Here is a 57,671-nt window from a genome sequence, read left to right as displayed (position 1 = left end):
GCAGGCCGCCCCGAGCGAACCGGCATTCCCGCGTTTCACCCAGGCGGAGGGCCGGCAGGATTCGGACGGGCTTCCGCTGTCCGGCGTGAAACTCTGCGTGCTCCCCGATCGTGCGCCGTGCTTCGAGATGCCGCCCGAGCCGGTTCCCCATTCGTCGAAGGAGCTTTACCAGTTCGGACTGATGCCGCGGTCCGAGCGGCTGCCGATTGCGTCGGGCGGCTCGTGGGTGTTCTTCTCGGGGATGTTTTCCGGCGGTGGCAGCGGGATGCTGGAGCGCGTGGCGATATTGCGTTATGGCGCGAACGGCAAGATCGAGAACCTGATGCCGGAAGTCACCCAGACGGAGACGGCCGATCGCGCGATGTGGAAGGTGCCGGACGTGTCGCCCTATCCGGTGTTCGTTCGGGCGGACTTCGTGTGGGCCGACGACGAGGATCATTTCGGCAAGCACTTTTTCGTCGTCGACGCGTGGACGTTCGATCCCGCCATCGGGCAGTACAGGAAGCGGTTTTCCTACCGCACCGCGAAGCGTTATGACCGCGGCGACGGCTCGGATCATGTGTTGAGCGCCGAGCGTGCGGACATTCTGCGTCACCTCGCCGCCAGCAAGTAGCGCGCTGCCGGTGCCGCGAGCCTCCGTCGCCACGCGCGTGGGTTGCCGGCGGGGCGAACCGCCGTTCAGGCGGCCGCCCGCAGCCTCATCGCTGCGCTTCCCCGTAAGTCTCCCTGCATACCTCACGCAACGCGTCGACCAGGAGATCCCGCGCCGGCGAGCGCGAATCGGCGGCGCGGGTAAAGAGTGCGATGGGCGGGAGCGTCCAGACCAGCGAGTACGGCACGATCGCCACGCCGGCGATCCGCACCAGTTCTTCCGCGATGTCGGCGGGCACGATCGATACGGCCTCGTCGCTCGACGCGATCATCTCGCCGATCAGCTTGGACGAGTAGCTTTCGACGATCGGCACGGGCGGCGGGATGCCGGCCGACAGGAACAGGTCGGTGACCTGCTCCCGCATCGGCGTATGCGGGGCGCCGAGAATCCAGTCGAGCGCGTGCAGCTTGTGCCAGTCCAGCGCGGTGCGGGCCAGTTTCGCGGCAAGACGCCGGCTCGCGATCATGCGCGGCTGCTGCTGGTACAGCACTTCGAAGGAAACCTGCCCCAGGTCGATCGCCGACGACGCCCGCCCGATCACGATGTCGACGCTGTGGTCCTTGAGCTGCAGCAGGAGCTGATCGCTGGTGCCTTCGTGAATCGTCACGGTCAGGCGCCGTTCCATGCGCGCCTGCAGCCGCTTCAGCGCTGCCGACAGCATCTGCCCGGAAATGAACGGAATCACGCCGATGTGCAGGTGGGCCGCATGCCCGGCGGCGACGGCCTCCATTTCTCGGGCGAGGTGGTCGAGATCCTTGATCATCGCCTTCGCCCGCTCGAGCACGACCGCGCCGAGCGCGGTAGGCCGCATGCCGCGCGACGAGCGCTCGAAGAGCGGCGTGCCGAACATGCTCTCCAGCTCGGACAGCGCGTTCGTCACGGCCGGCTGGCTGCTGGCCATGTGCTCCGCGACGCGCGTCAGCGACCCGTGCTGCTGGATCTGCAGCAACAGCACCAGGTGCCGCATCTTCAGGCGCGCGCCCAGCCGCCTGACCACGTCGTTCGCGTCAAAAGTCATTGACTGTTCACGTATTCATCATGAAAAAGTGATGGAGCGATATTAAAACAGAATCATCACCTTATGGCGGATCCCTAGAATCACCTTCATGGATCGCGCCGGGACTGGCCTGGCGCCCGTGCCCGGATCGAAAAACATGAAACAGACTGAGACACAGCAGCAGGCAGCGTTCGACTATCACGAATTTCCGACCCCGGGAAAGATCTCGGTCGTCGCCAGCAAGCCGCTCGTGACGCAGCGCGATCTCGCGCTGGCGTACACGCCGGGCGTGGCGGGTGTGTGCGAGGCCATCGCCGCCGATCCGCTGCAGGCGCACCGCTTCACCAGCCGCGGCAACCTGGTCGGCGTGATCACGAACGGCACGGCCGTGCTGGGTCTCGGCAACATCGGCCCGCTCGCGTCCAAGCCGGTCATGGAAGGCAAGGCCGTGCTCTTCAAGAAGTTCGCGGGGATCGACGTCTTCGACATCGAGATCAACGAAACCGATCCGGACAAGCTGGTCGACATCATCGCGGGCCTCGAGCCCACCTTCGGCGGCATCAACCTCGAGGACATCAAGGCGCCCGAATGCTTCACGGTCGAGCAGAAGCTGCGCGAACGCATGAAGATCCCGGTCTTCCATGACGATCAGCACGGCACCGCCATCACCGTGTCCGCCGCGTTCATCAACGGGCTGAAGGTCGTCGGGAAGTCGATTTCCGAAGTGAAGGTCGTGACGTCGGGCGCAGGGGCCGCCGCGCTGGCCTGCCTGGACCTGCTGGTCGACCTCGGGCTGCCGGTCGAAAACGTCTGGGTAACCGATATCGAAGGCGTCGTCTATCGCGGGCGCACCGCGCTGATGGACCCGGCGAAGTCGCGCTTTGCGCAGGAAACCGATGCGCGCAAGCTGGCCGACGTCATCGGCGGCGCGGACGTGTTCCTGGGCCTGTCGGTCGGCGGCATCCTGAGTGCCGAGATGCTGAAGGAGATGGCGCCGCGCCCGCTGATTCTGGCGCTGGCCAATCCCACGCCGGAAATCTTCCCGGAACTGGCGCACGCGACGCGCGACGACGTCGTCATCGCGACGGGGCGCTCGGACTACCCGAACCAGGTCAACAACGTCCTCTGTTTCCCGTACATCTTCCGCGGCGCGCTGGACGTGGGCGCGACGACGATCACCCGCGAAATGGAGATCGCCGCGGTGCACGCGATCGCGGGGCTGGCCGAGGAGGAGCAGAACGAAGTCGTCGCGGCGGCTTATGGCGCGTACGACGTGGCGTTCGGCGCGCAATACCTGATTCCGAAGCCGTTCGACCCGCGCCTGATCGTCCGTATCGCGCCGGCCGTGGCGAAGGCGGCGATGGAAGGCGGCGTGGCGAAGCGCCCGCTGACGGATCTCGACGCGTATGTCGAGCAACTGCAGCAATTCGTCTACCACTCCGGCGCGTTCATGAAGCCGCTGTTCGCGACGGCGCGCCGGTTGGTGCGTGACGGCGGCAAGGCACGGATCGTCTTCACCGAAGGTGAGGACGAACGCGTGCTCCGCGCGGTGCAGGTGATCGTCGACGAGAAGCTGGCGCGTCCGATCCTGGTCGGGCGCCCGGAAGTGCTGCTGGCGCGCATCGAGCGGTTCGGCTTGCGGATCCGGCTCGGCCAGGATGTCGAGGTGACGAACCCCGAGTACGACGAGCGGTTCCCGCAGTACTGGACGACGTATTGGGAGCTGCGCTGCCGGGACGGCATCTCGAAGGAAATGGCGCGGGTCGAGATGCGGCGCCGCCTGACGCTGATCGGCGCGATGATGGTGCGGCTCGGCGATGCGGACGGGATGATTTGCGGCACGGTCGGCGAATATCACAACCACCTGCGGTTCGTCGACGAGGTGATCGGCAGGAAGCCGGGTGCGTCCACGTACGCGGCGATGAACATCCTGTTGCTCGATCAGCGGACGGTCGCGCTGGTGGACACGCACGTCAACGACAATCCCGATGCCGAACAGATCGCGGAATTCACGATTGCCGCGGCTCGTCAGATGGAATGGCTGAACCTCACGCCGAAGGCGGCGTTGCTGTCGCGGTCGAACTTCGGGTCGGGGAGTGCGGCGTCGGGCGTGAAGATGCGCCGGGCGCTGGAGATCATCCGGGAGCAGGCGCCCGATATCGAGGCGGACGGCGAGATGCATGGCGACTGTGCGCTCGACGAGGGCTTGCGGTCGAGGCTGCTGCCGATGTCGCCGCTGAAGGGGGCGGCGAACCTGCTCGTGTGCCCGAACGTGGATGCGGGGAATATCGCTTACAACCTGCTCAAGACGGAGGCGGGCAGCAATGTGGCGGTGGGACCGTTCCTGTTGGGCGTCAACGCGCCGGTGAATATTCTGACGTCCAGTGCGACGGTGCGGCGGATCGTGAACATGACGGCGTTGACGGTGATCGAGGCGAACCGGAACGCGTCTGTTTGAGCGGAAACCGGAAGGGGGCGAGTTCACCGGACAGGGTGTGGTTCGGGGGGATTCGCCCCTTCGGCGCTTGATTTCTAGTCGCGTCCGTCGACGTTGACTTCATCGAGGCCCCATGTGGCCGCAAGATGATCGCGCAAGGTCGCGAGAATCTCGTCCGATAGCGCCGGCAATCCCCGCGCGGTGGCTCGGGCGAGGATCAACCCGCCCACCATTGTCGACAGCATCGAAATTGCGCGAACCCGGTCCTCGGGTTCGATCTGCGCAGCCTCGGTGCCATCGGGCCTCCGCTGCGCGAATAGCGTCATGTAGCGCCCGATGCCTTGGGCGAAAGCGTCCGCGATCGCACCCGTTTCGCGTGCCGCGTCTGCCGCGAGCGCGGCCACCGGGCAGCCCTGGCCGATGCTGTCGCGATGCTGCGGCGACAAGTAATTCGCGACTCCGGTTCGAAGGAACCCGTCGGCGTCGGTGTTCGCATCGGCATCCGGTGTTTCCAGCTCGGAGAGTTTCCACTCGAACGCGTATTCCGCGGCCTCGGCCGCCAGCGCGTCCTTCGATTCGAAGTGCCGGTACAGCCCGCCGTGGGTGAGCCCGGCCTCGCGTGTGATGTCGGCCACCCCCACGCCGGTGAAACCGCGCTCGCGGTACAGCCGGGCCGCGGCCTGCAGGATGGCCAGGCGGTTTTCGGCCACCTGCGTTTTCGAGACTTTCATGAAGATCCTTTCGTGCGCATGGCATTGCGTGTTGATGACAATCATACTCAATACTGTATGATGTCGATCATCATCAATAGATCGACCAGGACAGAATCCATGCACATCACGCCCACTGCGAACCGCCGAATCGTCGTCACCGGCATGGGAATGGTCTCGCCGCTGGGTTGCGGAGTCGAACTGGTGTGGCAGCGGCTGCTGGCCGGCCAGTCAGGCTTGCGCCTGCTGCCGGATGCGATGACGGCGGACATCGCGGCCCGCGTGGGCGGTGTGGTGCCCGATGTGCACGAGGATGCGTGCGGCGGCTTCGACATCGACCGCTTTGTGTCGACCAAGGACCAGCGCAAGATTGACCGCTTCATCGCCTTCGCGCTCGCCGCCGCGCAAGAGGCACTCGCGCAGGCGCAATGGGCTCCGGCCGACGAAGCGTCCCAGCAGCGCACGGCCACGGTCATCGCGTCGGGCATCGGTGGATTTCCGGCGATCGCGGGCGCGGTGCGGACGACCGAGATGCGCGGACCGAAGCGTCTGTCGCCATTCACGATCCCCTCGTTCCTCGTCAACCTTGCCGCGGGCCACGTGTCGATCAGGCACGGCCTGAAAGGGCCAATGGGCGCCCCGGTGACCGCTTGTGCCGCGAGCATCCAGGCCATCGGCGACGCGGCGCGGCTGATCCGCTGCGGCGAGGCCGACATCGCGGTGTGCGGTGGCGCCGAGGCCGCAATCGATCGCGTCAGCCTGGGCGCCTTCGCCGCAGCGAAGACCTTGTCCACCGGCTTCAATGACACGCCAACCCGCGCATCGCGGCCCTTCGACCGGACTCGCGACGGTTTCGTGATGGGCGAAGGCGCCGGCATGCTGGTGATCGAATCGCTCGAGCACGCGCTTGCGCGCGGCGCCGCCCCCCTGGTCGAACTCATTGGGTATGGCACCAGCGCCGACGCGTTTCACATTACCTCCGGCCCCGAAGACGGCAGCGGCGCGCGACGCTCGATGCAGGCGGCGCTGACGCAGGCCGGCCTGACCGCGTCCGACCTGCAGCATCTCAACGCTCACGCGACCTCGACGCCGGTCGGCGACCTGGGCGAATTGGCCGCGGTGCGCGACCTGTTCGGCGTCGACGTCCCGCTCGCCATCACCTCCACCAAGTCGGCGACGGGCCACTTGCTGGGCGCGGCCGGTGGCGTAGCGGCGATCTTCACCGCCCTGGCCTTGCGCGATCAGGTCGTCCCGATGACGCTGAACCTCGAACAGCCGGACGCACTCGCCGAGGGCCTGGACATCGTGCACGATGCGCCGCGGCACATGCCGATCGTTCACGCGATGGCCAACGGTTTCGGCTTCGGCGGCGTGAACGCCAGCCTCGTCTTCAAGCGTTGGGGAGCTTGATGGCGGCCGCGTTTGCGAAGCCTGCCGGGCGCCAATGGCCCGGTCGGCTCCTCGATCGGCGATCGATTCACGGTCAAACGCTCGGCGGACGCGTGAAGTCCGGGCCATTCGGCGAAACCCTTCGGTACACGGTCTGATCGGAATATTCAATTGAGCTTCTGCTCTCGGCATCGGCGAATGTGCCGGCGTACGTCGGCTTCGTGTCGATCACGGCCCGTGGTGGCGTGACGGCGAAGCAATCTCAGGCCTGATCCGACGCTGGCCGAGAGATCAGGGTTTTGACTTACTCGCCTGATCTGACTCTGGCGACGGACGTTCCGACGTGGCCCTGGCGAGCGGCTCCCTTCACGCTGCCGCGCTTGTCAGTCGAAATCCGTTGCTGCCGGCTCGGGATGTCCGCAATCGTTTGCAAGCAACCACCCGGACATCGGCATTACCCGTGGACGCCTCTGTCGCGTCTCCGTATCCCGCGCCGATTTAATCAGTATTTCGTAACAATCACCCGTCGCGACACTCCGGATAGCTCGCTTTCGATACCAATCCTAACGAAGTTTTAGGGCCCGCTACTTCGTGTATCGTCCGATAATTAGCTTTTATTTTCGTCTAAAATCGCGCTTCCTCTTACTTTATAACGGAAAGCGTTTTGAAAGGACTGACGAAAAATCTCTCGCGCACGGCCATCGCCGCATGCGTCGCTTATGCCGGGCTCATGCCTTTATCCCGGCCCGCCGAAGCCCAGGTCGAACCTCTGAAGAATCCCGTCTACGGTGTGACCCTCGACGACCTGACCAAACTGGACGCCATCGTCGCGTCGCTGCAGAACCTGCCGTACAAGCCCACCGTGCGTGTCGTGTTCGATCCGGATACGTCGGCCGCCGACTACTACGCGCCTCTGCTGCGCCTGCACGCAGTCGCGTACGTGATGGGCGAAGTCTACGATTCCTACTATTTCCCGACGGACCTCACCACGTACAAGGCAAGAACGCAGGAACTGGTGTCGCAGCTGAAGAACACCGTCGACGTCTGGGAGATCGCGAACGAAATCAACGGCGAATGGCTGCGTAACAACCCGAGCGGCACGAATTCCGTGGTCAACTCGCAAGAGCAGCAGATCGGCCAGATGGTTGCGGCGGCCAACCAGATCGTCAAATCGAACGGCGGCAAGACGGCCATCACGCTGTACTACAACGACGACAGCAAGGGCAACAACTGCTGGGAGAAGCCGCAGGATTACTGGAAGACGTGGCCGACCGCGTTCCTGTCCTCGACGGTCCGCCAGCAGGCCGACTACGCGCTGTTCAGCTACTACCCGTATCAGGATTGCCCGGGGCTGAACCCGACGTGGAAGAACGATTTCGCGGCGCTGGAAAGCATCTTCCCGAACGCGAAGGTCGGCTTCGGCGAAATCGGCACCTCGGATATCTCCGCGCCCGCATCGGTGCAGCAGAACCTGATCAAGACCTACTACCCGATGGTCAACAGCATGACCGATCCGCGTTTCATCGGCGGATTCTTCTGGTGGAACTACGCCGAGCAAATGCTCCCGTATTCGACGAGCTCGTACTTCCAGCTGTTGCGTCAGACGATCATCACGCTCAAGGCGCCCAACTAAGCGAAAAGCGCCATCCAGGAGCAAGCGTCAGCGTCGTTGGTTAGAACCACAATGTCGCGCGTACCACGAGACCACGTGCGCGTGCCGCTGACGTCAATCCGAACCGGTATTGCACCGTGACATCCAGATAGCTTGCCGGCGCGCTGTACCGCCCTTCGCGAAACCAGTACCGCAACTGGATGCCGGGCCCGGCGCCGATCGCCGTCTTTTCCGGCTGTCGATTGTCGTGATCGCCGGCCACCGCGGCGTGCGGGTAGATGGTCAGCCGATCGCTGATCATCGGCAAACGCCAGGTGTGCCCGTAACGCAACTCCGAATAAATGATGTACCGGCCCGCGCTGATGAAGTACGCGCCTTCGACATACGCCTGCCAGCTGCGCCAGCTCGGTTCGGTCACCCGCAGGTCGGTCCCGGCCTCCGACGAATAACCCACGCGCATCAGCCAGTCCGTCATCGACAGGCTGCCGACGTGGAACAGCCGCTCGGCGGTCAGCACGACGTTCTGGTCGGGCAGCGGCTTGTAGCGCGCGCCCACCGAACCCTGCACGGTCGGCATGCCGGTCACGTTGCCCGTCCCGTCGTAGGCCGTGCCGTATCCGCGCACGAAGAACTGGAAGATGCGGCCGTTCTGATAGCCGATCTTCGGCGGCTGCCAATACGCTTCGATACCCGGCTGCAACACGCTGATCGTGCCTTGCGGGCCGAACGCGGCCGACTGGTACGGCGCGCTCAGCACGAACCCCCAGGTGCGCTGAAGCTGCTCGACTTCCCGTCGATAGCCGAACTTGTGCTGCGCATCGAATTTGTGTTCGTTTTCATCGGCGTCGAGGCTGTGCTCGAACAGGTCGATGGACTCGTCGTTCAACCCGATCCGCTTGGCGGCATAACCCGCGTCCGCGTAGTTCATCGCGTTGCCGGCGCCGCCGGCGAAGCCCTCCTGGAATGCGTCGAGTGCCTCGCGATCCTTGTGGTCGCGCAAGAGGTCATAGGCTTCCTGCAACTTCTGTTGCGCGGTATTGTCCACGGGCGCCTGGGCGGGCTGGTCTTCCTGCCGCGCCTGCGCCGCGATCGACGCGGCCATGTTGCGCTCGCCTTCGGTCGTCGCATCGCCGGCCGCGAGATCCGCCATCCGGATCGCGGTATCGCGGTCGCCCGCCTGCAGGCTCAACTGCGCGATGCGCAACTGCACCACGGCCGATTTTTCATCGGCGAGCGGTGCCAGCGCGATGCCGGCTTCATGCGGACGATTCGCCGCGAGCGCGCTGTCCGACCAGGCGAGACGCAGGTTGCGCTGCTGCTCCTTGCTCCATTTCCCGGTTGCGACGGCGGCCGAGAAATCGCTGCAGGCGACGTCGTAGTGCATCTGCCGCTGCGCCAGGTAGCCATGCTGCGCACGCACCGCCGCACTCTTCGGAAAACGAACCATCAGCGATTCCACCAATGCGTCCGCTTCGTCGACCTTTCCTTCCCGCCTGTATACGTCGACGAGCAGCAGCCCGAGCTGTTCGCTACCGGGCTGAATCCTGATGGCGCGCGACGCATACACTTCCGCGAGGGGCAGGTCGCCGACATTGATCGCCTTGTAGGCGCTGTCGGCGAGCCGGTAGGCTTTGGGCGTCAGCGGCTGCGCGGCGGAGGCCGGCGCGTGCCACGCCAGCGACACGGCGATCGCCAGTGCGCTCAACCGTGCGCAGCGCTTGAGGCCGGCCGCGATCGGGGGTTTCGAATGCTTCATGCCTGTTCTCCCGACGGTTTCGTCACGAGGGCGCCTTGCTGCGCCGCCGGGTCGCCGTCGCGTACGCGGGCGAGTTCGACGAAGCGCGAGTGCCGGGAGAGTTCGGCGGCAATCTCCGCATCGCAGGCGATGAAGTAGGCCACGTTCGATCGGGCGCCGCGCCGCACGACGTCCTGTTCGTCCGGCGTGAGCGGTCGCCCGACCGCGACGTTCAACGTGCCGTCTTCCGCGGTCGAAAACGGGACGGCGTGGTATGCGTACTGGAGCTCGAATGCCAGCGAATCCGCGAAGTGGCCCACCGCGACGTTGCCGAGGCTCACCCGGGGCAGTTCGGCTTGTTCGGCGATCGCATCCGCGAGCGATTCGGCGGATATCGCGCAGCCTTCGACCAGCAGTTCACCCAGCCGTTTGCCGCAGGTCAGCTGCTTATCGAGGCTCGCCTGCAATTGCTCCAGCGTGACCACGCCCCAGCCGACCAGGATCTCGCCGACTTTCATGCGTGCTTTCCCGAGCGCTTCGTTCGACAGGTAGGTATGGCTGGTCTTGTCCCAGGCGATGGGCTTGCCGGTCACCAGGTGGCCGATATAGATGCGCCACGCGCGGCAAACCGCGTAGAAATTGATCAGGTTGTTGACGAACATCCGCGGGATCGACAGCAGCCCCTGGGTCGGGCCGTTCAGCTTGCTGACGAAATGGAAGCGCTGCCCGGCCCGCGCGAACAGCATGGCGGTGTTGATCCACAGCAGCGGCGCGACCCAGTGGCTCGCCATGACGAGCGGGGCGCCGACGGGGATGACATGGATGGATCGCTGAAGTGCGCCGAGCAACAGGAAGTTGATCAGCACGCCATAGGCAATGACCGAAAACAGCGAGGTCACGATGCCCTTGCGATCGTGGAAGAACATGTATCGGGTGAGAAGGTTGCCTTTCCAGCCGAGTTGCTCCCAGCCCTGAAAGGCGATGCCGAGGATCCAGCGCGTGCGCTGACGGTACGCGGTACGAAATGTTTTCGGAAAATACTCGCGCGTGGCCAGCAGGTTGCGATCGGCGACGCTACCCGTTGCGCGCCTGTCCGCTGCATCGCGCGTGATGCCCGTCAATGGAATGCATGCAAAGGTTTCCTTCATCCCCAGGTCTCTCAACCGGAAGCTGAAGTCGTAATCCTCGGTCAGCGAACTGGTGTTGAACGGCGCGCCGTTGCGTTCCTTCATCGCCGCTTCGATCGAGCGCCTGCTGTAGCACGATGCAACGCCCGCTCCCGGGACGATGCCGGTCAGGCGGGCCCGAACCGGCACGTCCTTCTGGTGCGTTTCGCTGAAGTCGTCCAGGTAGCATCCGGCGACGAACTCGTTCCATTTTCGCGGCAAGGACAGCACGGGAAGCTGGACCAGGTCGCTATCCGCGACCGCGTGGTTGAGATACTTGAGTTCGACCGGATGAATGACGTCCTCGCAGTCGTGCATGACGACGCCCGCGAATTGAATTCGGTGGACCGCTTCGTAGCGCAGGATCGCTTCGACGATCCAGTTCAGGCAGTCCGCCTTGCAGGTCGGCCCGTCGTTCATGACGGTCGCGCGCGTGACCCTGCCCGGGTACCGGCGGACCATCCGCTCGACCTCGGCCGTGGTTTCGGCATCGTTGTGATAGGTGCCGACGAATATCACGTAGCGCTCGTACTCGAGGGTCGCCAAGGTGTTTTCGATCATCTTGGCGATCACGTCGTATTCCTTCCAGGCCGGTACCATCAGCGCCAGATGCCGTTCTTCCAGCGCGCGCAGCATGCCGATATCGATCGTTTGCGATTTTTCACGACGCAGGATGCGCCGGATTTCAAACGACCAGTAACAGGCATCCAGCGTGAGGTCATCCAGTGTGCTTACCAGGATGACAATTGCGGTCACAATGGCGACAAGGTTAAGTGCGTATAAGTACGCACTCCAAATCATGTTATCCATCATTTTTTCCGCGCTTTTATCTTGTATTTGATTATTTCCCCTCGTATCGACGAAAGACGAAAGTTCCCCGTCCTCGCCGGCCCCGTCACGTCCACTCCGTGGCTTGCGCCGCGCGAATTCCCGCCGCTCGAAAAAGCCGGCAGCACGCGAGCTTTCTCGATGTGGTCACGTTGCATCGCGAACGATGCAACGTGTTCAGTGGATGACTTTTTGACAGCCCGTTTCCCGCTTGCCTGCCTCCGTCCCTGCATTCCTGATCGCCTGCCGCCGCTCTCTACCCGACGCTTGCGCAGTGCCCCCGCGCACCGACTCCGCAGCACACAGCTCATGTAGCAAGTCGTGCGCCATCGCTGCGCGACCCTTGACGTTACGTGCATCGCAGGGGGCCGCACGGGATCGGCCTGCCGAATCCGAGTCAAATGTTTCAGTGCTGAAACACGCCGTCGATCGACCGGATGACACATCGTTTTCCGACCCTCTGCCGGGCCCCGATCGTCGCTTTCGGGAAATCGCCACACGATTCCGGCGGTGACCAGCCGGATAAACCGGCGTCGAACCGGAAAGCCGGCGCTTCAGTCGTCATTGCACATGCATGTCACCGGAGGAAATCTTCGCGTTGCGCTCCGCGAAGCTCGGCGATTGACTGGTTTTCCCTGAATCGTACGAACAGGGTTCGCGCGTTTGTCCGATTAAATTCATGACACCGCCGCGTTGCATGCCTGAAACGTTTTATCGGCCCAATTTTCGAGTGGCGTCGATGCATGAATTTCACTCCCTTGGCGCATGCCCATTTGCGACCGATGGTACGGATCTAGCTTGAAAGTAAAGCCATCTCCTCCCGGATTTATTTGTCTGGTTTCAATTGCGCAGCAAAAATTAACGACATGGCGCCCCGATTCCGGAGGGTGATTCTCGATGCTCGTCTCGCGAGCGAGATGAACTTATTTTGCATATCAAAGGATGAAAATCATGCCTTCGCATCGCAATGAATCTTTTCGAAACGGGTTGAGCATCGCCGGATCACTCGTCGCATTGATCACCACGTTCGCCATTGCCGTCGGCGTTCAGGATGCGAATGCGCAGGCGACAGGCAACGCTTCCGTCATGAACGTCAAGCCGCCTCCGCTGCCGAACGGCTCGGCCCAGGTCAACGTGAAAGCAGGGATGTCCGACCAGGATTGGGAGAAGGCATACAAGGAAACGGGGCGCCCGAAGTTCAGCAAGAATTCCGTCAAGAAACTCAACGGCAATGTGCAACGTGACTAGGGAGAAACGGCCATGAAAAAGATCTTGCTCGTCATCGCCCTGCTAGCGGGGCTCGCGCAAATGACATTGCCGGGCACCGCGCACGCGCAGGCCACCACAGCGCATACGCTCGTGCTGTACGACAACCCGGCCAACGACCCATATTCGAAGCTTGGCCTGATGTACAGCATCATGCTGAGAAACCTGCTTGGTCATTTCAATGCGACGATCGATCTGGTTCCGATCCAGAACTACACGTCCGGCATGGTCGGGAGCCACGACGTCACGTTCTATATCGGCGACTACTACAACAACCCGATTCCGACGGCGTTCATGAGCGACGTGATGACCACCAAGAAGACGGTGGTCTGGTTCAAGTACAACTTGTGGCAACTGGCCTGGAACACGGCCTTCACGTTCAATCAGACCTTCGGGTTCAGCTTCGTGGGCCTCGCGGGGATGAACGCGACGCCGTCGGCGAGCAATCCGAATCCGGGCTTCTACGATACGGTCACGTACAAGAACCTGCCGATGGTCAAGTACTACGCCTATAACGCGTCGACGGGCGTCATCAGCGCGGATCCGGACATCGGATTGACCCAGGTCGTCGATTCCACCAAGGCGCAGGCGCTCGTCACCATCAAGAACAGCCAGAGCGGGGCAACCGCGCCCTACATCATGCGTTCGGGCAACTTCTGGTACTTCGCGGACATGCCGTTTTCCTACATCGGCCCGACGGATCGCTACCTGGTGATCTGCGACATCCTGCACGACATCCTGCAGACCAATGCACCGGTGAATCACCGTGCGCTCGTCCGTCTGGAAGACCTCGACGCGTATACGACGACGAGTTCGATGCAGCAGCTGACGAATTACATGTACTCGAAGCACATTCCGTTCACGATGGCAACCATCCCGTTGTATACGGACCCGAACGGCTATTACAACGGCGGCGTGCCGGAGACGATCCATCTGGCGCAGGCAACCGGCCTCAAGAGGGCACTGAACTACGCGCTCGCGCGCGGCGGCTCGATCGTGATGCACGGTTATACGCACCAGTACGATTCGACGCCGAACCTGCTGAATGCAGTCAGCGGCAGCGACTACGAGTTCTGGTACGCGGTACAGAACCGGCCGGTTGATGAGGACTCCATCCCGTGGGCGGAAGGCAGGATGGCCGACGGCCTGCTCGAGTTCACGCTCAACGGCTACAAGATCGTCGGCTGGGCCGCGCCGCAGTACCAGATGTCGCCGGCCGCGTCGTCGGCGACAGCCCTCACGTTCCCGACCACGTTCCAGCGGGCCGTGTACTACACGTCGACCAAGCCGCAACTCGGAACGGGGGCCGCCAACCAGGACTTTTCGGCCGGACAGTTTTTCCCGTACATCATCAACGCCGATTACTACGGGCAGCGGATCGTTCCGGAGAACCTGGGCAGCGTGCAGTACAACATCTGCAATGTCGACCCGTTCTCGTGCATCACGTACACGTGGCAGCAAATCGTGACCAATGCCCAGTACGGCCTGGCGGTACGCGACGGTTTCGCGTCGTTCTTCTTCCATCCGTACTGGCTTGAACCGGATCTCGGATTGCCGGCGCTCCAGGACTTCCAGAGCATGATTACCGGCATTACGAATCTCGGCTACAAGTGGGTGGACGGCACGACGGCCAAGTGACGCAGGCGGAACGACAGCCCCGTGCGACCCGCATCGGCAAGGCGGGTCGCACGTTTGCGTTCGATCGGCTACGATGACGCGCAGGCATGCTTCCGGAGAGCCAGCGATGACCCCATACGCGATCCCGGCCTGGCGCAGGATTCAACGGCGTATGGGCCGGCTTCGGCTCGCAGCGCGACCGGGCCCGCTCCCTGTCGCGCCGCGTTCGCCCCGGGCGGCGACGCTCGCGGCGATCGGCGCCTCGCTCGTCGTGGCCGCCTGCAGCTGGACCGCGCACGACGTGCACGCGGACGGCATCGTCTGGCAGGTGGACAACTCGACGACGAATCCGATCGGCAACTGGCAGATGCTCGGCATTCACGATCTGCTGATTCAATGGACCGTCGTCGACGATACCGCGTTCATCGCCAGCACCTCGATCCAGCCTGCCGCGCATCTTCCCGACTGGGAGCGCATCGGTCGTGAACCGTGGGCCAGGAACGTCATCCTGGGGCTGGCCGGCTACCAGGACGAAAAACGGGCGCGCACCCATCTGTCGACGCTCGCCGATCAGTCGCTGGAAGTGGCGCGCGCACCGGTTCCGCTGCATGTCGCCGGCTACTACTTCCCGGTCGAGATCGATCCGACCTGGCAGGACGCGCCAAAGCTCGCCGCCGTCCTGCAACGGCTGCCGCGGCCGCTCTGGGTGAGCGTGTACGACCAGACCAACATCGGTGGAAAGGCGCTCGCGGACTGGCTCGCGGCGTGGCTGCCCGCGGACGTCGGCGTGTTCTTCCAGGACGGCTGCGGTGTCTATGCCCGCGAGCCGTATGTCGCGCGCGCCTACCTCGACGAACTGGTTGCAAAGTTGGGAAAAAAACGCGTGCGGGTCATCGCCGAGGCGTTCAGGCCTGCCGAGCGGGGCGGATTCCGTTCGGCCAGCGCCGACGAGCTGGGCAAGCAACTGCTGACGTATCGCGGTTATCCGGTCTACCTGTTCGATGGTCCGCACTATGTGTCGGACGACCTCACGCGCACGCTCTCGACGTGGAAGCCGAAGCCGCCGCCGGCCGTGCCGGTGGGCACGGCGCACTGATTCGGCCCGGTTCCGGCGAACCGGGGGCAGGGGAGCGTGCGGCGAAACAATCGGGCGGATTGGCTTTCCGGCGGCAACGCGTGCCCGGCACCCGGTGCCGGCACGCCGGCGTACGGGGCCGACCGTCGATTTGCTGCTCCCGCCTCGCGCCCCATTTGATGACCAAACCGCAAGACCTAGTGCATAGATATCGTTTGCCGCGGCCTTAATGACTATCGACAATCGTGGCTCGATTTCGCCGCCGTGGCGCCAGAAGCGCCGCGGTGGCCGGTACCTGGCGGCTATCCCGGCCGTCCGCACCATCCAGCTCACGACGACATGTACGCGTTCACCCCTTCATTCCAGAATCCCGCCGGCTCGCCGATCCGCGAACTGTTCAAGTACCTGTCCGAACCGGGCATGATTTCCTTCGCGGGCGGCTATCCGGCCAGCGACCTGTTCGACGTCGACGGCCTGAACGCGGCCGCCGGGCGCGCGTATGCGCAGCCGGTGCGCTGCCTGCAATACGGCCCGACCGATGGCCTCGCCGAACTGAAGCAGCAACTGATCGCGTTGATGGCGCGTCGCGGTGTGGCGTGCACGGCGGCAGAGCTGCTCGTCACGACCGGTTCGCAGCAGGGGCTCGACCTGTTGCTGCGCGTGATGGTGTCGCCCGGCGACGTCGTGCTGACCGAACAGCCGGCCTATCCGGCGACGCTGCAGGCGATGCGTCTGCAGCAGGCGCGCATCGTGACGATTCCGGTCGACGGCGCGGGGCTCGACGTCGATCGTCTCGGCGAACAGCTTTCATCCGGCGCGATCGCGCAGCCGAAGCTGCTCTACACGGTCCCGACCTTCGCGAACCCGACGGGCGCGACGCTCACGCGCGAACGACGGCTGAAGCTGCTGCGTCTCGCGGTGCAATACCGCTTCCTGATCGTCGAGGACGATCCGTACGGCGACCTGCGTTTCGCGGGCGAAGCCGTGCCGTCGATGCTTGCGCTGGCCGACGAAGTGGACGGCGCACGCGACTGGATCGTGCATTTCGCGAGCCTGTCGAAGATCGTCGCGCCGGGGCTGCGCGTGGGCTGGACGATCGCGCCGGCCGAGATCGCGCGCCGCTGCGTGATCGCGAAGCAGACGGTCGATCTGTGCAGCACGCCGTGGACGCAGGCCACCGCCGCCGAATATCTGGCCGACGGCGCGCTCGAACGTCATTTGCCGCGCATCACGGCCGCGTACCAGCGCAAATGCGATGCGATGTGCGACGCATTGCGCGACGGCCTGGGCGATGCGATCGAATTTCATCGTCCCGAAGGCGGGATGTTCGTGTGGGCGCGGATCGGCGCGGTGTCGTCGGACGTGCTGCTGCAACAGGCGATCGCGAACAAGATCGTGTTCGTGCCGGGCAAGGCGTTCTTCGCGGACAACGTCGACGCCGCATCGCTGCGCCTGTCGTTCGCCGCGCCGGACGTCGATGCGATCCGGGAAGGCGTCGCGCGCCTCGTGCGCGCGTATGGAGCGGCGCTCGCCGCGTGAGGAGACAACAACGTGAATATCACCGTCAACGACACCGTATCGATGGGCGCGGCACCGCGCGCGCGCGATAACCGGCCCGTGGCGCACCGCTCGTCGCAGATCAGCGCAGGGCCGCAGTATGTGGCCGACGTGCTCGGCCGCTTCGGCGCACAGCCGGCGGACGACATCGGCGACGCGGCACCGGTCGTCCTCAGCTACAACTGAGCCGCACGGCGACGGCCGGCGTGCGGCACGCGTGCCGGCGCCGCCGCAAGCGGTTAAGCTTGCGCGACCGCAACACGCACGATCGCCGCTTCGCCATGTCCGACTCAACTTCCGAATCGCTCGCGCAAACGTACGAGCGTCTCTGGTCCTGCCTCGAATCCGGCGTGAGCGCGCAGCGTTCGCCGTTCACGATGCTGCAGGCCGCGACGCTCGGTATCGACGGCGCGCCAAAGGTACGCACGATCGTGTTGCGTCAGGCGAGCCGTGCCGATCGTGTGCTGTCGTTTCATACCGACGCGCGCTCGGAGAAGGTCGCGGAGCTGCGCCGCGATCCGCGCATCGCGCTCGTCGCCAGCGATCTCGATGCGCTCGTGCAGATTCGCGCGGAGGGCGTTGCATCGATCTGCGACGACGAAGCGCAACGCCGTGCGATCTGGCAATCGAGCCGCCCGCATACGCTGCTGCTGTATCGCGCACCGTTGCCGCCGGGTACGCCGGTCGAGTCGCCTGAGGCCGCGCATGTGTCGGCGAGCCCGCGCGCCAATCCCGACGACGACGGTTACGAGAACTTCTGCCTGCTTCACGTGAGCGTGACGCGCATCGACTGGCTCGAACTCGCGCGCGCCGGCCATCGCCGCGCGGTGTTCGACCTGCATGAAGGCGGCTACGAAGGCCGGTGGGTCGCGCCCTGAGCCGGACTGCTCACGCGCCGCTTTCGACGTGACGGGCCAATGCCGCGGCGAGGTACTGCTCCCCGTCATCGATCGACCCGACGATCGCGGGCGCGATGACTTCTCCCCAGAACGGCAGACGCCACTGCGGATCGGGATGATGCCCCAGGACGACGGCACGATACAGGCCATCGGGCCGTTGCGCAATCAGCGTGACCAGATGCCGATCGGCGAGGTGCGTTTCGGCAACGGGTTGCTCGCCGGGCATTAGCACGCCCGTCCAGATGCCGCCGTATCTTTCTTCCCATCCCATCGGATCATCTCCTCGCGGCATATCGCCCGTTGCGGGGTTGGCCGCCGGCTGCCCGGAATCGCACACGGCGCCTAAGCGCTGCTTCCCGCGCCGCGGCTACCGGGCGAGTCGGGCGGCCGCCCGTCCGACGCCGCCTGCGCGGTCATCCACTCGCGCATCACGACGATGGCGTCGTCATCGCGCCGTTCGGCCGGATACACGAGATAGAACCCCATCGACAGCGGAAACGCGAAATCGAACGGCTTGCACAGCCGGCCGGCGGCGATGTCGCGCTCGACGAGCGGATCGGTGGCGAGCGCGATACCCTGGCCGGCGACGGCCGCATCGATCGCGAGCGACGTCTGGTTGAAGCGCAGCCCCTTGTGCGGATCGAGGTCGACGGGCTCCGGCATCGCGGCGAGGAACTCGGGCCACAGGTCGTGCGCGTCGTGCAGCAGCACGTGGCTTGCAAGCGCGCGCGGCGACGCCGGCGCGGCCAGCAGCGCGGGGCTGCACACGGCACACACGTCGAGCGGGAACAGCGCGTGCGTGGCGAGATGCTTGCCGAACGGCGGCTTGCCGTAACGGATCGCGAGATCGACGCCGTCGTGGCGGAACGTCGCGATCTGCGGGTCGGCGATCACGCGCACGTCGTAGTCGGGATGTGCGTCGGTGAACTGCGCGAGCCGCGGGATCAGCCACTTCGACGCGAACGACGGCGTCGTGCTGATGGTCAGCGCGGCGCGCCGCTTCACGAGTTTGTCGGTCGCGTCGGCGATCGCGTGCAGCGCGCGCTGGACGTCGGAGAAATACGCGGCGCCGTCGTGCGTCAGCGCGAGGCCGCGCGGCAGGCGTTCGAACAGCTTCAGGCCGAGCACGTCCTCGAGGTGGCGCACCTGCTGCGCGACGGCGCCCTGCGTGACGCCGATCTCGTCGGCGGCGGCGCGGAAATTGAGGTGCCGCGCGGACACTTCGAACGCGCGGAGCGCATTCAGCGGCGGCAGGCGGGAGGGGCGAGGCGGCATCGTCGGGCTGTAGAAAAACTATCGGCTGGAGGCAGAAATACTGGTTCGACAGTGGGTATCGATGCGCCTACATTACCACCATGGCGCACCGAACGGCGGTTGCGCGGCGGCAGGATTCGAATGAGGAGCAGATCGTGACTGTAGAAAAAGTGGCGTTGATCACGGCGGCGGGCAAAGGCATGGGCGCGGCGATCGCGCGCGAACTGGCGGCGACGGGCTATCGCGTCGCGCTGATGTCGCCGTCGGGCAGCGCGGTGGCGCTCGGCGAGGAACTGGGCGGGTTCGGCATCCAGGGTTCGGTGACGGAAGAAGCCGACATCGACCGGCTCGTGCAGGAAACGCTCGCGCGCTACGGCCGCATCGATGCGGTCGTGAACAACACCGGGCATCCGCCGAAGGGCGAGCTGCTGGCGATCACCGACGACAACTGGCATGCCGGGCTCGACCTGATCCTGCTGAACGTGGTGCGCGTGATGCGCCGTGTGACGCCGGTCTTCCAGAAGCAGGGCGGCGGCGCGGTGGTCAACATCTCGAGCTTCGCGGCGGACGCGCCCGAGCAGCCGATGCCCGTTTCGTCGGCACTGCGCGCGGCGCTGAGCGCGTGGACGCGTCTTTACGCGGAACGTTACGCGGCCGAGCACATCCGGATGAACGCGGTGCTGCCGGGCTTCATCGACAGCTGGCCGGAAACGCCGGAGATCGTCGCACGCATCCCGGCCGGCCGCTTCGGCAAGACCGGCGAGATCGCGAAGACGGTCGCGTTCCTGCTGTCCGACGGCGCGGGCTACATCACCGGGCAGAACATTCGCGTCGACGGCGCGATCGTCAAGGCGCTCTGAGCGTCGCGCGGGCGAGCGGCCGCAGCGGCCGTGCCGCTCGCCGCGCCGCCGCTACAAACGCGTACAAATCAGACAAATCCGGGATACATCAGACCTTTCAAATGGGCGACGCCGCGTGAGCCGGGCGCGCCGGATTGAAAGCGAAGGCGCGGCCCCGCGCGCGGCATGTTCACTTTCCACTTCACGAAAGGAGATGCCGAACGATGTCTTCCACACCGTTTTCCCCGATGCGTCGCCACCTGCTTGCCACGTCCGTGGCCGCAGGGGTCTCGGCGATGCTGCCCACGGCGCTGCATGCCGCGACCGGCGCGAGCGGCATACGCCCGTTCACCGCGCACATTCCCGACGAAGCCGTCGCCGACCTGCGCCGCCGCATCGCGGCAACACGCTGGCCGGGCCGCGAGACCGTCGCCGACGAATCGCAGGGTGTGCGGCTGGCGCGCATGCAGGCGCTGCTGCGCTACTGGGGCACCGATTACGACTGGCGCAAGGGCGAGGCGCGCCTGAACGGTTTCCCGATGTTCATCACGGAAATCGACGGGCTCGACATTCATTTCATCCACGTGCGCTCGCGGCACGAGAACGCGATGCCGATGATCATGACGCACGGCTGGCCGGGTTCGATCTTCGAGCTGCTGAAGGCGATCGGCCCGCTGACCGACCCGACCGCGCACGGCGCGAGCGCCGACGATGCGTTCCATGTCGTCGTGCCGTCGTTGCCGGGCTTCGGCTTCTCGGGCCGGCCGACGCAGACCGGCTGGGGTTCCGACCACATCGCGCGCGCGTGGGGCGAGCTGATGGCGCGGCTCGGTTATACGCGCTTCGTATCGCAGGGCGGCGACTGCGGTTCGGTGATCTCGCACCGGATGGCGATGCAGCGCGTGCAGGGCCTGGCCGGGATTCACGTGAACATGCCGGCGACGGTGCCGCCGGATATCGCGACGCTGCTCGCGACCGATGCACCCGTGCCGGCGTCGCTGTCGCCGAAGGAGAAGGCCGCGTACGAGAAGCTCGCGACGTTCTATCGCGACAACTGCGGTTACTCGGCAATGATGGTCACGCGCCCGCAGACGGTCGGCTATGCACTCGCCGATTCGCCGTCCGGGCAGGCCGCATGGATGTACGACAAGATTTCGCAGTGGACTTATAGCGGCGGCGTGCCCGAGCGTTCGATCCCGCGCGACGAGATTCTCGACGACATCTCGCTGTACTGGCTGACCAACACCGCGACGTCCGCCGCGCAGATCTACTGGGAGGATCACTCGAACAACTTCAACGCGGTGGATATCGCGTTGCCGGCCGCGATCACGGTGTTTCCGGGCGAGATCTACCAGGCGCCGCGCAGCTGGGCCGAGCGTAGTTATCACAACCTGATCTACTTCAACGAAGTCGACAAGGGCGGGCATTTCGCGGCATGGGAGGAGCCGGAGTTGTTCGCGCGTGAAGTGCGTGCCGGGTTCCGGCCGTTGCGGCGCGTGTAAGCGAGGGAGGACGGGCGAACGCGGGCCGGCGCGGATGCGGCCGGCGTTTGCTTCCGTCGTGCACGTTCCGGAATTCACCGTAGCGTCGTTATTGCTGCCGGCGTCACCCGTCAAAGCGGCCGTTTTACAGCAGAAACGGCACGATGCTTCCGTTCACGATTGAATGACATATCGATGAACCAGCCCCCTTCTGGAAGAAACATTCCATCGTAATTATTTGATTAAAAAGCGATTTTGATAAAAATCAAAATATATTGCGTGAATTGCCTGATGTATTGAAACCCTCAATACAATGATTCGCGACTGCACCTGAGTGCGGACGGATCATCCTGTTTATTGGCACGCGGCAAAAAGCCGAATCGGCTTTTTCACGGTTTCGCCCGGTGAAAAAATACGACCCGAGGTTTCGCGATGACGAATAACGACGTGCGCGAGTCACGCATGGCTTGCGATGGCATGCGCCCGCTTGAAGGTCGAAGAGGCATCGTCGTCGGCCTGGCGAACGAGCAGAGCATCGCGTGGGGATGTGCGCGCGCCTTTCATGCAGCGGGTGCCGAGCTGGCGGTGACCTGGCAATCCGACCGGGCGTTGCCGTACATCGAGCCGCTGCTCGACCAGCTGAAGCCGGCGATTGCGATGCCGCTCGACGTGAGCCGGGCCGACCAGATGCGCGAGGTGTTCGACACGATCGGCGAACAGTGGGGCGGCCTCGATTTTCTGTTGCATGCCGTTGCCTATGCCCCCAGGGCCGATCTGCACGGGCGGGTCGTCGACAGTTCGCCGGAAGGGTTCGCCCTCGCGATGGATACCTCCTGCCACTCGTTCATCAGGATGGCGAAACTGGCCGAGCCGTTGATGACGTCCGGTGGAAGCCTGATGGCGATGACCTATATCGGTGCCGACCAGGTCATCGCGGAGTACGGCGTGATGGGGCCGGTCAAGGCGGCGCTGGAGGCCACCGTCCGATACCTCGCTGTCGAGCTGGGGCCGGCCGGCATTCGCGTGCATGCGGTGTCGCCCGGCGCACTGGCCACGCGGGCGGCTTCCGGGCTGCCGAACTTCGATCACCTGCTTGACGACACCGCCCGCCGTGCGCCATTGCGCCGGCCGCTCGACATCGACGACGTCGGTGCGCTGTGCACCTTTCTCGCCAGCGATGCCGCACGCGCGATGACCGGCGGTATTCACTACATCGACGCGGGGATGCACGTGCTCGGCTGACGCGAGGCGGCCGCTCCCGGAATGCGTCGAGATTCACCTTGCCCCTCTGGAGAACAGTGTTATGGATGCTGCCACGCAACTGGCGCGCAGTCATGAGATCGCCACGGAGATTGTCCACGTCCTGCAAAAGCGCACGCAGCACGCGCTGGAACAGTACGGGAAACGGTTGGGCGAAGCACTCGACGGCAGCGACGGCCCCGGCCAGGAGCCGGGCGCCGACCCGTTTGCCATGCCGTTCTCGCCGCTGGGCGCGTGGCATTACGCGGTCGACGCCGCACAGCGCGCGCTGCTGTTCTGGGACACGCTGCGCGAGCGCGGCACGCAATATGTCGAGCGCATGGCCGAGGGGCTCAAGCCGGTGCTGCATTTCGACTACGACGTCGTGCTCGACGGCCGGCAGTTCGCACGGCCCGTCAATTACGCGCTCGTTCACATCCAGCCGCCGGATGGCGTGATCGTCGACGCCGGCAAGCGGCCCTACCTGATCATCGATCCGCGCGCGGGGCACGGCCCCGGTATCGGCGGCTTCAAGGACGATTCGCAAGTCGGCGTGGCGTTGCGCGCGGGGCATCCCGTGTATTTCGTCGTGTTCTTCCAGGAGCCCGAGCCCGGCCAGACGTTGCTCGACGTGTGCGCCGCGGAACAGGCGTTCGTCCGGAAAGTGCGGGAGCTGCATCCGGACAGCCTCAAGCCGGCCATCGTCGGCAACTGCCAGGGCGGCTGGGCCGCGATGATGCTCGCGAGTTCGTCGGCGGACGATACGGGCCCGATCGTCATCAACGGCGCCCCGATGTCGTACTGGAGCGGCGCGTGGAGCGACGGGCCCGGCGACAATCCGATGCGCTATGCCGGCGGCATACTCGGCGGCACGTGGCTCGCGTCGTTCGCGTCGGACCTGGGCAACGGCAAGTTCGACGGCGCCTATCTCGTGCAGAACTTCGAGAACCTGAATCCGGCGAACACGTTGTGGGACAAGTATTACCACGTGTACGACCACATCGACACCGAGCCGCCGCGCTTCCTCGAGTTCGAGCGCTGGTGGGGCGGCTACTACCTGATGAACCGCGACGAGATCGAATGGATCACGCGCAACCTGTTCATCGGCAACAAGCTCTGGTCCGGCGAAGTGAAAGACGGATCGGGCAAGGCGTTCGACCTGCGCGAGATCCGCTCGCCGATCATCCTGTTCGCGTCGATGGGCGACAACATCACGCCGCCGCAGCAGGCGTTCAACTGGGTCACGGACATCTACGGCAGCACGGAGGAGATCAAGTCGCGCGGGCAGGTCATCATCGGGTTGGTGGAAGAGGACGTGGGGCATCTCGGCATCTTCGTGTCCGGCAAGGTCGCGAAGAAGGAGCACGCGCAGATCGTCAGCGTGCTGGATGCCGTCGAAACGCTGCCGCCCGGCCTCTATGCGATGTCGATTAAGGAGGTAAAGGGCGCCGACGGGAAGGTCACGTACGACGTCACCTTTGCCGAGCACCGTCTGGAAGAGATCGCGCAATACTTCAACCGCTTCGGGCGCAAGGACGAGCATGCGTTCGAGGCCGTCGCCGCGCTGTCCGAATTCACGCAGCGCGCGTATGAACTGTTCATGCAGCCATACGTGCAGCAGGCATCGAACGAGACCACGGCGCACCTGTTGCGCGACTTTCATCCGCTGCGCTTCCAGCGCTGGGCGTTTTCGGACCTGAATCCCTGGCTTCGCTGGCTGAAGCCCGCCGCCGACACGGTCAGGGCCCACCGCCAGCCGGCCGACGATATCGAGCCGTGGCGCAAGCTCGAACGGCGTGGCTCGGATATCGTCAGCGCGTCGCTCGATTGTTTCCGCGCGATGCGCGATGCAAGCATCGAGTCGCTGTTCTTCTCGCTGTACACCCAGCCGGCCATGCTTCATTTCGGGGAGCAGTATCGCGACCGTCACGCTGCTGCGCCGGCGGCGGCGGACCCTCGCGACCTGCCGTTCGTGAAGGCGGCGCTCGCGTCGATCGAGCGTGGCGGTTACACCGAAGCGGTTGCGCGCGCGGCGTTTCTGCTCGAGCGCAGCGGCGAACCGTTTCCGCTGGCGCAGCTTGCGACCGAGCGCGAGCTTGCCGAAACCTACGCCGAATACCTGCCGAACCTGCCGCCCGACCAGTGGCGGCGCATCTATGGCGAGCAGGAGATCATCGCGACTTACGCGCCCCAACAGGCCGTCGCCGCGCTGCCGGTGCTGCTTGCCCGGCCGGAGGACCGCCAGCGGCTGCTGACGCTGCTGGACAAGCTGCTGGGCGACGCGCGCGTGCAAAGCGCGTCGGTGAGCGAGCAACAGTGGGCGGCGCTGCAACGCATTCGCGCGGTACTGGGTGCGCCGCCTGCCACGCTACCGGCCAGGGGGCCGCTGGCGACACTCGAACGCGTGCAGTGACGGACAGCGAGGAACCGCAATGGAAACCCGACACGAGAAATATCGCCGCCTCATCGAACACTGCCAGGCGCTCGCGCCGATGCCGACGGCCGTCGCGCATCCGTGCGATCGAAGCTCGCTCGAGGGCGCGCTGGAGGCGGCGCGCAAGGGGCTGATCGAGCCGATCCTGGTCGGCCCGCGTGCGCGTATCGAAGCGACCGCCGCGGAGTTGCAGCTACCGATCGGCGACTACGAGATCGTCGATGCGCCGTACAGCGAGGCGTCGGCAGCGGCGGCGGTGCGGCTCGTACGTGACGGCCGCGCGTCCGCGCTGATGAAGGGCAGCCTTCACACCGACGAACTCATGGCCGAAGTGGTGCGGCACGATTCCGGGTTGCGCACGGGCCGGCGCATCAGCCATTGCTTCGTGATGGACGTGCCCGCGCACGCCGATCCGTTGATCGTGACCGACGCGGCGATCAATATCGCGCCGACGCTCGAGGAAAAGGTCGACATCCTGCAGAACGCGATCGATCTCGCGCATGCGCTGGATTTTCCGCAGGTTCGCGTGGCGATCCTCTCGGCCATGGAGACGGTCAACCCGAAAGTGCCGTCGACGCTCGAAGCCGCCGCGCTGTGCAAGATGGTGGATCGGCGGCAGATCACCGGCGCGCTCGTCGACGGCCCGCTGGCGCTCGACAACGCGATCGATCCCGAAGCCGCGCGCATCAAGCAGATCGATTCGCCGGTGGCCGGGCACGCGAACGTGCTGATGGTGCCGAACCTCGAAGCGGGCAACATGCTCGCCAAGAGCCTGTCGTTCCTGGCCGGCGCGGATGCGGCGGGCATCGTGCTCGGCGCGCGCGTGCCGGTCATCCTGACGAGTCGTGCCGATTCGTTGATCACCCGGCTGGCTTCCTGTGCGGTCGCGATGCTCGTCGCGAACGTGCAGCGCGAAGCGGCCCGGCGCGCGGGGTGACGCCATGGCAGACGTGATTCTGGTATTGAATGCCGGCTCGTCGAGCATCAAGTTTTCCGCATTCGACGTGCACGGCGACACGCTCGGCCTGATCGTGCATGGCCAGGTCGAGGGCCTGTACACGGCCACGGCGCACTTCAGCGCCGTCGACCGCCACGCGGAGCGTCACGAACGGCAATGGGCCGGCGGCGATACGTTCGGCCATCAGGAAGGGCTCGAGCAGATCGCCGCGTTCCTGGGCGCGCATCAGGAAGGGCACCGTCTCGCGGCGGTGGGCCATCGCGTCGTGCACGGCGGGCAACGCTTCAGCGGCCCGGTGCGCGTCACGCCCGAGATCGTGGCCGAGCTGGAAAAACTCACCCCGCTCGCGCCGTTGCATCAGCCGCACAACCTGACGCCGATTCGTATCCTCGAAACGATGCAGCCCGGCGTCGAGCAGGTGGCCTGCTTCGACACGGCGTTTCACTGCACGCAGCCCGCGGTGACCCAGGCGTTCGCGCTGCCCGCGTCGATCACCAGCCGGGGCGTGCGCCGTTACGGTTTCCACGGGCTCTCGTACGAGTACATCGCGAGCGTGCTGCCCGACGTCGCGCCGGCGGCGGCGCGCGGGCGCACGGTCGTCGCCCATCTCGGCAACGGCGCGAGCATGTGCGCGCTCGTGGCAGGCAAGAGCGTCGCGAGCACGATGGGGTTCACGGCGCTCGACGGGCTGCCGATGGGCACGCGTTGCGGCAGCCTCGATCCGGGCGTCGTGATCTTCCTGATGGAAGCACTCGGGATGGACGTGCGTGCCGTCGAGGATCTGCTCTATCGGCGTTCCGGGTTGCTCGGCGTGTCCGGTATGTCGAGCGACATGCGCACCCTGCTCGCGAGCGACGATCCGCACGCGCGCTTCGCCATCGAGCTGTACGTCTACCGCATCGCGCGCGAACTCGGTTCGCTTGCGGCCGCGATGGAGGGCATCGACGCCGTCGTGTTCACGGCGGGGATCGGCGAGCACGCGGCGGCGGTTCGCGAAGGGGTGTTGCGCCGTGCGGCGTGGCTCGGCGTCGAGATCGATGTCGACGCGAACGGCACGGGCGGGCCGCTGATCACGACGGCATCGAGCCGCGTTTCGGCGTGGGTGATCCCGACCGACGAAGAACTGATGATCGCGCGCCATACACACCGGCTGATCCGGTGACGGGCGAACGAGCAAGGAATCCTCATGGCTGAACTACTGCTGGTCAATGTCGAAGAACACGCGCGCGACGACGAGGTCGGCGCGTTCCTGGCGCGGCATGGATTCCCGCAGTTCGATGCGATCGAGCGCGTGCCGGCCGGGATCGGCACCCCCATCGCGCTGCTCCGGTTCGACACGCTGTCGTCGGTGGCGCTTTACACGCTGCGCGCCCGGATCGATCACATCTCGTGGCGGGGCCGCTCGATTCGCGCGCATATCCTGCCGGACCGGAAGGACTGAACGGCTGCGTGCAGCGGCGTGGTCCGAGCGGTGAATGCGGGCCGGCCGGCATGCGGCCGGTGTTCATCGGCGGAGTGGGGCGGTCACCCTCAGATGATCCGGCACGTGCCGTGTACGTCCCTCAGCCACGTGAAAAGCGTCATAGCGGCATAGACACAAGGCAGCACGATCAAAAATCGACGCCAGGTGACCTTGAAACGCGGAAGCCGCCGGACGACCGCGGCGAGCCCGATGCAGGCAACCAGCCCGACCGGAAAAATGTTCCAGTTGTCCCTGAAGGCGGCAAAAACGAAAGCCGCCGTGACAAACACGACCCAGACGACGGCATCGCCAAGCGTGTCGCAGTAGGCGGTGGCGTATCCGGAGAACCACGCGAGCAGGAGCGCCGCAAGCCCGAACGCGGTCAGGATGGTCGCGAGCCAGAGCGGCGGCCCGTTCGTGCCCGCCTGTCGCACGGGAGCGTCTTGTTCGTCGGCATTGGTCAATTCGGTCACCTGCAATCGGGCGGGTTGTCACGGCAAGCGGCGTAGTATCGCCGCGTTTCGGCGCCGAAGCGAGAGGCGGTGCGTGGCCACGCCATCGCCGGGGCAGGCCGGCGCGTGGCACATGGCCCCCCTGCGAACCCGCATTCCCGCCCGATTTTTGAATCGTCGTGTGTCGTGTTCGCCGACAGATACGTTGGGATACAAAGCCTCGCCGGGGCTCGGGTATAAAACCGGTGAAGCGATTCACACGGCGGCGCGACGCCATGCGCCGCTGCCGAGAACGCAGATTCCCGAGTGCCCGCACGTGCCGCGGGTCACCTTCCTTAGCGATCGACACTGGAGAACGAGTCATGCCCGAAACCGTGAACACCCGCCGCCGCCTGATCCTGGGTACGACGCTGGCGAGCCTCAGCCTCGCCGACCTCGGCTTCAGCGCCCTGGCGCACGCGCAGTCGGCGCCCGATGCAGCGCCTGTGAAGCGCGCGGCCGGCGTCGCGTCGCTGGGCACGATCCACCAGATCGACGCGGGCGTGCTCAACGTCGGGTATGCGGACCTCGGGCCGAAGAACGGCCCGGTCGTGTTCCTGCTGCACGGCTGGCCGTACGACATCTACAGCTATGCGGAAGTCGCGCCGCTGCTCGTCGCGGCCGGCTACCGCGTGATCGTGCCTTACCTGCGCGGCTACGGGTCGACGACGTTCCGCTCGGCCGACACGGTGCGCAACGGCCAGCAGGCCGTGACGGCCGTCGACATCATTGCGCTGATGGATGTGCTGAAGATCGACCGCGCGGTGTTCGGCGGCTACGACTGGGGCGCGCGCACGGCCGACATCATCGCGGCGCTGTGGCCGCAGCGCGTGAAGGCGCTGGTGTCGGTGAGCGGCTACCTGATCGGCAGCCAGGAGGCGAACCGCAAGCCGCTGCCGCCGCAGGCCGAATTCCAGTGGTGGTATCAGTTCTACTTCACGACCGAGCGCGGCGCGCTGGGCTACGCGGCGAACCGCGATGCGTTCAACAAGCTGATCTGGCAGCTCGCATCGCCGAAATGGCAGTTCTCCGACGAAACCTACGCGCGCACGGCCGCGTCGTTCCAGAACCCCGATCACGTGGCCGTCGTGATCCACAACTATCGCTGGCGTCTCGGGCTCGCGAAGGGCGAGGCGCAATACGACGACCTCGAGCGGCGCCTTGCGGCAGGCCCTGCGATTACGGTGCCGACGATCACGATGGAAGGCGATGCGAACGGCGCGCCGCATCCGGAGCCGGCCGCGTACGCGAAGAAGTTCACCGGCAAGTACCAGCACCGCACGATCACCGGCGGCATCGGCCACAACCTGCCGCAGGAAGCGCCGCAGGCGTTCGCGGATGCGATCCTGCAAGTGGAGCACCTGTGATGCGGGCGCGCATGGGTGGAGTGCGCCGCGGGTTCGTCGCGGGCGTGCTGCTGGCCGGCGCGTGGTCGGCGAGCGGCCCGGCCGCGTTCGCGGAGCAGCCGAAGCCGGCTGCCGCCGCCGCGTCGCCGATTTACGGCGTGACGATCCCGCCCAGCTACCGGAAGTGGGAAATGGTCGCCCCGGCCGAAGAAGCCGCGCCGCTCGATGAACTGCGTGTCGTGCTCGGCAATCCCGTCGCGATCCGTGCGCTCGAGCAGGCGACACTGCCGTTTCCGGACGGCACGATCCTGGTGAAACTCGCGTACAAGCGCAAGCAGTCCGACGAGTTCGCGCCGGCGACGGTGCCCGGACAGGCGACGACCGTGCAGGTGATGGTGAAGGACTCGCGCCGCTATGCGTCGACGGGCGGCTGGGGTTTCGGGCGGTTCATCAACGGCGTGCCGGCCGATATCGGCCAGCATCAGACGTGCTTTGCGTGCCACCAGGCGCGGGTGAAGAATCACGACTACGTGTTCACGCGGCTGGCGCCGTGACGGGGGCGTGAGCAAGGTGAAGCCGGGGAGCGCGTGCGCCGGGAGGCACGCGGCTCATTGCCGTCCCGTCACCCGTGGCGAATGGTGTGCGACTGCTCGCCCCATAACCCCGCTCGTGCCGGCTCTGGATTCGACCCGGCCGCCGTAGGCGCGTCGCCTGCGTGGTCGGTTCCCGTATTGCGTCCATTCCCGTGAATGACTCGGCGACGCGATCCTGGTCGCACGGATCGCGCCTCCGAGCCAACTGCGTCACCACGAATAGCCCTGCATTCCGTAATTGGTATCGTGCCGGCGTCCCCACCACGGCAGGTACGCATTGTTCCCGCCACGCGCGCGGAACCAGTCCTTGTCCGGATCGATCGGCGTGAGCGTCGACGGTGGCCTGACGACGACCGCGACGGGATGCTCCGGGTCGGTCGTGCCGGCAACCAATGCATTACCGCCGAAATGATTGATCCGGCCGATCGCCAGCGCAACGTCGGTCAAGGCGCTGCCGGTTCCCATGTCACCGAGCAGGGCGGCGGTGTTGAAGGTCTGTTGCGGGTGATCGTATTCCGGGAGCGTTTCCGTCAGTGTCTGCGCGAGTGCGACGAGACGTGACGACGAGGCGTCACTGCCTTTCCCTGCGTCGTGGACGACGTACTTGAGATCCGGGATCGCGACGCCGGCATTGCGCGCTGCCTGGTCGATGGTCGCTTTCCACGCCTGCACGGCTCGTGTCGTGCCGACCTTCGGCGCGAACGCTTGCGTGTTGCCGGTGGCGGCCTTGCCGATCCAGGCGAGCGGTTCGCGCTGCGTGTCGAAGTTCGGGCCGGCGAGAAACAGCACGACGAGGTTCTCGTTGATCTGCGCGTCGAGCGGCGGGAAATTCGGCGCATCCCAGTTCACCACCCACACGGTCTTGTCGGGGTTGTCCCGCAAGTAGTCCAACGCCTTGTTCAGCGACGCGAAGCCGGCGTTCGCGCCGCCTTGCGTGATTTGCACATCGGGCAGCGTGTCGCGGCTCCACATCGTCGGGAAATACCGATTGCCGATCGAAAACGTCTTTCGAATCGAGTTTTGCAAATAGCTCTGCGATTCGTCCGCCTCGAGTCGATCCGGAATCGCAAGCTCGACGTGAATGCCTGCCAATTCCCGCCAATCTTTCTTGTTGTTGGGGTTCACCGTGTAGAAGTATTTTGGATTGGAGGCGTAGCGAGAATGAAGCAGCAGAGGGAACCTCTTCATGTACTTGTGGTAGAAGCCCTTGAACGTCTCCGCGCCTTCGTTGCCGTATGCGATACCCGCTACCGATTGCAGCGTAGTAAAGGACTTCGGATCGGTGCGGACCATATCGTCGTTCTTGTTGGGCGCGGCGAGCCCCTGCGTCCACAGCAATTGCCATTCGGTCGGGTAGTCCCTCCGGTGCAACGGATTCATCCAGATCAGGCCGACAACCTGCGCGACGAACGGCTTCGCCGACGCTGCATCTTCAAGCACCGTACTCCCTGCTTGCTCCTGGGCAGGCGCGGCTTGTGCAGGACGCGTCATGGCCGTGAGAAACAGAAACACCATGAGCGCAGCCAGGGCGGGCACGACAACGAATCGTTTCATCCATTCTCCTATTTCCAGATGGGCTGGATCGGGTTGTTCGACGTGCGTCACCAGCGACGCCATGAGTACTGCGGCAATGGGCCATACCGAAACAGCGACAGCGACACGCCGCTGCCATGTAGCGATGAGTGCCTTCAAAATGCACCCCCGACCTTCAGATAAAACGCCCCTTCACGTTCATCTACAATCGCGTCGGGCATATTTCCTTCACCGTTTTCAAGATGTATCCATTCATGCATCGGTAAATCGTCAAGTTCACCGAGCAAGAAATAGTCGAAGTACTTCTCCCTCGGATCGCCGTCGGGCGGGCTTTCCCACATCCGCCAATCCGCCTCGATGCGCAAGGCTCTGATTTGCTGCTCCGTCAGATAGCACGGGCCAATAGCGACATCGTAAGCAAGCGCCTTTTCGGCATGGTCGGGGTTGGTCATCGTCGTAGAGTGGTTGGTCGGGTTATTGATGGCCCCGCGATCGAGCCAATCGACAATTTGCTGATCGCGCCAATCCTTGTAGCCGTCAGGCAGCTCGCTTTTGCCGTCCTCGCCGATCACGTGGCCGTCGCCATCGAGCCATTCGGTGTTCAGCGTGCGACGTGCTTCCATCCGCATCAACGCACGATCCTCGTAACGCTGCCCGGCTTCGGTTGTTGCGGTACCTTGGGCGACGCTATCCGGATGCTTCGCCTCGTACTGGTCGTAGGGATCGTCGGCCCGCTTGTCTGCATCGGCCTTGCTCGCGTCACGCCAGGCGGCCGGAGGATCGTTGCCTTCGTTGAAGTCGCTTACCGCGTCGCCGTCTCTCGTTTCGACCGGGTTGCCGAATCGCAATGCCTTGGGCGGGAAGGTTTCGTCAAGGGCCGGGGCGTCCGCCACGACCGTCCAGCCCGCCGGCGGGTCGGCGTTCACTCGGAGCATGTTCAATGCCGAGCTGATCCCGGTCGCGACGAACATGAACGGCGCAGTGGCAAGCGTGGCTGCCATTCCCCAAACACTTTCATTCCCTTTGAGCGCGCCGACGAGATTGAATTTCGCGGGTGGCGATGGCGGATACCAGAATCCTGACGTCTTCCCTTTCTGGACATGACGCCAGTCGTCTTCCCAATATCGATAGGGTTGCTGCACGCCGACGTTAAAGCCGGATGCGAAAACACGCTGCGTCAGGATGCCGGACGCGCCGATATCGTCGAGTTCGTGCCTGCCGATGCCGCGCCAGCCGATGCCTTGAACCGTCACCGCCGAAATCACCTGATCGTGCGGACAGCAATACGCCGTGACGCGGCCATACGTCGATCGATTCAGGCCGTGCCGATCACGGTCGTGTCGCGCGGCATATGACCTGTTGCTCGTCGGCGACACCCGCTCGTTCGCCATGTCTTCATCGATCTTGCCTGCTGGCGGATCATGTTCCTTGCGAGCGCCCACGATCGACAGGAATTTGCCGAATGTCCTCGTGCGCGCGGCATAGGTCTGCCGCCCGCGCCGGCCGTCGGCGTCCTTCGTCGCGCGCTGCGACCATGTATCCATGAACGTGTCGGAGCTATTCGGACCGTCCGCGCGCGCGAAACTGTACGGGGCATTCGCCAGCACGTAGGCGTCCGCCACGCAATGGCCCTTGCGCCCCCACGGATCCTCGACGTCGGGAAATGCGTCGCCGAAGAACGCCGCCGTCAGTCCGACAATGTTGCCCTGGCTGTGGCAGACGACCGTAATGGGTACATCGGCCTGCATTCGGCGGATCGATTCGATCAGCCTGGCCAGTCGCAAGGCCGCGAGCACGCCATAGGATCGGGGCGGCGAGCGATATAGCGGCCGGTTGGTCGGGTTGATGCCCTGCACGGTGATCCATGCGGCTGCGCGGTCGTCGAGGCCGCCGTGCCAAAGATCGGGCAGGCTCGAACAGCCATTCGTGAACGGGCCGCCGCCCCAGTAGTCCTGCTCGTTCAGAAAGATCTTGTCGCCGTATTCCTTCAGTTCCGCCGCGGTCGCCCGATAGCCCCATCGAAAATGAATCACGGGTGAAAACGACGGATCGGGCTTGATGTAGTTACCGGACCAGAGCTGTGGATTGATGAACCCGTCGGGCGTCACACTTTCCGTGTACTTCGCGGGCGTCAGTTGGCCGGCGTCGATGCCGCGATACTTCAATTGATCGTCAAGGCGCCCGAGCCGGCGATTCAGGCCCTTGCACAGCCCTTCCTCCGATGCTTCGAACCATTCACCCTCGGAGTTCACCCCATGCACGAAGATCACGATACCGGGCAAGGGCATCTGCTTGACACAGATGAGCCGCGTGTCTTTTGCGAACATCGTCACACCCTTGACGCGGCCCACGACGATGGGTGGCGGTGCCGGTCGCGATGCGGCTGCGTCCGGCGCACCGGCTGTTGCCGCCGGTTCGGCGGTGCGCACCGCATCCAGTCGTGGGTCGAGAAATGAATTGGTCATCCAAACTCCTGAGCAGGCATTCAAAGCTCGACCGCTATCGGGAATTTTGCGAAACGAACCGATAAGTGTCCGAAGTAATCGGGAATGGACGAGCGGCGTCGAGCATAACGAAATGACGCGTTTGCGAAATGCTGATGCGGAGAAAATGCGCTCAGGGGCGATGGCGACGAACGGAAATTGTCAGAATGTGTTTCCGGGCAGGAGTCAGGCGTGTTGCTTCGTCACCGGAAAAGCTCGGCAGAAGCGAGCGGTTTTTCAATCCGTTGAGATGGTCATGTCCGTCATCCGCCGATGCCGCCGGGTGACGCACTTGTACGCGGCGTCGCGTCCTGATCGGCCAGTGATCGAGTCGCTATCGTCCGTACCTGCATGGCGAATTCGACGAGTTTGTATCGCACTGTATCTAGCGCTGCTCCGGAAACATCGGATTGCACCGAAACCCTGCTTCAGAAACATGCCGGATACGTGGGCGGGTTCTACTGTCGACATGCAGGAAACGTTCGATGCCAGACGATCTGGATCGGATGCCGAATGATCGACCGACCTACTTCCTTCAAGGAGAACCCTCATGAAAGCCGCTCGCATCCTCGCCGTTGCCGTCCTCGCCGCCATCCCCGCCCTGTCGTTTGCCGACACCGGCCACGGCCTCACGCGTGCCGACGTGCGCGCCGAACTCGTCCGCCTGGAGCAGGCCGGCTACAACCCGGCGCGTAGCGAACCGCATTACCCGGAAGACGTCGCCGCCGCGCTGCAGGTCGCGCGTTCCGACCAGAACGGCCCGTCGAAGTTGCAAGGCGACAACGTGGCCGACGCATCGACGCGTGCCGGCCATCGCGACGCGGCGCAAGCGCATTCCGCGCACAACGCATACGACGACCTGTACGCGCATTCGTGATCCGGTGCCGCGCCTGCCTCGTGCGCAGGCGCAGCCGCTACCGCGGCACGTTCAAACAACACAACAGAGCAAGGAGCAAGACGATGGCCGGTTTGATGAAACGCGTTCTGGTGTCCGCCGCCGTGATCGGCGGACTGTTCGGTGCGGTCGCGGTGCAGGCTGCGCAGAAGGACGACCTGAAGGGCACGAACGTCGTGCTCGTGCACGGCGCATTCGCCGACGGTTCGAGCTGGAACCGCGTGATTCCGCTGCTCGAGGCGCGCGGGCTGCACGTGGTGTCGGTGCAGAATCCGCTGAGCTCGCTCGCCGACGATGCAGCCGCGACGAAGCGCGCGATCGACGAGCAGAAGGGGCCGGTCGTGCTGGTCGGCCATTCGTGGGCCGGCGTCGTGATCAGCGACGCGGGCAACGACGACAAGGTGAAGTCGCTCGTGTACGTCGCCGCGTTCGCACCCGACAACGGCCAGTCGATCGCGGATGTCACGCAGGGGCTGCCGGCACCCGCATGGGCCGGCGAACTGCGCAAGGACGCGGGCGGCTTCGCCACGTTGTCGGACAAGGCGATCGCGCAGGATTTCGCGCCGGACCTGCCGCCCGCGCAGCAGCGCATCGTCGCGGCGACCCAGGGGCCGTGGTACGGCGGGTGCATTTCGGAGAAGGTCACGCAAGCCGCGTGGCATGTGAAGCCGTCGACGTTCGTCGTCGCGACGCAGGACAGGATGATCGATCCGACGCTGCAGGAAACGATGGCGACGCGGATCGGCGCGACGGTCGCGCGCGTGAACGGCAGCCATGTGTCGATGCTGAGCCAGCCGAAGGCCGTGGCCGACGCGATCATCGCGGCAGCGGAACGCGCGAAGCAGGATGCGCAGTGAGTGAACGCGGCGCCGCGCTTTCGCAGGGAAGCGCGGTGGCGCGAGTGACGGAGATGTCTTTTCACGAGGAGGAGTCATGACGCAACTGTGGCAACTGCCGGCAACCGAACTCGCGAAACGCGTCCGGCATCGCGACGTGTCCGCGCGCGAAGTGGCGGACGCCGTGCTCGATCGTCTCGACGCGGTGAATCCGGCGATCAACGCGGTGATCGAACACCGGCCCGACGACGTGCGGCGTCAGGCCGACGAAGTCGATCGCGCGATCGCGCGCGGCGACGATCCGGGGCCGCTCTCGGGCGTGCCCGTCACCGTGAAGATCAACGTCGACCAGGCGGGTTTCGCGACGACGAACGGCACGCGCCTGCAGGAGAACCTGATCGCGCATGCCGACAGCCCGGTGGTCGGCAACCTCAGAAAAGCCGGCGCGATCCTGCTCGGCCGCACCAATTCGCCGACGTTCGCGCTGCGCTGGTTCACGTCGAATCTCGTGCACGGCCACACGCGCAATCCGCGCCATCCGTCGCTGACGTCGGGCGGATCGAGCGGCGGCGCGGCGGCGGCCGTGGCCGCGGGAATCGGCCCGATTGCCGTCGGCACCGACATCGGCGGCTCGGTGCGTTATCCCGCCTACGCATGCGGCGTGCACGGAATCCGGCCGTCGCTCGGGCGCGTGCCGGCGTTCAACGCGTCGTCGCCCGAGCGGGCGATCGGTGCGCAGTTGATGTCGACGGCGGGCCCGATCGCACGCACGATCGACGATCTCGCGCTCGCGCTGCGGGCGTTCGCCGCGCCGGACCCACGCGACCCGTGGCACGTGGCGGTGCCGTTCGACGGGCGCGAGGTGCCGAAGCGCGCGGCGCTGTGCGTGCGGCCGGGCGGCCTGCAGGTCGTGCCCGAAGTCGAGGCCGCGTTGCGCGATGCCGCGCGACGTCTGGTCGATGCGGGCTGGACCGTCGACGAGATCGACGACACGCCGCCGATGCGTGAGGCCGCGCTGTTGCAGGAGCAGCTCTGGCTCGGCGACGGTTTCGATGCACTGGCGAACGCGGTTGCCGGCGACGGCGATCCGGGCGCGGCGGCGGTGGTCGAGGCCGTGCGCGGCAAGGTGCGCGACCTGCCGGCCGATGTGATCGGCCGCGCGCTCGTCCGGCGTACGACGCTGACGCGACAGTGGCGGCTGTTTCTCGATGAATATGCGGTCGTGCTGCTGCCGGTGTCGTCGGAGCTGCCGTTTCCGGACGATCTCGACCGGCAGGGGCAGGACGGGTTCGATCGCGTGTGGGAGGCGCAGCTCACGTTGCGCGCGCTGCCGGCGATGGGGCTGCCGGGGCTCGCCGTGACGACGTCGCTCGAGAATGGCGTGCCGGTCGGCGTGCAGGTGGCCGCCGCGCACCATCGCGAGGATCTGTGCCTGCTCGCCGGGCGCGACATCGAAGCGCGCGGCGTGCCGGTTGCGCCGGTCGACCCGCTACAGTGACCGGCAGACGCACAAGCGAATGCATCGACGATGCCCGTCAGGCATCGTGCAGACGCCTGCCGGCAGCCAAATTTCTTGCGACATCCATGCAGGCGCGCCAGCGCCTGCATTCCATTTCGGATTTCATCGCAACGCGCCACCCGCCGCGTTGATCGTCTCCCGCGATTCCTTTCGAACACCTTCGATGCGCGACATCGAACGGCCACCATTGCGCCTGTCCTGCTCGCCCGCGAGCCCGCGCCGATAGCGCGCGTCTGCTATTGCATTCCCCGCAACGCTGATTAGGAAATGAATTTTTATTGGTTCAGCTTCCCCGGCCGCCCTCGCATAGTGGCGCTGACGGCTATAGACAGCACGCAAGCTGCAACGGCCGCATTCCCGGTGTTTTTGTTCATACGAATCCGCGAAAACAAGGAAGTGTCATGACGGTTGAACTGGAAGAACGAACTGCCGCGCAGCAGGCGCTCGAAGACGCGCGCGCGGCCGCTGCGGCGGCCGGTACGCCCTATGCGGGCGGTGTCGCGCCGGAAGTCGCGTGGGCGCTGTTCTCGTCCGGCGATGCGCTGCTGGTGGACGTGCGCACCGCCGAGGAACGGAAATTCGTCGGCCACGTGCCGGAATCGCTGCACGTGCCGTGGGCGACCGGCACGAGCCTGACGCGCAATCCGCGCTTCGTGCGCGAACTGGAAGCGAAGACGGGCAAGGCGGCCGTCGTGCTGCTGTTGTGCCGTAGCGGCAACCGCTCGGCGCAGGCGGCCGAGGCCGCGACGAAGGGAGGCTTCACGCAGGTATTCAACGTGCTCGAAGGGTTCGAGGGCGACCTCGACGAACGGCAGCATCGCGGCGGCAGCAACGGCTGGCGCTTTCGCGGCCTGCCGTGGGCACAGGACTGATTCACGGCCGAGACAGGGAGAACGCAGCATGGCCGCATTCGACATCGACGACATCGTTCAATCGCTGCAGACCGTACGCCGTGCATGGCGCGAGAAGCAGCGGCGCTCGCTCGAACCGGGCGGGCGCGACCTGCCGGCGCGCGAAGCGCTCGCGCAGATCATCGGCGCGCTGAAGGGCGTGCTGTTCCCGATGCGGCTCGGGCCGCCCGAGCTGCGCCAGGAGAGCGAGAACTTCCACGTGGCCCATGCGCTCGACGCGGCGCTGAACGCGCTGCTCGCGCAGGTGAAGCTGGAATTGCGCTACGCGGCGCGGCAGCGCAATGCCGACGGGCCGGTCGATCATGTCGACGAAGTCGCGTCGACGGCCGTGCAGGCGTTCGCCGCGCGCCTGCCCGAGATCCGCCGGCTGCTCGACAGCGACGTGCTGGCCGCGTTCCACGGCGATCCGGCGGCCGGCAGCGTCGACGAGGTGCTGCTGTGCTATCCGGGCATCCTCGCGATGATCCACCACCGGCTCGCGCACGAGCTGTACGGGCTCGGCCTGCCGCTGCTCGCGCGGATCATCGCAGAACAGGCGCATGCGGAGACCGGCATCGACATCCATCCGGGCGCGCGCATCGGCGCGGGCTTCTTCATCGACCACGGCACCGGCGTCGTGATCGGCGAGACGGCGATCATCGGCGAGCGCGTGCGCGTGTACCAGGCCGTCACGCTCGGCGCGAAACGCTTTCCGCGCGACGCGGCCGGCCATCTCGAGAAAGGGCTCGCACGGCATCCGATCGTCGAGGACGACGTGGTGATCTACGCGGGCGCCACGATCCTCGGCCGCGTGACGATCGGGCGCGGCGCGGTGATCGGCGGCAACGTGTGGCTCACGCAGGACGTGCCGGCCGGCGAGAACATCACGCAGGCGGTGCTGCGCAGCGAAACGAACGCCACGCCGCGCGCGGCGGCGCGTGTCGCCTAGGAGGCGCGATGAGCGACCTCATCCATCACTTCGGCGCCAACGTGCGCAGGCTGCGCGAAGCGCGCACGTGGTCGCAGGAACAGCTGGCCGAGCATGCGGGGCTGAACCGTTCGTATGTCGGCGAGATCGAGCGTGGCGAGGCGATCGCGTCGATCGTCACGGCCGACAAGATCGCGCGCGCGTTCGACGTATCGATCTCGACGCTGCTGCCGGGCACGTTCGTCACCTGAGGCCGCCTCGTCACCTTTCCCTTTCGGTCGCACGCGACATGACGGCTATAGCATGTTGAGCCGGCAGGTGCGTGCTTCCGATAATCACCCAGCGTCATAAGCAATCCCGTTTTTCATCTTAAGAACCCGGAGCCACACATGTCGACCGTTGCAAGCGGCGCGGCTGCGCTGAGCGATCACGCCGCCCGCCAACTAGCGAACGCTACCAAGACCGTCCCCCAGCTTTCCACGATCACGCCGCGCTGGCTGACCCATCTGCTGCAATGGGTACCGGTCGAGGCCGGCATCTATCGCCTGAACCAGGTGAAGAACCCGGAAGCCGTGCGTGCCGCATGCACGCAGCTCGAGGACGAAAGCGTGCTGCCGCAGACCTTCGTGCCGTACGAGGAACAGCCGCGCGAGTATTTCCTCAACGCGGTGAGCACGGTGCTCGACGTGCATACGCGGATCTCCGATCTTTACAGCAGTCCTCATGACCAGATCAAGGAACAGCTGCGCCTGACGATCGAGACGATCAAGGAGCTGCAGGAAAGCCAGCTGATCAACAACCCCGACTACGGGCTGCTCGCGAACGTGACCGACGACCAGCGGATCTTCCCGCTGACGGGCGCGCCGACGCCGGACGACCTCGACGAGCTGCTGACCAAGGTGTGGAAGGAGCCCGCGTTCTTCCTCACGCACCCGCTCGCGATCGCCGCGTTCGGCCGCGAATGCACGCGGCGCGGCGTGCCGCCGCCGACGGTCAGCCTGTTCGGCTCGCAGTTCCTGACGTGGCGCGGCATTCCGCTGATCCCGTCGGACAAGGTGCCGGTCGCGGACGGCAAGACCAAGATCCTGCTGCTGCGCGTCGGCGACAAGCGCCAGGGCGTGGTCGGCCTGTATCAGCCGGGTGTCGCGGGCGAGCAGGGCCCGGGCCTGTCGGTGCGCTTCATGGGGATCAACAACCAGGCGATCGCGTCGTACCTGATCTCGCTGTATTGCTCGCTCGCGGTCCATTCGCCGGATGCGCTGGCTGTCCTCGATGACGTCGAAATCGCCAAGTTCCATGACTATCCCGACACCTACCGTTAATCCCGGCCTGGCCGGCGGCGACGCGCATGCGCTGCCGCACGCGCCGTTGCCGGCCGGCTTGCCCGATCCCGCGACGCTTGCGCGGCTCGCGTCCGAGTTCTTCTCGACGCCGCCCGGGCAGGCCACCGCGCCCGGGTTGTCGGCGGGCAGCGGTGCGGTCGGCGGCGTGCCGTCGGCCTTGCCGGCCGCCGCGCCGATCCTGGCGTCGGTGAGCAACCCGGTCCCGGGCGGCTCGCCGCTCGCGGGGCCGGGCGGCGCGGGCACCGGCGTGCCTGGTCTCGCGCTCCCGCAAGGGAAGGTGCCCGGCGCGAACCTCGCGCCGTCCGCACCGACCCACGTGCTGTCGCTCGGCAACCGCGCACCGGCGCTCGCGCCGCATGCGGCCGCGCAGAACGGGCTGCCCGACAACGCCGTGTCGATCGCGCCCGCGCTCGAACCGCGCGTCGGCGGCGCGGCGCTCGGTGTGCCGCAAGTGAATGCGCCGGCGCCGGAAGGCGCGGCGAAGGCATCGCCGTACTACTTCACCGACGGTTCGCTGCAGGGCTGGCAGGCGACGCCGCAGGACATCGTCGTGCCGTCGAACGGCCTCGCGTCGCCGGAAGCGTTCGGGCTGCCGGGCGACGACGCGCTGCGCGAGCTGCTCGCCGTGCATCGCGACGTGCCGGCGTCGCGCGCATCGGGCTCCGATGTGCCGCGCTACTTCATCGACGATACGCACGCAGCCGAGCCGCAAGGTCAGCTGTATCGCGGCGCGCACCCGCCGTTCGACGTGAACGCGATCCGCCGCGATTTCCCGATCCTGCAGGAGCGCGTGAACGGCAAGCAGCTCGTCTGGTTCGACAATGCGGCGACGACGCACAAGCCGCAGGCCGTGATCGACCGCCTCGCATACTTCTACGCACACGAGAACTCGAACATTCACCGCGCGGCACATGCGTTGGCCGGCCGCGCGACGGATGCGTACGAGCATGCGCGGGAAACGGTGCAGCGCTTCATCGGCGCATCGTCGCCGGACGAGATCGTGTTCGTGCGCGGCACGACCGAGGCGATCAACCTGATCGCGAAGTCGTGGGGCGTGCAGAACGTCGGCGAAGGCGACGAGATCATCGTGTCGAACCTCGAGCATCACGCGAACATCGTGCCGTGGCAGCAGCTTGCCGCGCTCAAGGGCGCGAAGCTGCGCGTGATTCCGGTCGACGATTCGGGGCAGGTGCTGCTCGACGAATACCGGAAGCTGCTCAACGACCGCACGAAGATCGTGTCCGTCACGCAGGTGTCGAACGCGCTGGGCACGGTTGTGCCGGTGAAGGAGATCGTCGAGCTTGCGCATCGGGCGGGCGCGAAGGCGCTCGTCGACGGCGCACAGTCGATCTCGCACATGCGCGTGGACGTGCAGGCGCTCGATGCGGATTTCTTCGTGTTCTCCGGGCACAAGATCTACGGGCCGACCGGGATCGGCGTCGTGTACGGCAAACGCGCGATCCTCGACGACATGCCGCCCTGGCAGGGCGGCGGCAACATGATCGCGGACGTGACGTTCGAGCGCACGGTGTTCCAGCCGCCGCCGAACCGGTTCGAGGCCGGCACCGGCAACATCGCGGATGCGGTGGGGCTGGGTGCCGCGCTCGACTACGTGAGCCGCGTCGGCATCGAGAACATCGCGCGCTACGAGCACGACCTGCTCGCGTATGCGACGAGCGTGCTCGCACCGGTGCCGGGCGTGCGCCTCGTCGGTACCGCGCGCGACAAGGCGAGCGTGCTGTCGTTCGTGCTGAAGGGCTACGAGACCGAGGAAGTCGGGCAGGCGCTGAACGAAGATGGCATCGCGGTGCGCTCGGGGCACCACTGCGCGCAGCCGATCCTGCGGCGGTTCGGGCTCGAGGCAACGGTGCGGCCGTCGCTCGCGTTCTACAACACGTGCGACGAAGTCGACGCGCTGGTGAGCGTCGTGAGAAGGCTGGCGACGCGACGCTGACGCATGCCGTCTGCGAGGAGGCCGCTTGTGGCGCCCGGCAACGGGATGTCGCAAGCGGCCTCATTTGCGTGGCGATGCGGGCATGGCGCGCCGCTCGACGTTCCGTGAGCATCCATCCGTCGCGCTCCATCCTCCACAGCCCGGCCGTCGTATCGGGCACGGCCTGTCATCGGATCGGCAACCGGCGCATTGACGGGAGCGCCGTTGCGCCGAGCCTTGCGCCTGGCATCCCGCCGGCGCGGCGTTGCGCGATCGCGGTCGAAGCGGTGATCACGAAGTGCGGGCATGGCCCGGCCGGGCTGCGCAGCAGGACGCTGGCGAGCAGCGGTCCTGCGGGTTGATTGCTCGCCGAGCGGCTGAGGCATGATCGGCGCGCTTCGGGCAGGGCGGCTGAATGGTTTGTTATCCAGATCAATCTGCGTGGAAGCCGGTACGCAGCGCGCACGGTCGAAAGCAGCCCGACGTGAGCGCAGGGGCGCATTGGCATGCCATCACGCGACACGTGCGCCCGCCAGTGCCCGGGCACCTGGATATTCATCGGACGATTCGGCGTGCAAGCGTTGCACACCTCGCTATCACGGACTCGCGCGGATCACAACTCGCCGCTTCCGGAAACGTCCGTTACGGATTCTGCGTTAATCCCGGCGTCACTTTGGTCGTTATCGGGAAGTCGACCTTGCACGTGCCGTACCCGACTGGTTTCACGCGCATGCGTCGCATGCACCGGCGGCGTGCTCAACGCTCTCCTGACCATGATCAAGAATTTCAGCATTCGCACCCGTCTGGCGCTGGCGATGGGTTTTCTCGGAGTATTGCTGGTTGTCGGCGGCATCATCGGCGTGGTCGGCATGGCAATCGGAAACAACGACGTGAAGACGCTCTATTCCGAACGGCTCGCTTCGTCGGAGGCGCTCGGGCAGGCGAATGTCGCGCTGTCGAGGACGCGCCTGTGGCTGTATCGCATCGCGCTCGATCCGGCCAGCGACGAAGTTCCGCAGGAAACCGGTGTGGCCCGCGACATGCTGGCCGCATCGAGGAAGGCATGGGAGGCCTATCGTGCGCTGCCGTTCTCCGGCCCCGAAGAGGCCCGCCGCGCGGCCGACGCCGGCAGCAAGTTCAAGGCGCTGGTCGACAACGGGCTGGAGCCGATGTTCGAGGTCATAGCCACCCATGATGCGGCCAGAATTCCGGAAGTCTGGCGACGCATCCCGCCGTCGCTGTTCATCGACGCGTCCGACGCCATGGATGCGCTCGGACAGCTCCAGATCACGGCTTCGCGGGCGACGTTCGATGCCGCGCAGGCACGCTTCCACTGGTTCATCGCCATGGCGTTCGCCGGGAGCCTGGTCGCGCTCGGGGCGGCCACGCTGACATGGTGGTCGCTGCAACGGGCGATCGGCACGCCGCTGGCGAACGCACTGGGCCATTTCGGCGCCATCGCCGAAGGCGACCTGACGACCCGGGTGGAGATTCATTCGACCGACGAAATGGGGCAACTGCTGAGCGGCTTGCAGACGATGCAGGGCGAACTGCTCCAGACGATCCGGGCGGTGCAGAACGGCTCGCACGCGATCGACGCCGCCGCTCGGGAGATCGCGGAGGGCAACATGGATCTGTCCCAACGGACCGAGGAGCAGGCCGCGTCGCTGGAGGAGACGGCCGCGTCCATGGAGCAGCTGACGTCGACGGTTCGCCAGAACGCCGAGAACGCGAAGCAGGCCAGCCAGGTGGTGAGCGACGCGGCGCTGCTGACCGAGCAGGGCAATCAGGCCGCGCAAGAGGTCGTCAGGACGATGCGGGGGCTGTCGGAATCGTCAGGCAAGATCGCCGAGATCATCACGGTGATCGAAGGCATCGCCTTCCAGACCAACATCCTGTCGTTGAATGCCGCGGTCGAAGCGGCCCGGGCCGGCGAACAGGGGCGCGGGTTCGCGGTCGTGGCGGGCGAAGTGCGCTCGCTGGCCCAGCGCAGTGCCGCGGCATCGCGTGAAATCAAGGAACTGATCACGGATTCGCTCAGGCGCGTCGACACCGGCGCACGGCAGGTCGATCGCGCGACGGGGACGATGACGGAAATACTGGCGTCGGTGCGACGGGTCGACGTACTGATGAGCGAGATTACCGCCGCGTCCGACGAGCAGTCGCGGGGCATCGAGCAAGTCAATCAGGCCGTCGCGCAGATGGATCAGGTGACGCAGCAGAATGCCGCGCTGGTGCAGCAGGCATCGGCAGCGGCGGCGGCGCTGAAAGCGCAGGCGGGGCAGCTGGAAGCGACGGTCGCGGTATTCCGGATCGATGCCGCCCGAGCCTGATTCGACGTCGGAGCATCGGGTCGCGAAGGGCGCACCGTGTCGGGATCGTTGCCGCTCTGCGCGCCGTGGCCATGCTCCGACGGCCGGGCATCGAACCATCGGTGCCGCGCTTCGACACGGTGCGATTCATTGGGGCGGAACGTGATTTGCCCGCCGTCCGGCAGGCCGCGACGGCGGATCTCGATCGCGCCGGGCCGCCGCATCGTGTACGACAGCGATTGTTGACGACGCTGGAAAGGTCCAATCCAGAAGCGGTAATAGGTGCCGCGAATATGGCCGATTATTCTCCCGTTCGCAGTAATGGCGTCCGTCCACGAATGCTATCGGACTGCTTACAAAATCAATTGCCCAGGGAGGCCTTTCATGAGACGCACCGTTGTCACCGGTTGTATCGGCGCCGCTTTCACCATGTCAGCATCGTGCACGTTCGCGCAGAGTTCGGTTACGTTGTATGGCCTCGTCGATACGGCGATCCGTTATCAGACGAATGCCGGCCCTGACGGCAAGGACCTGATCGGAATGACGGTCGGCCCGGAAACGCACAGCCGCTGGGGCTTGCGCGGCAGCGAGGATCTCGGCGGCGGGCTGTCGGCGATTTTCCGTCTCGAGAACGGTTTCGAGCTGGGCGACGGCAAGCTGCACGTCGCGAACACGCTGTTCAGCCGGCAGGCCTACGTGGGCCTGTCGAACAGCCGATATGGCACGCTGACGTTCGGCAACCAGTACGCGCCGCTGTACGACACGATGGGCGACGTATTCGATCCGATGACCGTCGGCGACTACTGGCAGGACAGCTGGGCGTACAACGGCATTGGCAACTACCTGACGGTGCCGAACTCGGTGAAGTACGCATTCACGTACAACGGGTTCAGCGTCGATGCGATCTACGGCTTCGGCAATCATGCCGGTGCGATGGGCCTCGACAGCACGTACGGCGTCGAGCTCACCTACGCGCAAGGGCCCGCGTCGATCAACGCAGGCTTCCAGCAGACCTCGGTATCGTCCGTGAACGGCAGTGCGACCAACGGCGCGAAGGTGAACTTTCTGCACGTGAGCGGCGCGTATCAGGTTACGCCCTCCGTCCGCCTGCTGGCCGGCTGGCTGCACGGCCAGGACAAGACGGGCACGACCGACTTCAACATGCAGCAGGCCGGCGCACCGGCGTTGAGCGGCGGGAGCCCGAACCGCATCGACGACACGTTCTACGTCGGCGCCAACTGGCAGGCCACCGCGCCGCTGCTGATCACGGTGGCCGGTTATTACGGCCACGCACGCAACGCGCAGCGGCTCGACGGCACGCTCGGCTCGGGGATCAACTACTCGGCGACCGTGCTGGCCGAGTATGCGCTGTCCAAGCATACGGAGGTCTACGGCACGGTCGATTTCTCGCGCGGCAACGGTGCGTTCGCGGCCGACTATCCGGGTGCCACCAACCGGCTCACCGGCAAGGTCGACCAGATCGGCAGGACCAACAACGTCGGGGCTGCCGTCGGCCTGCGCCAGATGTTCTGACGGCACTGCGCACCGCGCGGCGCGCGGTTCTGCTGCAAAATTCAGAACCGCACGACCTGCTTCTGCTCGACGTTGAAGCCGTCGCGCAGCACGCTCGCCGAATCCGCGAAGTAGCGGCGGGTTTCCGCCAGCAGGTCGGTGTTGCCGCGCCGGCAGAACACGACCCCCGATCCTTCCTCCGTCAGCAGTTCGTCGATCAGCGATTCGGGTTGCCCGATATCGGCGAGATGGACGTTCTGCACGCCGTGCGCGAGCGCATCGAGCGCTTCCCGCACGCAAGGCGCTGCGGTTGCGGCCGGATGCTCGGCCAGCCATTGCTCGAGTTCCGTGATGCCATAGAGCCCGGCGAGCTCGCCGAGTTCGCGCAGCAGCGCGCTGTCGACCATCATCACCAGCGTGACGGCGCCGGTGCGCTGCGCGAAGAGGCTGCCGAGCCGTTCCGCGCGCAGCAGGTGATCATGGCCTGCGTCGTCCGGGGCGACCGGCATCACGACGGGCACCAGCCCGTTCTCGAGCAACGCGTTCAGCGTCGTGCCGTCGAAGCGGGCGACCGCGCTCGTGTCGGTGCGCTCGGATGCGGCGCTCGCCACCAGCAGGCCGCCGTCGTGGCCGTCGATGCCGATCGCCTTGGCGCCGTGACCGCCGATCAGGCGCACCAGTTCATGATTGACGCCCGCCATCGCCGCATGAACGGCGTGGATCGATTGCGTACCGGACGCGGCCGGCACGCCCTGCACGACGATCGGGCGAACACCGGTGAGTGCGAGCAGCGCAACATCCTGCGCGAATGCGTGGCGGGCGCGTGCGTCGCTCGCGGCGCCGCCTTCGACGATGACGACGGTCTGCCCGTGCAGGGCCTGCATGAACGGCAGCGAGCGCGCCAGGCCGGCTACGCGGCCCGACGTCGGGGTGGGACTTTCAGGGTCTGGGAACATGGGAATCCGAATGGATGAAGGGAGTGCGTGTTGCCGCACGACGCGGCATCACGACGGCATCAATACGTGCGTCGCATCAGCTGGTGAATCTCGTCGGGCGTCAGTGCGTCGCGCGACGACTGCCGGAACGGGCGCTCGCTGAAACAGCGCGCCGCGTCGGCGAGCAGTTCGAGGTGCGCGCGGTTGTCTTCCTGCGGCAGCACCAGCACGATGAATTCGCGCACGGGCTTGCGATCCGGTGCGTTGAAGGGGAACGGATACTGCGCGCGAACGAACAGCGCGATGGCCGAGCGGAGGCCGGTGACACGCGCATGCGGAATCGCGACGCCCTGGCCGAGGCCGGTCGAGCCGAGGTGCTCGCGCTTCGTCAGTTCGGTCCTGATCCGTTCCGCGGACACACCGCCGCTGCGCTCGATATAGCGCGCGACGAGGTCGAACAACTGGATCGCGCTTTCGACCGGTACGTCGAGCAGAATGTTGTCCGGCGGGCAGGCGTCGGCCAGCCGGGTCGCGAACGTTGCGCCGCCGCGTCGGTAGGGAAGGTCGGGTTGGCCGCCGGCGGCGGCCTGCTGCGTTTGCATGCGGATCTCTCCGTGTCGGGGTGACAGGGAAATCCTAGACAAAAGCGTGTAAAGACGGTGTCAGAGACGCGGGGGCGCCGCATTAAAATTTCGTATCGATTGCGCTGGCGCCCGCCGCGTGCCTGACAAGGACGTCGTCAGGTACCCGACAGCACGAACGGCAACGTCGTCAGCAAGAACACCGAAATGCCGACGACCGGCGCACCGAACGCGATCGCCGCAAATGCCACCGCGGCGCTCGTCAGCACCAGCGTCCTCGAGCGCACGCGGTGCCGGCCGAGTGCCGTCGCGCGATCGTCGCGGGCGGCATCGGGTCGTGTGCCGATCACGTGTTTCCAGAACGTCAGGCCAAGCATGATTGCTCCTTGATGAAAGGCGACCGGGAGGGCGTGCGCTGCGCGCGTCAGCAGCGCTTGAGCTTCAGCACGCGCGAGATCTGCCCGGGCGTGAAGCCGCTGTTGCGCACGTAAGGCGCGCAGTCGAGCGGTGCGGTGAGCGATTCGCTGACGACGTACCGGCCGACGAAGCGGTACGCGTCCGTTTCCATCCTGATAAACACCGGGATCGCATCGCGTTGCGCGGCGAGCGTCCTGCCGGCCGCGCGCGCGGACGCGCTGCCGTCGCAGAGGATCACGTCGGGCGCATGCGGGTTGAGGTCCGTGCGCAGGCAGGCGGCCACGACCTTGCCGTTCTTGGTCGGCAGGAACGCCTGCTTGCTGCCGCCGCAGGCGGTGTGGATGAATTCGCGGGTGTACTGCTTGTCGATCTCGAACATGACCGGGCTCCGGTATCGGGAACTTCAGCGGGTTAAATCAGGGATGCAAAGCAATGTGACCGGATCGACATGCCGGATGCGGGCATGCCAGGCGATCGTTGCCGGGCTGGCGGATCGATGGCGCGACGTTGCGAGGGATGTTCCGCGGGAACACGCTTGCCCGCACGACGCGCGATCAACGCATCGACGTCGTGTTCAAGCGTGCACGGGAATGACTACGGCGCGCACCGTCCGCCTGCTGGCAGGACGGTGGCTCGGGAAAAAGAGAGACGCAGGCGTCCTGCCTGTCAGGCAGAAAAGCAACTCGGAGGGCGAGGACTTCGGATGCGCATGGTGCGTACTCGGTGATGGATGGCGAACACATTCTAGTGAACGCACGCGCGGCCGCAAGTAAAAAGGTCGTAAAGGTTGCGTGGCCGGTGCGTGCTACGTGCACTGCCAGAGGTGCGCGCTGGTGCGGCACGGCGCGCACCAGAACGTGTAGTTCGCGCCGCCGCTGCCCCACAGCCATTCGCCGCCGTCCGTTTGCGGAAAGTGGGAGTCGAGTTGCATGACGAATGACATCTTGCGGCCGCAATCCGGACAGTCGGGATACCACGCCGACTGTACCCACGACGGCGCGCCGCCGACACGGCTCAGGTTCTGCCGGCCGTTCGATTCGCCCCAGTCCTGCCGTGTCCAGCGTGCCGGTGCGGCGAAGAGCGCAACGTCGGCCTCCACGAATGCGGCCGCCGGATACTCGGGCTGGATCGCGATGTCGCGTTGCTGCGACGGGTGCGCGCAGGCGTTGCCTGCGTCGTCGTGCCGGTGGAACAGCGGGCCGTCGCTCTCCCAGCCGACGCACGACAGGCAGGTGTCGAACGATACGGGCGTCGCGCTGTCGATGCCGGCTGCCGCGGGTTGCGGTAGCGTCAGCAACCGATGCAGCGGCTCGTGACACAGGCCGCATCGATGCGTCGACACGCCGCCGAAGCGCGCGCCCGATCGATGCGAATCGCGTGCGTGCCAGGTCGGGTGATGCGCGTCAATCTCGCGTTTCCACTTCGGCATCTCGCGGAGCCTCGGCGCACGCAGCGTCGGGCCGAAGTCGATGTGTAGCGGCGACTCGCCATGCAGCGCGCGCAACGTGTCGTGTTCCTGCGCATAGCCGGCAGACATGAGCCAGTTGGCGCACTTGCCCGGATCGTCGGAAAACAGCCGCGCCGCCGCGTCGCGAACGGCCGCAGGGTGTCGCGAATGAAGCAGCGCGACGGCGCGTGCGTGCGCCGCGCCCCTGTCAATAGGGGTCTCGGCAAGCCGGCCGCGCCATGCATCGATCGTCGCCGGATCGAGCATTCGCCACGCGTTGTCCTCGTAGTACAGGTGCGGCGACCGCTTCGCGGTCACAACGTCGAGAAACACGTCCCAGTGACCGGCAAATACCTGCGGCGCCTGTATTGCCGCGCTCGACAACACGCTCGCGAGCCGCGTGTTCCATGCGCCGTCGCGGACGCGTTGCCACGCTGCGGCGGTGACGTTCGCGAAAGCGGTGTCGTCCATCAGGTCGAGTGCGGCGTCGAGGAAGGTCGCATGCGACAGCTCGCGATCGAACGAAGCGATCACGAGGTCGGCGAGTGCCGCCGGGTTGTCGCGCCGCAGCGCCAGCATCCGCGACATCGGATCGTTGCCGGTCCAGCCGAGGCGTTCGTAGTCGTCGAGAATGGTTTGTACGGTCGGCATGGCGTGGACGGCGGGGCGGCGGACGGGCGTTCATCTTACCCGAGCGTGCCGGCGGCCCGCCACGCCGCCCGTTTTTGCCAGTCCCATGCAAAAAACGCGTGACGACTTTCGTCGCCACGCGTTGCCTGCGTTTCGCTGTGCGTGCCGGTCGCGCATGCCGGCGAACCGGCATACGCGTCGGGTCATCAGAAATCGAAACCCGGCCCGCCCGCACCCGGGCCACCCGGCGCAGCCGCCGGTGCCGCATCCTTCGGTGCTTCGAACACGGTTGCGTCGGTCGTCAGCAGCAGCCCCGCGACCGACGCCGCGTTCTGCAGCGCCGTGCGCGTGACCTTGGTCGGATCGAGCACGCCCGACTCGACGAGGTCGCCGTATTCGCCCGTCTGCGCGTTGTACCCGAAGTTGCCCGAGCCGTCGGCCACCTTCGCGACGACGACGCTTGCTTCCTCGCCCGCGTTCGTGACGATCTGGCGCAGCGGTTCCTCGAGTGCGCGCAGCACGATCTTGATGCCCGCGTTCTGGTCGGCGTTCACGCCCTGCAGTTCGCGGATCGCCTGCCGCACGCGGATCAGCGCGACGCCGCCGCCCGGCACGATGCCTTCCTCGACGGCCGCGCGCGTGGCGTGCAGCGCGTCGTCGACGCGGTCCTTCTTCTCCTTCACCTCGATCTCGGTGGCCCCGCCGACCTTGATCACTGCAACGCCGCCCGCGAGCTTCGCGACGCGTTCCTGCAGTTTCTCGCGGTCGTAGTCCGACGTCGCTTCCTCGATCTGCACGCGGATCTGCTTCACGCGCGCCTCGATGTTCTTCGCATCGCCCGCGCCGTCGATCACCGTCGTGTTTTCCTTGCCGACCTCGATGCGTTTCGCCTGGCCGAGTTCCGCCAGCGTCGCCTTCTCGAGCGTCAGGCCCGTTTCCTCGGCGATCACCTGGCCGCCGGTCAGGATCGCGATGTCTTCGAGCAGTGCCTTGCGGCGGTCGCCGAAGCCGGGCGCCTTCACGGCCACCGTCTTCAGGATGCCGCGGATGTTGTTGACGACCAGCGTCGCGAGCGCTTCGCCTTCGACGTCTTCCGCGATGATCAGCAGCGGCCGGCCCGATTTCGCGACCTGTTCGAGCACCGGCAGCAGGTCGCGGATGTTCGAGATCTTCTTGTCGTGCAGCAGGATGTACGGGCTTTCGATCTCGGCGATCTGCTTGTCGGGATTGTTGATGAAATACGGCGACAGGTAGCCGCGATCGAACTGCAGCCCCTCGACGACATCGAGCTCGTCCGCGAGCGACTTGCCGTCCTCGACGGTGATCACGCCTTCCTTGCCGACGCGGTCGATCGCTTCCGCGATGCGCTGGCCGATCGATTCCTCGCCGTTCGCGGAGATCGTCGCGACCTGCGCGATTTCCTTGCTCGTGGTGGTCGGGCGGCTGATCTTCTTCAGCTCGTCGACGGCCGCCGCGACGGCCTTGTCGATGCCGCGTTTCAGGTCGAGCGGATTGAGCCCGGCCGCGACGTACTTCTGGCCTTCGCGGACGATCGCCTGCGCCAGCACGGTGGCCGTCGTGGTGCCGTCGCCGGCCGCATCGCTGGTGCGCGACGCGACTTCCTTCACGAGCTGCGCGCCGATGTTCTGCAGCTTGTCCGCGAGTTCGATTTCCTTCGCGACCGACACGCCGTCCTTGGTGACGACCGGCGCGCCGAAGCTGCGTTCGAGCACGACGTTGCGGCCCTTCGGCCCGAGCGTGACCTTCACCGCGTTCGCGAGAATGTTCACGCCTTCGGTCAGCCTGGCCCGTGCGACGTCGCTGAAAATGATTTCCTTCGCTGCCATGATTGCGCTCCGTTACTGGTTGACGACTGCGACGATGTCTTCCTCGCGCAGCACGAGAAACTCGGTGCCGTCCAGCTTGACGGCCTGGCCCGCGTACTTGCCGAACAGCACGCGCTCGCCGACCTGCAGGTCGGGCACGATGCGCTGGCCGTCCGCATCCTTGCGGCCGGGGCCAACGGCGATCACTTCACCCTGGTCGGGTTTTTCCGCGGCGCTGTCGGGGATCACGATGCCCGACGCGGTGGTGGTTTCCTGGTCGAGTCGCTTCACGATCACGCGGTCGTGCAAGGGGCGTAGGCTCATAGGTTCGTCCTGTGCTGTTCTGTCGAGATTGGCTGGCACTCTTTGGAAGAGAGTGCTGACGAGTATAAAAATGCGCGGCGGCGCGATCCAATAACGGATTCGGAAATGCATTCGCGCCGGCGTGCAAAGCGCGCGGCGCGCGTTACCGCGACACGGCCTGCTGCGCGGCGGGCGTGCAGACCGGGTGGATCGTCTCGCCGGCAAGCACGCGCTTCACGAACGGGATCGAATCGGCGAGCGACGCGTTCACGGTGCCGTTGTGTTCGCGGCCCGCATACAGGTGCGCTTCGACGGTCGTGCCCGCCGCGCACGCGTCCTTCGCGAGCGCGAGTTCGAGCGGCGCGAGCCCGTCGTCCGCGCCCGCGCCGATGAAGACGGGCGTCGCGATCTTCAGCGTCGGGTACGTCAGGTACGCGTCCCACCACGCTTTCAGCCGGGCATCGCCGCCGGGCTTCACGGTGTTCACATGCGTGAGGTGCGCGAGCGCCGCATCGTCCTCGAGCGACGCGAGGCAACCGATGCGCGCCTGTTCGAGGATCGGCAACGCCTGGTCGGTCAGCACTTCGTCGGCGCGCAGCGACGGGTCGATCTGCTGGGCGGAGAGCACCGAGTAGAACTCGTACGCGAGTGTCGGATCGACGCGCTCGGGATCGCGCCGGTAGGCACTGTCGAACTTCGGCAGCGACGCGAGCGTGGCGGGCGATGCGTTGTAGATCGTCCCGGTGGCGACGGTCGCGCGGATCGCGAGTTCGGGCGCATACGCGGGCGCGTAGCCGGCCGCCGCGAACACGGCCGAGCCGCCCTGCGACTGGCCGACGAGCACGACCTCGTTCGCGAGACCCGGCACGCCGCCGAGTACCGCGCGCACGCTGTCGAGCAGCGTGTAGCTGTTCGAGCGGTTGTTGAGCTGCGGATTCGGGCCCGGCGTGCCGAGCCCCTGATAGTCGGTCGCGACGACGGCGAACCCCTGCTGAAGCCACGCGTTCAGGTAGCGCACGTCGCGATACGAGCGGCCGAACCACGACGGCGCGCAGATGTCGGCCATCCCGAACGTGCCGTGCGCCCACGCGACGATCGGCCAGCCGCCGGCGGGCGGCGTGCCGCGCGGCACGAACAGCGCACCCGACACGGCGATCGGCGTGTGACCGCCGACACCGTCGGTCGACGCATAGAGGATCCGCAACTGGCGCGCCGCGCTCGCGAGCCCGAGCGTCGCGGGCAGCGGCTCGGTGCGCAGCAGCGCGCCGGGCGTCGCCGGAATGTCGCGGTCCCACGTGTAGAACGCGGACACGCGGCCGTCGCCCTGCAGCGGGTCGGGCGCGGGAACGCGGCCGGGCGAAGCCGCGTGCGAGAGGAAAGACGATACGGCGAGCGCCGAAGCCAGCAGTGCGCGCGCGGCGCAGCCGCGCAGGGGGAGGAGCGTCATGGTCGGATGGAGGTCGATGAGATCGGATCGGAAGCGCCGGACGGTGCATGGCGCGGGCCGAGCACGACGCAAGTTTCGAACCAGCGCATCTGTTGCATGTGCGGCGCGCGGCGCGACGGGCCGTTGCGTCGTACCGCGTGTGCCGCACGCATGCGCCGGCTGCGCGTCGCGCAGCAATCCGGGCCGGCGGGCTGTTGCTCCCGCAACAAAGGCCGGTGCACGGATCGTGCCGTGTGCATCGTGCATGACCGGCCCGCACCGCGGCGCGGGCGTTCGATGCGGGCGCGCCCGGCTGGCACGATTGCTGCTGATCCGGTCGGCGTGTGTCGCGACGTTGCGTTGCGATTCCCTCCGTCCACCCGATCAAGGAAACCATCCTCATGTCCGTTACCCCAACCATCGACAGCGGCGAACTCGTGGCATTCGTCGAGCGTGCCACGCGCGAATTCACGCAGGCCGCACGCGTGCTGAAGGACACGCGCACGCTGTCCGCGACCAACACGTTCCAGGCGTTCCAGCGCGTGCCGGGCACCGAGCTCGTCGTCGCGCTGTCGGCGCCGAGCCCGTGGGCCGCCTCGCAGGAAATCCAGCCGGTCGTCGTGACGTTCGACGGCGACGTGCTGCATGGCGACGCACGCGCGGGCGGCAACGGGCCGCGTTATGCGGACGTGTTCCGCGAGGCGCCGGACGTCGGTGTCGTGATCCACGTGCACGGCCCGTATCTCGGCGCATGGGCGAGCGCGCATCGCCCGCTGCCGATCCGCTATGCGCCGGCTGCGCGCTACACGCGCGCCCGCGAGATTCCGGTGTACGTCGATCGTCGTCCCGGCGAGCCGCGTTTCATCGTCGACACGATCCGCCGCGACCCCGAGGTACCGGCGATCATCGAGGCGAACGGCGGTGCAACCTTCTGGGGAAAATCGATCCTCGACGTGTCGAAGTACATCCTGATCCTCGAGGAAGCCGCGTATTTCCAGGCGCTCGCGGAGCCGCTCGGCGGCTCGCTCGAGTTCGGGCCGGGCGCGCTCGAGCAGCAATGGAAGATGACCGGTCTCGCGTGACATCGCGTGAGCTCGCGCGGCGGCCGGCGCAATCCGGCCGCCGTCATACCGATAGCTCGATGAATTGGTTCATCCCCGGCGCGCGCCTTGCTATCGTCGAACCTTCCCCGTTCAACACGCCGGTCGTGCCATGGCCATCTTCAGTTTGCCGGACCCGAATTCGCATGCGATCACGATCCGTGCGAAGGCGCTGACGTTCGACGATCCCAAATCGCGGGTGCTGCTCGAGCGCATCCAGCTCGTCGCGCCGAGCGACGCGACCGTGCTCGTCACCGGCGAGAGCGGCACCGGCAAGGAGCTGATCGCGCGCCTCGTGCACTCGCTGAGCGAGCGCCATGACGGCCCGTTCGTGGCGGTCAACTGCGGCGCATTCTCCGAGACGCTGATCGAAAGCGAGCTGTTCGGCCACGAACGCGGCGCGTTTACCGGCGCGATCAACAGCCAGCCCGGCTGGTTCGAATCCGCGAATCGCGGCACGCTGTTCCTGGACGAGGTGGGCGACCTGCCGCTGTCCGCGCAGGTCAAGCTGCTGCGTGTGCTGCAGGAGCGCGAGGTGACGCCGGTCGGCTCGCGCAAGACCGTGAAGATCGACGTGCGGCTCGTCGCGGCGACCAACGTGAATCTCGAAGCCGCGGTGCGCGCCGGCAATTTCCGCGAGGATCTTTACTACCGGCTCAACGTCGTGAAGCTGAGCCTGCTGCCGCTGCGCGAGCGCCTCGGCGACATCGCGCCGCTGATCGAACACTTCATCGACACCTATGCGAAGCGGCTGCGCGTCGCCGCGCCGACGCTCACGGACGCCGCGCGCGCACGGCTGCACGCGCACGCGTGGCCGGGCAATATCCGCGAACTCGAGAACGTGATCCACCACGCGGTGCTGATCTGTGCGGGTGGCGCGATCGATGTGGGCGACCTGCAGTTCTCCGCGCTGTCGCTCGCGCCCGATGCCGACGACCCGCGCGCCCCGGCGGTGGCACCGCCGCGCCGTGCGCGCGACGTGGCCGAGGCGACCGACGCGCTGCGCCATGCGGTGATCGAGCTGCTGGATCTCGGCACGCCGTCGCTCTGGCAGCACATCGAGGACACCGTCTACCGCAGCGTGTTCGAGTACAGCGAGCACAACCAGCTGCGCATGTCGCGCCTGCTCGACCAGTCGCGCAACATCGTGCGTGCGCGGCTCGCGCAGCTCGGCATCCTGAAGCCGCGCGACGCGGGTGACGGAGGAGACGCCGACGCGCGGCTGCGCCGTCAGGCGTGATCGCGCCAGCGCAGCGCGCGCTGCGCGATCCGCTCGCATAGCGCACTCATGCCGACGGCGAGCGCCGTCACCCCCAGCACGCAGACCAGCAGCACGTCGGCGCGCGCACCGGCCTGCGCGTTCTGCATCAGGCTGCCGACCCCCGCGCCCGCGTTGAACAGCAGCTCGCTGCTGGTCGCGGTGATCCACGCGAACGGCACGGCTTGCAGCACGCCCGCGAACAGGTCGGGCAGCGCGCCGGGAATCAGCACGTCGCGCCACAGGCCGATACGCGTCAGGCGATATGACTGCGCGAGTTCGACGTAGCGCGGATCGACGCGGCGCAGCCCGTCGAAGCTGGCGGTGGTCATCGGGTAGAACGCGGCGAGGGCGATGATGAGCACCTTCGCGAATTCGCCGGTGCCGGCCCACAGGCTCAGCAGCGGAATCAGCCCGAGCAGCGGCACGTAGCGCAGTGCCTGGAACGCCGGCTCGCCGAGCTTGCGCGCGAGCGTCGAGCGCGCCATCGCCGCGCCGAATACAAGCCCGAACGCGACGCCGAAGCCCAACCCGAGCGTCGTGCGGCGCAGGCTCGCGCCGAGATCGGTCGCGAGTTCGCCGCTGCGGGCGAGTTCGACCAGCGCGGCGCCCACCTGCTGCAACGGCACGAACGCGTATTGATGGGCCGCGTCGCCGGACGACGCGAACTGCCATGCGGCCACCAGCAGGGCCGGCACGACGAAGCCGCGCGCGCGGCGGCGCAGCGGGGCGAGCGAGAGAGAGCGTATGGCGAGCGTCATTTCGAAGCGTATCCAGTCAGGTCAGTGCGACGGCGCTTGCCAGCGCAATGCGTAGCGTTGCACGAGCGCGATCGACCGGTCGATCGCGAAGCCGATCAGCCCGATCACCGCGACGTCGATGAGCACGACATCGAGCCGCAGCATCTGCCGCGCGAGTTCCATCATCTGGCCGATCCCGCTGTCGGCGCTGAGCAGCTCGACCGCGACGAGCGCGAGCCACGCGCGCGCAAGCGCGATCCGCACGCCGGTCAGCAGCGGCGGCAGCGCGGCCGGCAGCAGCACGTCGCGCAGCAGCGCGAAGCGGCCGAGCCCGTAGTGACGTGCCATCTCGACGAGGTCGCGCGGCGCGTCGTGCACGCCCGTGTACGCGGCCAGCGCGACCGGGAAGAACACGGCCTTGCCGACGACGACGAGCTTCAGCGGCTCGTCGACGCCGATCAGCAGGATCAGCAGCGGAATCAGCGTGAGCGTCGGCACCTGCCGCAGCAGGTCGAACGTCGGCCGCAGGTAGTCGGAGAACAGCCGGCTGCGCGCCAGCAGGATGCCGAACGCGGCTCCGCCCGCCGCGCCGATCGCGAACCCGAGCGCGAGACGATGCAGCGTGATCACCAGGTTGTCGCGCAGTTCGCCGGTGTCGAGCAGGGTGCGCAGCGTCGCCGCGAGCCGGCCGGGCGGCACGACGAGCTGCGGCGGGAACCAGCGCTGCGCGCTCGCGAGCCACCACAGCGTGGCGAACGCGACGGGCGTGGCCCACCACAGCGCGAGC

Annotated in this window: 50 protein-coding genes (2 of these 50 only partly in view); 31 read left to right on the top strand and 19 right to left on the bottom strand. The window is 66.1% G+C overall.

Translation table 11 applies throughout. From position 1 onward, the window contains the following. Window positions 1–613, top strand: partial view of a hypothetical protein gene (locus APZ15_RS21960; protein WP_027790698.1) — the 3' portion only. It extends 65 nt beyond the left edge of the window; the window shows 613 of its 678 coding nt (coding positions 66–678); the start codon falls outside the window, past its left edge; its stop codon occupies window positions 611–613. An 85-nt stretch (window positions 614–698) separates the two neighbouring features. On the opposite strand, the gene APZ15_RS21955 is transcribed toward APZ15_RS21960, so the two are convergent. After that, entirely contained in the window at window positions 699–1,670 is a 972-nt protein-coding gene (locus tag APZ15_RS21955) for a LysR substrate-binding domain-containing protein (protein ID WP_021156700.1), read from the bottom strand. A 136-nt stretch (window positions 1,671–1,806) separates the two neighbouring features. Between APZ15_RS21955 and APZ15_RS21950 the strand changes: the two genes are divergently transcribed. Beyond that, window positions 1,807–4,107, top strand: coding sequence for an NADP-dependent malic enzyme (locus APZ15_RS21950; RefSeq protein ID WP_027790699.1), 2,301 nt, complete (start codon window positions 1,807–1,809; stop codon window positions 4,105–4,107). A gap of 74 nt (window positions 4,108–4,181) precedes the next feature. On the opposite strand, the gene APZ15_RS21945 is transcribed toward APZ15_RS21950, so the two are convergent. Next, a complete protein-coding gene (locus APZ15_RS21945; RefSeq protein WP_027790700.1) occupies window positions 4,182–4,817 on the bottom strand; it encodes a TetR/AcrR family transcriptional regulator in 636 nt (211 codons plus the stop codon). A 99-nt stretch (window positions 4,818–4,916) separates the two neighbouring features. Here APZ15_RS21945 and fabF point away from each other — a divergent pair, with 99 nt between their 5' ends. Next, window positions 4,917–6,206 (top strand): beta-ketoacyl-ACP synthase II, encoded by a 1,290-nt coding sequence (gene fabF, locus APZ15_RS21940; protein WP_027790701.1) that lies wholly within the window; start codon window positions 4,917–4,919, stop codon window positions 6,204–6,206. Window positions 6,207–6,915: 709 nt separating this feature from the next. Further along, window positions 6,916–7,818: a hypothetical protein gene (locus APZ15_RS21935; protein ID WP_226113421.1), complete on the top strand. Its 903-nt coding sequence runs from the start codon at window positions 6,916–6,918 to the stop codon at window positions 7,816–7,818. Between the two features lie 40 nt (window positions 7,819–7,858). Here APZ15_RS21935 and APZ15_RS21930 read toward each other — a convergent pair whose 3' ends face one another. Together APZ15_RS21930 and APZ15_RS21925 are read right to left on the bottom strand one after the other, a co-directional pair. Beyond that, complete coding sequence (locus APZ15_RS21930) at window positions 7,859–9,553, bottom strand: NfrA family protein (RefSeq protein ID WP_027790703.1); 1,695 nt, start codon at window positions 9,551–9,553, stop codon at window positions 7,859–7,861. Continuing rightward, a complete protein-coding gene (locus APZ15_RS21925; RefSeq protein WP_027790704.1) occupies window positions 9,550–11,511 on the bottom strand; it encodes a glycosyl transferase family protein in 1,962 nt (653 codons plus the stop codon). Before APZ15_RS21925 ends, APZ15_RS21930 begins: the two co-directional genes overlap by 4 nt. A gap of 966 nt (window positions 11,512–12,477) precedes the next feature. Between APZ15_RS21925 and APZ15_RS21920 the strand changes: the two genes are divergently transcribed. From APZ15_RS21920 to APZ15_RS21895, 6 genes are all read left to right on the top strand, one after another. After that, on the top strand, window positions 12,478–12,774 hold the full coding sequence (locus APZ15_RS21920; RefSeq protein WP_027790705.1) for a hypothetical protein: 297 nt from the start codon (window positions 12,478–12,480) through the stop codon (window positions 12,772–12,774). A gap of 12 nt (window positions 12,775–12,786) precedes the next feature. Beyond that, window positions 12,787–14,430: a DUF2334 domain-containing protein gene (locus APZ15_RS21915; RefSeq protein ID WP_027790706.1), complete on the top strand. Its 1,644-nt coding sequence runs from the start codon at window positions 12,787–12,789 to the stop codon at window positions 14,428–14,430. A gap of 106 nt (window positions 14,431–14,536) precedes the next feature. Then, the gene (locus tag APZ15_RS21910) at window positions 14,537–15,505 is read left to right on the top strand and encodes an alpha-amylase family protein (protein ID WP_027790707.1); all 969 of its coding nucleotides are present in this window, start codon (window positions 14,537–14,539) and stop codon (window positions 15,503–15,505) included. A gap of 318 nt (window positions 15,506–15,823) precedes the next feature. Beyond that, window positions 15,824–17,023 (top strand): aminotransferase-like domain-containing protein, encoded by a 1,200-nt coding sequence (locus tag APZ15_RS21905; RefSeq protein ID WP_027790708.1) that lies wholly within the window; start codon window positions 15,824–15,826, stop codon window positions 17,021–17,023. A gap of 12 nt (window positions 17,024–17,035) precedes the next feature. Beyond that, entirely contained in the window at window positions 17,036–17,227 is a 192-nt protein-coding gene (locus APZ15_RS21900; protein ID WP_027790709.1) for a hypothetical protein, read from the top strand. Window positions 17,228–17,322: 95 nt separating this feature from the next. Then, the gene (locus APZ15_RS21895) at window positions 17,323–17,919 is read left to right on the top strand and encodes a pyridoxamine 5'-phosphate oxidase family protein (RefSeq protein WP_027790710.1); all 597 of its coding nucleotides are present in this window, start codon (window positions 17,323–17,325) and stop codon (window positions 17,917–17,919) included. Window positions 17,920–17,929: 10 nt separating this feature from the next. Here APZ15_RS21895 and APZ15_RS21890 read toward each other — a convergent pair whose 3' ends face one another. After that, complete coding sequence (locus tag APZ15_RS21890) at window positions 17,930–18,211, bottom strand: hypothetical protein (RefSeq protein WP_060312331.1); 282 nt, start codon at window positions 18,209–18,211, stop codon at window positions 17,930–17,932. Between the two features lie 71 nt (window positions 18,212–18,282). Further along, window positions 18,283–19,215: a transcriptional regulator GcvA gene (gcvA, locus tag APZ15_RS21885; protein ID WP_027790712.1), complete on the bottom strand. Its 933-nt coding sequence runs from the start codon at window positions 19,213–19,215 to the stop codon at window positions 18,283–18,285. Window positions 19,216–19,349: 134 nt separating this feature from the next. Here gcvA and APZ15_RS21880 point away from each other — a divergent pair, with 134 nt between their 5' ends. The 7 genes from APZ15_RS21880 to APZ15_RS21850 all read left to right on the top strand — a co-directional run bounded on the left by APZ15_RS21880 (window position 19,350) and on the right by APZ15_RS21850 (window position 27,586). Continuing rightward, window positions 19,350–20,054 carry an SDR family oxidoreductase gene (locus tag APZ15_RS21880; protein WP_027790713.1) on the top strand — a complete coding sequence of 235 codons (705 nt, stop codon included), beginning with the start codon at window positions 19,350–19,352 and terminating at the stop codon, window positions 20,052–20,054. A 203-nt stretch (window positions 20,055–20,257) separates the two neighbouring features. Further along, window positions 20,258–21,535, top strand: a complete 1,278-nt coding sequence (locus APZ15_RS21875) for an epoxide hydrolase family protein (RefSeq protein ID WP_027790714.1) — start codon at window positions 20,258–20,260, stop codon at window positions 21,533–21,535. Between the two features lie 411 nt (window positions 21,536–21,946). Then, on the top strand, window positions 21,947–22,756 hold the full coding sequence (gene fabI / locus APZ15_RS21870) for an enoyl-ACP reductase FabI (RefSeq protein WP_370448770.1): 810 nt from the start codon (window positions 21,947–21,949) through the stop codon (window positions 22,754–22,756). 61 nt (window positions 22,757–22,817) lie between these two features. Next, window positions 22,818–25,166, top strand: coding sequence for a DUF3141 domain-containing protein (locus tag APZ15_RS21865; RefSeq protein WP_027790716.1), 2,349 nt, complete (start codon window positions 22,818–22,820; stop codon window positions 25,164–25,166). 19 nt (window positions 25,167–25,185) lie between these two features. After that, window positions 25,186–26,124: a phosphate acetyltransferase gene (locus APZ15_RS21860; RefSeq protein ID WP_027790717.1), complete on the top strand. Its 939-nt coding sequence runs from the start codon at window positions 25,186–25,188 to the stop codon at window positions 26,122–26,124. A gap of 4 nt (window positions 26,125–26,128) precedes the next feature. Further along, window positions 26,129–27,307, top strand: coding sequence for an acetate/propionate family kinase (locus tag APZ15_RS21855; protein ID WP_027790718.1), 1,179 nt, complete (start codon window positions 26,129–26,131; stop codon window positions 27,305–27,307). A gap of 24 nt (window positions 27,308–27,331) precedes the next feature. Continuing rightward, window positions 27,332–27,586: a hypothetical protein gene (locus tag APZ15_RS21850; RefSeq protein WP_027790719.1), complete on the top strand. Its 255-nt coding sequence runs from the start codon at window positions 27,332–27,334 to the stop codon at window positions 27,584–27,586. 89 nt (window positions 27,587–27,675) lie between these two features. Here the strand turns inward: APZ15_RS21850 and APZ15_RS41075 are convergent, their stop codons facing one another. Next, entirely contained in the window at window positions 27,676–28,080 is a 405-nt protein-coding gene (locus tag APZ15_RS41075) for a hypothetical protein (RefSeq protein WP_155253145.1), read from the bottom strand. A 341-nt stretch (window positions 28,081–28,421) separates the two neighbouring features. Here APZ15_RS41075 and APZ15_RS21840 point away from each other — a divergent pair, with 341 nt between their 5' ends. Further along, window positions 28,422–29,465, top strand: a complete 1,044-nt coding sequence (locus APZ15_RS21840; RefSeq protein WP_027790721.1) for an alpha/beta fold hydrolase — start codon at window positions 28,422–28,424, stop codon at window positions 29,463–29,465. Then, the gene (locus APZ15_RS21835; protein ID WP_027790722.1) at window positions 29,465–29,998 is read left to right on the top strand and encodes a cytochrome P460 family protein; all 534 of its coding nucleotides are present in this window, start codon (window positions 29,465–29,467) and stop codon (window positions 29,996–29,998) included. Before APZ15_RS21840 ends, APZ15_RS21835 begins: the two co-directional genes overlap by 1 nt. A 249-nt stretch (window positions 29,999–30,247) precedes the next feature. Here the strand turns inward: APZ15_RS21835 and APZ15_RS21830 are convergent, their stop codons facing one another. Together APZ15_RS21830 and APZ15_RS21825 are read right to left on the bottom strand one after the other, a co-directional pair. Beyond that, entirely contained in the window at window positions 30,248–31,591 is a 1,344-nt protein-coding gene (locus APZ15_RS21830) for a virulence factor (RefSeq protein WP_081040826.1), read from the bottom strand. A 134-nt stretch (window positions 31,592–31,725) separates the two neighbouring features. Further along, a complete protein-coding gene (locus tag APZ15_RS21825) occupies window positions 31,726–34,035 on the bottom strand; it encodes a T6SS effector phospholipase Tle3 domain-containing protein (protein ID WP_027790724.1) in 2,310 nt (769 codons plus the stop codon). Between the two features lie 568 nt (window positions 34,036–34,603). Here APZ15_RS21825 and APZ15_RS21820 point away from each other — a divergent pair. The 10 genes from APZ15_RS21820 to APZ15_RS21775 all read left to right on the top strand — a co-directional run bounded on the left by APZ15_RS21820 (window position 34,604) and on the right by APZ15_RS21775 (window position 46,242). After that, window positions 34,604–34,930, top strand: coding sequence for a DUF4148 domain-containing protein (locus APZ15_RS21820; protein WP_027790725.1), 327 nt, complete (start codon window positions 34,604–34,606; stop codon window positions 34,928–34,930). Window positions 34,931–35,013: 83 nt separating this feature from the next. Next, on the top strand, window positions 35,014–35,805 hold the full coding sequence (locus APZ15_RS21815; RefSeq protein WP_027790726.1) for an alpha/beta fold hydrolase: 792 nt from the start codon (window positions 35,014–35,016) through the stop codon (window positions 35,803–35,805). A gap of 76 nt (window positions 35,806–35,881) precedes the next feature. Continuing rightward, window positions 35,882–37,282 (top strand): amidase family protein, encoded by a 1,401-nt coding sequence (locus APZ15_RS21810; RefSeq protein WP_027790727.1) that lies wholly within the window; start codon window positions 35,882–35,884, stop codon window positions 37,280–37,282. 422 nt (window positions 37,283–37,704) lie between these two features. Further along, the gene (locus APZ15_RS21805) at window positions 37,705–38,175 is read left to right on the top strand and encodes a rhodanese-like domain-containing protein (RefSeq protein WP_021156736.1); all 471 of its coding nucleotides are present in this window, start codon (window positions 37,705–37,707) and stop codon (window positions 38,173–38,175) included. A gap of 28 nt (window positions 38,176–38,203) precedes the next feature. Beyond that, entirely contained in the window at window positions 38,204–39,142 is a 939-nt protein-coding gene (epsC, locus tag APZ15_RS21800) for a serine O-acetyltransferase EpsC (RefSeq protein WP_027790728.1), read from the top strand. An 8-nt stretch (window positions 39,143–39,150) separates the two neighbouring features. After that, the gene (locus APZ15_RS21795; protein WP_021156738.1) at window positions 39,151–39,372 is read left to right on the top strand and encodes a helix-turn-helix domain-containing protein; all 222 of its coding nucleotides are present in this window, start codon (window positions 39,151–39,153) and stop codon (window positions 39,370–39,372) included. A 138-nt stretch (window positions 39,373–39,510) separates the two neighbouring features. Further along, window positions 39,511–40,443, top strand: a complete 933-nt coding sequence (locus tag APZ15_RS21790; RefSeq protein WP_027790729.1) for a family 2A encapsulin nanocompartment shell protein — start codon at window positions 39,511–39,513, stop codon at window positions 40,441–40,443. After that, on the top strand, window positions 40,418–42,418 hold the full coding sequence (locus tag APZ15_RS21785) for a family 2A encapsulin nanocompartment cargo protein cysteine desulfurase (RefSeq protein WP_027790730.1): 2,001 nt from the start codon (window positions 40,418–40,420) through the stop codon (window positions 42,416–42,418). Before APZ15_RS21790 ends, APZ15_RS21785 begins: the two co-directional genes overlap by 26 nt. Before the next feature lie 752 nt (window positions 42,419–43,170). Continuing rightward, window positions 43,171–44,730 carry a methyl-accepting chemotaxis protein gene (locus APZ15_RS21780; protein ID WP_027790731.1) on the top strand — a complete coding sequence of 520 codons (1,560 nt, stop codon included), beginning with the start codon at window positions 43,171–43,173 and terminating at the stop codon, window positions 44,728–44,730. A 363-nt stretch (window positions 44,731–45,093) separates the two neighbouring features. Further along, complete coding sequence (locus APZ15_RS21775; RefSeq protein ID WP_027790732.1) at window positions 45,094–46,242, top strand: porin; 1,149 nt, start codon at window positions 45,094–45,096, stop codon at window positions 46,240–46,242. A 41-nt stretch (window positions 46,243–46,283) separates the two neighbouring features. Here APZ15_RS21775 and APZ15_RS21770 read toward each other — a convergent pair whose 3' ends face one another. The 8 genes from APZ15_RS21770 to APZ15_RS21735 form a co-directional block, all read right to left on the bottom strand. Then, window positions 46,284–47,177 (bottom strand): amino acid kinase family protein, encoded by an 894-nt coding sequence (locus APZ15_RS21770; RefSeq protein WP_027790733.1) that lies wholly within the window; start codon window positions 47,175–47,177, stop codon window positions 46,284–46,286. A 59-nt stretch (window positions 47,178–47,236) separates the two neighbouring features. Next, complete coding sequence (locus APZ15_RS21765; RefSeq protein WP_027790734.1) at window positions 47,237–47,758, bottom strand: PTS sugar transporter subunit IIA; 522 nt, start codon at window positions 47,756–47,758, stop codon at window positions 47,237–47,239. Between the two features lie 137 nt (window positions 47,759–47,895). Further along, on the bottom strand, window positions 47,896–48,114 hold the full coding sequence (locus APZ15_RS21760; protein ID WP_021156746.1) for a hypothetical protein: 219 nt from the start codon (window positions 48,112–48,114) through the stop codon (window positions 47,896–47,898). A 47-nt stretch (window positions 48,115–48,161) separates the two neighbouring features. Beyond that, window positions 48,162–48,533 (bottom strand): DUF6697 family protein, encoded by a 372-nt coding sequence (locus tag APZ15_RS21755; protein ID WP_027790736.1) that lies wholly within the window; start codon window positions 48,531–48,533, stop codon window positions 48,162–48,164. Window positions 48,534–48,959: 426 nt separating this feature from the next. Continuing rightward, window positions 48,960–50,252, bottom strand: a complete 1,293-nt coding sequence (locus tag APZ15_RS21750) for a hypothetical protein (RefSeq protein WP_027790737.1) — start codon at window positions 50,250–50,252, stop codon at window positions 48,960–48,962. A 185-nt stretch (window positions 50,253–50,437) separates the two neighbouring features. Next, a complete protein-coding gene (groL, locus tag APZ15_RS21745) occupies window positions 50,438–52,078 on the bottom strand; it encodes a chaperonin GroEL (RefSeq protein ID WP_027790738.1) in 1,641 nt (546 codons plus the stop codon). Window positions 52,079–52,090: 12 nt separating this feature from the next. Then, window positions 52,091–52,381, bottom strand: a complete 291-nt coding sequence (gene groES, locus APZ15_RS21740) for a co-chaperone GroES (protein WP_027790739.1) — start codon at window positions 52,379–52,381, stop codon at window positions 52,091–52,093. Window positions 52,382–52,523: 142 nt separating this feature from the next. Then, entirely contained in the window at window positions 52,524–53,807 is a 1,284-nt protein-coding gene (locus APZ15_RS21735) for a lipase family protein (protein ID WP_027790740.1), read from the bottom strand. 380 nt (window positions 53,808–54,187) lie between these two features. On the opposite strand from APZ15_RS21735, the gene APZ15_RS21730 reads away from it, so the two are divergent. Further along, window positions 54,188–54,868, top strand: a complete 681-nt coding sequence (locus tag APZ15_RS21730) for a class II aldolase/adducin family protein (RefSeq protein ID WP_027790741.1) — start codon at window positions 54,188–54,190, stop codon at window positions 54,866–54,868. A gap of 130 nt (window positions 54,869–54,998) precedes the next feature. Beyond that, window positions 54,999–56,126, top strand: coding sequence for a sigma-54 interaction domain-containing protein (locus tag APZ15_RS21725; protein WP_027790742.1), 1,128 nt, complete (start codon window positions 54,999–55,001; stop codon window positions 56,124–56,126). Here APZ15_RS21725 and APZ15_RS21720 read toward each other — a convergent pair. Further along, window positions 56,117–56,905, bottom strand: a complete 789-nt coding sequence (locus tag APZ15_RS21720) for an ABC transporter permease (RefSeq protein ID WP_027790743.1) — start codon at window positions 56,903–56,905, stop codon at window positions 56,117–56,119. The two genes, APZ15_RS21725 and APZ15_RS21720, sit on opposite strands and share 10 nt — an antisense overlap. Window positions 56,906–56,926: 21 nt before the next feature. After that, window positions 56,927–57,671, bottom strand: partial view of an ABC transporter permease gene (locus APZ15_RS21715; protein ID WP_027790744.1) — the 3' portion only. The gene runs 71 nt beyond the window's last position; 745 of the gene's 816 nt are visible here — the last part of the coding sequence; the start codon falls outside the window, past its right edge — the gene reads right to left on this strand; it ends in the stop codon at window positions 56,927–56,929.

It is taken from the genome of Burkholderia cepacia ATCC 25416 (assembly GCF_001411495.1).
In the GTDB taxonomy this organism is placed as follows: Bacteria; Pseudomonadota; Gammaproteobacteria; order Burkholderiales; family Burkholderiaceae; genus Burkholderia; species Burkholderia cepacia.
Note: the sequence above shows the minus strand (reverse complement) of the source record. Positions and strands in the feature narration are given on the sequence as shown.

Excerpts from the sequence above, each read along its gene's own strand:
- APZ15_RS21955 (WP_021156700.1), bottom strand. The coding sequence starts at position 1,670 with ATGACTTTTGACGCGAACGACGTGGTCAGGCGGCTGGGCGCGCGCCTG.
- APZ15_RS21720 (WP_027790743.1), bottom strand. The coding sequence starts at position 56,905 with ATGACGCTCGCCATACGCTCTCTCTCGCTCGCCCCGCTGCGCCGCCGC.
- groES (WP_027790739.1), bottom strand. The coding sequence starts at position 52,381 with ATGAGCCTACGCCCCTTGCACGACCGCGTGATCGTGAAGCGACTCGAC.
- APZ15_RS21785 (WP_027790730.1), top strand. The coding sequence starts at position 40,418 with ATGACTATCCCGACACCTACCGTTAATCCCGGCCTGGCCGGCGGCGAC.
- APZ15_RS21925 (WP_027790704.1), bottom strand. The coding sequence starts at position 11,511 with ATGATGGATAACATGATTTGGAGTGCGTACTTATACGCACTTAACCTT.
- APZ15_RS21810 (WP_027790727.1), top strand. The coding sequence starts at position 35,882 with ATGACGCAACTGTGGCAACTGCCGGCAACCGAACTCGCGAAACGCGTC.
- APZ15_RS21920 (WP_027790705.1), top strand. The coding sequence starts at position 12,478 with ATGCCTTCGCATCGCAATGAATCTTTTCGAAACGGGTTGAGCATCGCC.
- APZ15_RS21905 (WP_027790708.1), top strand. The coding sequence starts at position 15,824 with ATGTACGCGTTCACCCCTTCATTCCAGAATCCCGCCGGCTCGCCGATC.
- APZ15_RS21875 (WP_027790714.1), top strand. The coding sequence starts at position 20,258 with ATGTCTTCCACACCGTTTTCCCCGATGCGTCGCCACCTGCTTGCCACG.
- APZ15_RS21865 (WP_027790716.1), top strand. The coding sequence starts at position 22,818 with ATGGATGCTGCCACGCAACTGGCGCGCAGTCATGAGATCGCCACGGAG.
- APZ15_RS21770 (WP_027790733.1), bottom strand. The coding sequence starts at position 47,177 with ATGTTCCCAGACCCTGAAAGTCCCACCCCGACGTCGGGCCGCGTAGCC.
- epsC (WP_027790728.1), top strand. The coding sequence starts at position 38,204 with ATGGCCGCATTCGACATCGACGACATCGTTCAATCGCTGCAGACCGTA.
- APZ15_RS21755 (WP_027790736.1), bottom strand. The coding sequence starts at position 48,533 with ATGTTCGAGATCGACAAGCAGTACACCCGCGAATTCATCCACACCGCC.
- APZ15_RS21760 (WP_021156746.1), bottom strand. The coding sequence starts at position 48,114 with ATGCTTGGCCTGACGTTCTGGAAACACGTGATCGGCACACGACCCGAT.
- APZ15_RS21890 (WP_060312331.1), bottom strand. The coding sequence starts at position 18,211 with ATGGGATGGGAAGAAAGATACGGCGGCATCTGGACGGGCGTGCTAATG.
- APZ15_RS21935 (WP_226113421.1), top strand. The coding sequence starts at position 6,916 with ATGCCTTTATCCCGGCCCGCCGAAGCCCAGGTCGAACCTCTGAAGAAT.
- APZ15_RS21840 (WP_027790721.1), top strand. The coding sequence starts at position 28,422 with ATGCCCGAAACCGTGAACACCCGCCGCCGCCTGATCCTGGGTACGACG.
- APZ15_RS21945 (WP_027790700.1), bottom strand. The coding sequence starts at position 4,817 with ATGAAAGTCTCGAAAACGCAGGTGGCCGAAAACCGCCTGGCCATCCTG.
- fabF (WP_027790701.1), top strand. The coding sequence starts at position 4,917 with ATGCACATCACGCCCACTGCGAACCGCCGAATCGTCGTCACCGGCATG.
- APZ15_RS21825 (WP_027790724.1), bottom strand. The coding sequence starts at position 34,035 with ATGACCAATTCATTTCTCGACCCACGACTGGATGCGGTGCGCACCGCC.
- APZ15_RS21725 (WP_027790742.1), top strand. The coding sequence starts at position 54,999 with ATGGCCATCTTCAGTTTGCCGGACCCGAATTCGCATGCGATCACGATC.
- APZ15_RS21790 (WP_027790729.1), top strand. The coding sequence starts at position 39,511 with ATGTCGACCGTTGCAAGCGGCGCGGCTGCGCTGAGCGATCACGCCGCC.
- APZ15_RS21765 (WP_027790734.1), bottom strand. The coding sequence starts at position 47,758 with ATGCAAACGCAGCAGGCCGCCGCCGGCGGCCAACCCGACCTTCCCTAC.
- APZ15_RS21850 (WP_027790719.1), top strand. The coding sequence starts at position 27,332 with ATGGCTGAACTACTGCTGGTCAATGTCGAAGAACACGCGCGCGACGAC.
- APZ15_RS21780 (WP_027790731.1), top strand. The coding sequence starts at position 43,171 with ATGATCAAGAATTTCAGCATTCGCACCCGTCTGGCGCTGGCGATGGGT.
- groL (WP_027790738.1), bottom strand. The coding sequence starts at position 52,078 with ATGGCAGCGAAGGAAATCATTTTCAGCGACGTCGCACGGGCCAGGCTG.
- APZ15_RS21815 (WP_027790726.1), top strand. The coding sequence starts at position 35,014 with ATGGCCGGTTTGATGAAACGCGTTCTGGTGTCCGCCGCCGTGATCGGC.
- APZ15_RS21860 (WP_027790717.1), top strand. The coding sequence starts at position 25,186 with ATGGAAACCCGACACGAGAAATATCGCCGCCTCATCGAACACTGCCAG.
- APZ15_RS21930 (WP_027790703.1), bottom strand. The coding sequence starts at position 9,553 with ATGAAGCATTCGAAACCCCCGATCGCGGCCGGCCTCAAGCGCTGCGCA.
- APZ15_RS21735 (WP_027790740.1), bottom strand. The coding sequence starts at position 53,807 with ATGACGCTCCTCCCCCTGCGCGGCTGCGCCGCGCGCGCACTGCTGGCT.
- APZ15_RS21855 (WP_027790718.1), top strand. The coding sequence starts at position 26,129 with ATGGCAGACGTGATTCTGGTATTGAATGCCGGCTCGTCGAGCATCAAG.
- APZ15_RS21835 (WP_027790722.1), top strand. The coding sequence starts at position 29,465 with ATGCGGGCGCGCATGGGTGGAGTGCGCCGCGGGTTCGTCGCGGGCGTG.
- APZ15_RS21775 (WP_027790732.1), top strand. The coding sequence starts at position 45,094 with ATGAGACGCACCGTTGTCACCGGTTGTATCGGCGCCGCTTTCACCATG.
- APZ15_RS21730 (WP_027790741.1), top strand. The coding sequence starts at position 54,188 with ATGTCCGTTACCCCAACCATCGACAGCGGCGAACTCGTGGCATTCGTC.
- gcvA (WP_027790712.1), bottom strand. The coding sequence starts at position 19,215 with ATGCCGCCTCGCCCCTCCCGCCTGCCGCCGCTGAATGCGCTCCGCGCG.
- APZ15_RS21820 (WP_027790725.1), top strand. The coding sequence starts at position 34,604 with ATGAAAGCCGCTCGCATCCTCGCCGTTGCCGTCCTCGCCGCCATCCCC.
- APZ15_RS21895 (WP_027790710.1), top strand. The coding sequence starts at position 17,323 with ATGTCCGACTCAACTTCCGAATCGCTCGCGCAAACGTACGAGCGTCTC.
- APZ15_RS21805 (WP_021156736.1), top strand. The coding sequence starts at position 37,705 with ATGACGGTTGAACTGGAAGAACGAACTGCCGCGCAGCAGGCGCTCGAA.
- fabI (WP_370448770.1), top strand. The coding sequence starts at position 21,947 with ATGACGAATAACGACGTGCGCGAGTCACGCATGGCTTGCGATGGCATG.
- APZ15_RS21950 (WP_027790699.1), top strand. The coding sequence starts at position 1,807 with ATGAAACAGACTGAGACACAGCAGCAGGCAGCGTTCGACTATCACGAA.
- APZ15_RS21910 (WP_027790707.1), top strand. The coding sequence starts at position 14,537 with ATGACCCCATACGCGATCCCGGCCTGGCGCAGGATTCAACGGCGTATG.
- APZ15_RS21795 (WP_021156738.1), top strand. The coding sequence starts at position 39,151 with ATGAGCGACCTCATCCATCACTTCGGCGCCAACGTGCGCAGGCTGCGC.
- APZ15_RS21830 (WP_081040826.1), bottom strand. The coding sequence starts at position 31,591 with ATGAAACGATTCGTTGTCGTGCCCGCCCTGGCTGCGCTCATGGTGTTT.
- APZ15_RS21915 (WP_027790706.1), top strand. The coding sequence starts at position 12,787 with ATGAAAAAGATCTTGCTCGTCATCGCCCTGCTAGCGGGGCTCGCGCAA.
- APZ15_RS21750 (WP_027790737.1), bottom strand. The coding sequence starts at position 50,252 with ATGCCGACCGTACAAACCATTCTCGACGACTACGAACGCCTCGGCTGG.